Origin of the sequence: Mesorhizobium sp. M1143 (assembly GCF_040318435.1) — a bacterium.
Classification (GTDB): Bacteria; Pseudomonadota; Alphaproteobacteria; order Rhizobiales; family Rhizobiaceae; genus Mesorhizobium.
Window position 1 is genome coordinate 1 of record NZ_JAMYMJ010000028.1, and the last position, 54332, is coordinate 54332.

General features: G+C 63.4%; 59 protein-coding genes. 34 read left to right on the forward strand and 25 right to left on the reverse strand.

Annotation, left to right across the window (positions count from 1 at the left end):
* Positions 1-459 carry an OsmC family protein gene (locus tag NKH35_RS19000; RefSeq protein ID WP_352915826.1) on the forward strand — a complete coding sequence of 153 codons (459 nt, stop codon included), beginning with the start codon at positions 1-3 and terminating at the stop codon, positions 457-459.
* Between the two features lie 153 nt (positions 460-612).
* Here NKH35_RS19000 and NKH35_RS19005 read toward each other — a convergent pair whose 3' ends face one another.
* The 13 genes from NKH35_RS19005 to NKH35_RS19065 form a co-directional block, all read right to left on the reverse strand.
* Positions 613-834 (reverse strand): hypothetical protein, encoded by a 222-nt coding sequence (locus NKH35_RS19005; RefSeq protein WP_023689120.1) that lies wholly within the window; start codon positions 832-834, stop codon positions 613-615.
* 135 nt (positions 835-969) lie between these two features.
* Positions 970-1599, reverse strand: coding sequence for a hypothetical protein (locus tag NKH35_RS19010; RefSeq protein ID WP_023708609.1), 630 nt, complete (start codon positions 1597-1599; stop codon positions 970-972).
* A 77-nt stretch (positions 1600-1676) separates the two neighbouring features.
* Positions 1677-2432, reverse strand: a complete 756-nt coding sequence (locus NKH35_RS19015; RefSeq protein WP_023685680.1) for an SDR family NAD(P)-dependent oxidoreductase — start codon at positions 2430-2432, stop codon at positions 1677-1679.
* Between the two features lie 30 nt (positions 2433-2462).
* On the reverse strand, positions 2463-3944 hold the full coding sequence (purF, locus tag NKH35_RS19020; protein ID WP_023672714.1) for an amidophosphoribosyltransferase: 1482 nt from the start codon (positions 3942-3944) through the stop codon (positions 2463-2465).
* 131 nt (positions 3945-4075) lie between these two features.
* Entirely contained in the window at positions 4076-4747 is a 672-nt protein-coding gene (locus tag NKH35_RS19025; protein WP_023685681.1) for a CvpA family protein, read from the reverse strand.
* 48 nt (positions 4748-4795) lie between these two features.
* Positions 4796-6199, reverse strand: coding sequence for a DNA repair protein RadA (radA, locus tag NKH35_RS19030; RefSeq protein ID WP_023685682.1), 1404 nt, complete (start codon positions 6197-6199; stop codon positions 4796-4798).
* Between the two features lie 230 nt (positions 6200-6429).
* The gene (locus tag NKH35_RS19035) at positions 6430-7923 is read right to left on the reverse strand and encodes a replicative DNA helicase (RefSeq protein WP_023672717.1); all 1494 of its coding nucleotides are present in this window, start codon (positions 7921-7923) and stop codon (positions 6430-6432) included.
* A gap of 221 nt (positions 7924-8144) precedes the next feature.
* Positions 8145-9122 carry a small ribosomal subunit Rsm22 family protein gene (locus NKH35_RS19040; protein ID WP_352538079.1) on the reverse strand — a complete coding sequence of 326 codons (978 nt, stop codon included), beginning with the start codon at positions 9120-9122 and terminating at the stop codon, positions 8145-8147.
* 157 nt (positions 9123-9279) lie between these two features.
* A complete protein-coding gene (locus NKH35_RS19045; protein ID WP_352915830.1) occupies positions 9280-10614 on the reverse strand; it encodes a cyclopropane fatty acid synthase in 1335 nt (444 codons plus the stop codon).
* A 186-nt stretch (positions 10615-10800) separates the two neighbouring features.
* Positions 10801-11388 (reverse strand): 50S ribosomal protein L9, encoded by a 588-nt coding sequence (rplI, locus tag NKH35_RS19050; protein WP_023672721.1) that lies wholly within the window; start codon positions 11386-11388, stop codon positions 10801-10803.
* 265 nt (positions 11389-11653) lie between these two features.
* Positions 11654-11902 (reverse strand): 30S ribosomal protein S18, encoded by a 249-nt coding sequence (rpsR, locus tag NKH35_RS19055; protein WP_006203718.1) that lies wholly within the window; start codon positions 11900-11902, stop codon positions 11654-11656.
* Positions 11902-12402: a 30S ribosomal protein S6 gene (gene rpsF, locus NKH35_RS19060; protein WP_023672722.1), complete on the reverse strand. Its 501-nt coding sequence runs from the start codon at positions 12400-12402 to the stop codon at positions 11902-11904. Before rpsF ends, rpsR begins: the two co-directional genes overlap by 1 nt.
* Positions 12403-12714: 312 nt before the next feature.
* On the reverse strand, positions 12715-14643 hold the full coding sequence (locus NKH35_RS19065) for an LTA synthase family protein (protein ID WP_023733858.1): 1929 nt from the start codon (positions 14641-14643) through the stop codon (positions 12715-12717).
* Between the two features lie 277 nt (positions 14644-14920).
* Between NKH35_RS19065 and fabD the strand changes: the two genes are divergently transcribed.
* The 7 genes from fabD (at position 14921) to gmk (ending at position 21714) form a co-directional block, all read left to right on the forward strand.
* Positions 14921-15868 carry an ACP S-malonyltransferase gene (gene fabD, locus NKH35_RS19070; protein ID WP_023733859.1) on the forward strand — a complete coding sequence of 316 codons (948 nt, stop codon included), beginning with the start codon at positions 14921-14923 and terminating at the stop codon, positions 15866-15868.
* 60 nt (positions 15869-15928) lie between these two features.
* On the forward strand, positions 15929-16666 hold the full coding sequence (fabG, locus tag NKH35_RS19075; protein WP_023685686.1) for a 3-oxoacyl-[acyl-carrier-protein] reductase: 738 nt from the start codon (positions 15929-15931) through the stop codon (positions 16664-16666).
* Between the two features lie 221 nt (positions 16667-16887).
* Complete coding sequence (locus tag NKH35_RS19080; protein WP_006203723.1) at positions 16888-17124, forward strand: acyl carrier protein; 237 nt, start codon at positions 16888-16890, stop codon at positions 17122-17124.
* A 35-nt stretch (positions 17125-17159) separates the two neighbouring features.
* Positions 17160-18422 carry a beta-ketoacyl-ACP synthase II gene (fabF, locus tag NKH35_RS19085; RefSeq protein WP_023685687.1) on the forward strand — a complete coding sequence of 421 codons (1263 nt, stop codon included), beginning with the start codon at positions 17160-17162 and terminating at the stop codon, positions 18420-18422.
* A gap of 201 nt (positions 18423-18623) precedes the next feature.
* Positions 18624-19880, forward strand: a complete 1257-nt coding sequence (gene mltG, locus NKH35_RS19090; protein ID WP_023715070.1) for an endolytic transglycosylase MltG — start codon at positions 18624-18626, stop codon at positions 19878-19880.
* Positions 19881-20142: 262 nt separating this feature from the next.
* On the forward strand, positions 20143-21033 hold the full coding sequence (locus NKH35_RS19095; RefSeq protein WP_023695597.1) for a YicC/YloC family endoribonuclease: 891 nt from the start codon (positions 20143-20145) through the stop codon (positions 21031-21033).
* A gap of 6 nt (positions 21034-21039) precedes the next feature.
* On the forward strand, positions 21040-21714 hold the full coding sequence (gmk, locus tag NKH35_RS19100) for a guanylate kinase (protein ID WP_023672729.1): 675 nt from the start codon (positions 21040-21042) through the stop codon (positions 21712-21714).
* 84 nt (positions 21715-21798) lie between these two features.
* Here the strand turns inward: gmk and NKH35_RS19105 are convergent, their stop codons facing one another.
* The 8 genes from NKH35_RS19105 to lptF form a co-directional block, all read right to left on the reverse strand.
* Entirely contained in the window at positions 21799-22377 is a 579-nt protein-coding gene (locus NKH35_RS19105; RefSeq protein WP_023733860.1) for a Fic/DOC family protein, read from the reverse strand.
* A 9-nt stretch (positions 22378-22386) separates the two neighbouring features.
* Positions 22387-22590 carry a hypothetical protein gene (locus NKH35_RS19110; RefSeq protein ID WP_023733861.1) on the reverse strand — a complete coding sequence of 68 codons (204 nt, stop codon included), beginning with the start codon at positions 22588-22590 and terminating at the stop codon, positions 22387-22389.
* A 114-nt stretch (positions 22591-22704) separates the two neighbouring features.
* On the reverse strand, positions 22705-23541 hold the full coding sequence (gene rsmA / locus NKH35_RS19115; RefSeq protein ID WP_023705356.1) for a 16S rRNA (adenine(1518)-N(6)/adenine(1519)-N(6))-dimethyltransferase RsmA: 837 nt from the start codon (positions 23539-23541) through the stop codon (positions 22705-22707).
* A gap of 24 nt (positions 23542-23565) precedes the next feature.
* Positions 23566-24594, reverse strand: a complete 1029-nt coding sequence (pdxA, locus tag NKH35_RS19120) for a 4-hydroxythreonine-4-phosphate dehydrogenase PdxA (RefSeq protein ID WP_031195193.1) — start codon at positions 24592-24594, stop codon at positions 23566-23568.
* Positions 24595-24606: 12 nt separating this feature from the next.
* Complete coding sequence (locus tag NKH35_RS19125) at positions 24607-25536, reverse strand: SurA N-terminal domain-containing protein (protein ID WP_352915836.1); 930 nt, start codon at positions 25534-25536, stop codon at positions 24607-24609.
* Positions 25537-25627: 91 nt separating this feature from the next.
* The gene (locus NKH35_RS19130) at positions 25628-28078 is read right to left on the reverse strand and encodes an LPS-assembly protein LptD (protein WP_023733863.1); all 2451 of its coding nucleotides are present in this window, start codon (positions 28076-28078) and stop codon (positions 25628-25630) included.
* A complete protein-coding gene (gene lptG / locus NKH35_RS19135) occupies positions 28078-29160 on the reverse strand; it encodes an LPS export ABC transporter permease LptG (protein WP_023702945.1) in 1083 nt (360 codons plus the stop codon). Before lptG ends, NKH35_RS19130 begins: the two co-directional genes overlap by 1 nt.
* Before the next feature lie 2 nt (positions 29161-29162).
* A complete protein-coding gene (gene lptF / locus NKH35_RS19140; protein ID WP_023733864.1) occupies positions 29163-30362 on the reverse strand; it encodes an LPS export ABC transporter permease LptF in 1200 nt (399 codons plus the stop codon).
* 32 nt (positions 30363-30394) lie between these two features.
* On the opposite strand from lptF, the gene NKH35_RS19145 reads away from it, so the two are divergent.
* From NKH35_RS19145 to NKH35_RS19195, 11 genes are all read left to right on the forward strand, one after another.
* The gene (locus NKH35_RS19145; RefSeq protein WP_156935527.1) at positions 30395-30688 is read left to right on the forward strand and encodes a hypothetical protein; all 294 of its coding nucleotides are present in this window, start codon (positions 30395-30397) and stop codon (positions 30686-30688) included.
* Positions 30689-30737: 49 nt separating this feature from the next.
* Positions 30738-32228 (forward strand): leucyl aminopeptidase, encoded by a 1491-nt coding sequence (locus NKH35_RS19150; protein ID WP_023733865.1) that lies wholly within the window; start codon positions 30738-30740, stop codon positions 32226-32228.
* An 8-nt stretch (positions 32229-32236) separates the two neighbouring features.
* Positions 32237-32686 carry a DNA polymerase III subunit chi gene (locus tag NKH35_RS19155; RefSeq protein ID WP_023733866.1) on the forward strand — a complete coding sequence of 150 codons (450 nt, stop codon included), beginning with the start codon at positions 32237-32239 and terminating at the stop codon, positions 32684-32686.
* Positions 32687-32828: 142 nt separating this feature from the next.
* Positions 32829-33770 carry a 3-oxoacyl-[acyl-carrier-protein] synthase III C-terminal domain-containing protein gene (locus NKH35_RS19160; protein WP_245261395.1) on the forward strand — a complete coding sequence of 314 codons (942 nt, stop codon included), beginning with the start codon at positions 32829-32831 and terminating at the stop codon, positions 33768-33770.
* On the forward strand, positions 33767-34771 hold the full coding sequence (locus NKH35_RS19165; RefSeq protein ID WP_031197144.1) for an NAD-dependent epimerase/dehydratase family protein: 1005 nt from the start codon (positions 33767-33769) through the stop codon (positions 34769-34771). The genes NKH35_RS19160 and NKH35_RS19165 overlap by 4 nt, the downstream gene beginning before the upstream one ends.
* Positions 34768-35592, forward strand: coding sequence for an MBL fold metallo-hydrolase (locus NKH35_RS19170; RefSeq protein ID WP_023752531.1), 825 nt, complete (start codon positions 34768-34770; stop codon positions 35590-35592). The genes NKH35_RS19165 and NKH35_RS19170 overlap by 4 nt, the downstream gene beginning before the upstream one ends.
* Positions 35589-36845 (forward strand): F390 synthetase-related protein, encoded by a 1257-nt coding sequence (locus NKH35_RS19175; protein WP_023733870.1) that lies wholly within the window; start codon positions 35589-35591, stop codon positions 36843-36845. Before NKH35_RS19170 ends, NKH35_RS19175 begins: the two co-directional genes overlap by 4 nt.
* Positions 36842-37975 (forward strand): GNAT family N-acetyltransferase, encoded by a 1134-nt coding sequence (locus tag NKH35_RS19180; RefSeq protein ID WP_023711925.1) that lies wholly within the window; start codon positions 36842-36844, stop codon positions 37973-37975. Before NKH35_RS19175 ends, NKH35_RS19180 begins: the two co-directional genes overlap by 4 nt.
* Positions 37972-38976, forward strand: coding sequence for a Rieske 2Fe-2S domain-containing protein (locus NKH35_RS19185; protein WP_352915841.1), 1005 nt, complete (start codon positions 37972-37974; stop codon positions 38974-38976). Before NKH35_RS19180 ends, NKH35_RS19185 begins: the two co-directional genes overlap by 4 nt.
* 52 nt (positions 38977-39028) lie before the next feature.
* On the forward strand, positions 39029-39310 hold the full coding sequence (locus NKH35_RS19190) for a type II toxin-antitoxin system RelE/ParE family toxin (RefSeq protein ID WP_023733871.1): 282 nt from the start codon (positions 39029-39031) through the stop codon (positions 39308-39310).
* Position 39311: 1 nt separating this feature from the next.
* On the forward strand, positions 39312-39605 hold the full coding sequence (locus NKH35_RS19195) for an addiction module antidote protein (protein ID WP_023672747.1): 294 nt from the start codon (positions 39312-39314) through the stop codon (positions 39603-39605).
* 57 nt (positions 39606-39662) lie between these two features.
* Here NKH35_RS19195 and NKH35_RS19200 read toward each other — a convergent pair whose 3' ends face one another.
* Entirely contained in the window at positions 39663-40820 is a 1158-nt protein-coding gene (locus NKH35_RS19200; RefSeq protein WP_031244168.1) for an ATP-grasp domain-containing protein, read from the reverse strand.
* Positions 40821-41002: 182 nt separating this feature from the next.
* Between NKH35_RS19200 and NKH35_RS19205 the strand changes: the two genes are divergently transcribed.
* The 6 genes from NKH35_RS19205 to NKH35_RS19230 all read left to right on the forward strand — a co-directional run bounded on the left by NKH35_RS19205 (position 41003) and on the right by NKH35_RS19230 (position 44283).
* On the forward strand, positions 41003-41617 hold the full coding sequence (locus tag NKH35_RS19205) for a hypothetical protein (RefSeq protein ID WP_023733873.1): 615 nt from the start codon (positions 41003-41005) through the stop codon (positions 41615-41617).
* Positions 41618-41624: 7 nt separating this feature from the next.
* The gene (locus tag NKH35_RS19210) at positions 41625-42473 is read left to right on the forward strand and encodes a 23S rRNA (adenine(2030)-N(6))-methyltransferase RlmJ (protein ID WP_023684716.1); all 849 of its coding nucleotides are present in this window, start codon (positions 41625-41627) and stop codon (positions 42471-42473) included.
* Positions 42474-42665: 192 nt separating this feature from the next.
* Complete coding sequence (locus NKH35_RS19215) at positions 42666-42842, forward strand: hypothetical protein (protein ID WP_023733874.1); 177 nt, start codon at positions 42666-42668, stop codon at positions 42840-42842.
* Positions 42794-43141, forward strand: a complete 348-nt coding sequence (locus NKH35_RS19220; protein ID WP_084023740.1) for a MarR family transcriptional regulator — start codon at positions 42794-42796, stop codon at positions 43139-43141. Before NKH35_RS19215 ends, NKH35_RS19220 begins: the two co-directional genes overlap by 49 nt.
* A gap of 70 nt (positions 43142-43211) precedes the next feature.
* Positions 43212-43634, forward strand: coding sequence for a VOC family protein (locus NKH35_RS19225; protein WP_023684718.1), 423 nt, complete (start codon positions 43212-43214; stop codon positions 43632-43634).
* Between the two features lie 202 nt (positions 43635-43836).
* Positions 43837-44283: a hypothetical protein gene (locus NKH35_RS19230; RefSeq protein ID WP_023733877.1), complete on the forward strand. Its 447-nt coding sequence runs from the start codon at positions 43837-43839 to the stop codon at positions 44281-44283.
* 97 nt (positions 44284-44380) lie between these two features.
* On the opposite strand, the gene NKH35_RS19235 is transcribed toward NKH35_RS19230, so the two are convergent.
* Entirely contained in the window at positions 44381-45004 is a 624-nt protein-coding gene (locus tag NKH35_RS19235; RefSeq protein ID WP_031198064.1) for a TetR family transcriptional regulator, read from the reverse strand.
* Between the two features lie 62 nt (positions 45005-45066).
* On the opposite strand from NKH35_RS19235, the gene NKH35_RS19240 reads away from it, so the two are divergent.
* The 3 genes from NKH35_RS19240 (at position 45067) to NKH35_RS19250 (ending at position 47504) form a co-directional block, all read left to right on the forward strand.
* Positions 45067-45594, forward strand: coding sequence for a DinB family protein (locus tag NKH35_RS19240; protein ID WP_023733878.1), 528 nt, complete (start codon positions 45067-45069; stop codon positions 45592-45594).
* A 583-nt stretch (positions 45595-46177) separates the two neighbouring features.
* Positions 46178-46567, forward strand: coding sequence for a hypothetical protein (locus tag NKH35_RS19245; protein ID WP_031262225.1), 390 nt, complete (start codon positions 46178-46180; stop codon positions 46565-46567).
* A 340-nt stretch (positions 46568-46907) separates the two neighbouring features.
* Positions 46908-47504, forward strand: coding sequence for a glutathione S-transferase family protein (locus NKH35_RS19250; protein WP_023689091.1), 597 nt, complete (start codon positions 46908-46910; stop codon positions 47502-47504).
* Between the two features lie 63 nt (positions 47505-47567).
* Here the strand turns inward: NKH35_RS19250 and NKH35_RS19255 are convergent, their stop codons facing one another.
* A complete protein-coding gene (locus tag NKH35_RS19255; RefSeq protein WP_023733880.1) occupies positions 47568-48218 on the reverse strand; it encodes an outer membrane protein in 651 nt (216 codons plus the stop codon).
* A 411-nt stretch (positions 48219-48629) separates the two neighbouring features.
* On the opposite strand from NKH35_RS19255, the gene NKH35_RS19260 reads away from it, so the two are divergent.
* The 6 genes from NKH35_RS19260 (at position 48630) to NKH35_RS19285 (ending at position 53807) form a co-directional block, all read left to right on the forward strand.
* Positions 48630-49394: an SDR family oxidoreductase gene (locus tag NKH35_RS19260; RefSeq protein ID WP_023684725.1), complete on the forward strand. Its 765-nt coding sequence runs from the start codon at positions 48630-48632 to the stop codon at positions 49392-49394.
* Positions 49391-51466, forward strand: coding sequence for an excinuclease ABC subunit UvrC (uvrC, locus tag NKH35_RS19265; protein WP_023733881.1), 2076 nt, complete (start codon positions 49391-49393; stop codon positions 51464-51466). The genes NKH35_RS19260 and uvrC overlap by 4 nt, the downstream gene beginning before the upstream one ends.
* Before the next feature lie 170 nt (positions 51467-51636).
* Entirely contained in the window at positions 51637-52233 is a 597-nt protein-coding gene (gene pgsA, locus NKH35_RS19270) for a CDP-diacylglycerol--glycerol-3-phosphate 3-phosphatidyltransferase (protein ID WP_023673449.1), read from the forward strand.
* A 1-nt stretch (position 52234) separates the two neighbouring features.
* Positions 52235-52492 (forward strand): molybdopterin converting factor subunit 1, encoded by a 258-nt coding sequence (gene moaD / locus NKH35_RS19275; RefSeq protein ID WP_023673448.1) that lies wholly within the window; start codon positions 52235-52237, stop codon positions 52490-52492.
* 4 nt (positions 52493-52496) lie between these two features.
* Complete coding sequence (locus NKH35_RS19280; RefSeq protein ID WP_023733882.1) at positions 52497-52970, forward strand: molybdenum cofactor biosynthesis protein MoaE; 474 nt, start codon at positions 52497-52499, stop codon at positions 52968-52970.
* Between the two features lie 69 nt (positions 52971-53039).
* On the forward strand, positions 53040-53807 hold the full coding sequence (locus NKH35_RS19285) for a YbaY family lipoprotein (RefSeq protein WP_023733883.1): 768 nt from the start codon (positions 53040-53042) through the stop codon (positions 53805-53807).
* A gap of 2 nt (positions 53808-53809) precedes the next feature.
* Here NKH35_RS19285 and NKH35_RS19290 read toward each other — a convergent pair whose 3' ends face one another.
* Complete coding sequence (locus NKH35_RS19290; RefSeq protein ID WP_023733884.1) at positions 53810-54289, reverse strand: cupin domain-containing protein; 480 nt, start codon at positions 54287-54289, stop codon at positions 53810-53812.
* Between the last annotated feature and the right edge of the window lie 43 nt (positions 54290-54332).

Below are 54332 nucleotides of genomic sequence, written 5' to 3' on the forward strand. Positions count from 1 at the left end.
ATTCGCGACGATGCCTCGGGCTCGCTTAGCCCGCTGCGCGCCAACGGCTCCACCTACGACCAGGCGTTTGCCTGCATGGTCGAGACGGGCGGGGCGCTGGCGGGCGCGGGCCGGAATCCGGCGACCGGCGGTTCCGGGCTCGAATTGTGTTCGGGCGATATGCTTTTGGAGGCGCTGGTGGCGTGCGCCGGCGTGACGCTGAAGGCAGTGGCGACGGCGCTGGAATTCAGGCTTGGCGCAGCCACCGTCGAGGCCGAAGGCGATCTCGACTTTCGCGGCACGCTGGGCGTGGCCAAGGACGCCCCCGTGGGCTTTCGCGCCATCCGGTTGAATTTCAACCTCGACACGGATGAGCCGCAGGATCGCATCGACGCGCTGATCAAGCTGACGGAACGCTATTGCGTGGTCTTCCAGACCATCAACAGCAAGCCGGAGCTGACGGTGAAGGCGCGCGCCTGATCTCCCCCCTTGAGGGGGAGATGTCGCCGAAGGCGACAGAGGGGGTCGGGCCGACTGGACGCGACGCCCTTTGTGCGGAAGGAGGTTGGCACTCTACGCGAGGCGACCCCCTCTGGCCTGCCGGCCATCTCCCCCTCGAGGGGGGAGATTGCGCTACTGCGCCGCAGGCTCTTCCGCGTCGCCCTCATCGGTAAACGGGGAGGCGCTCGGCACGCAGTTGACCGCCCAGCCGGCCGGCGTCGGCTGCTTCTGATATTCGGTAATCGCGTTTGTGCACTGTTCGCGGGTGTCGAAGGTGCTGGGCAGCACCACCATGCCGCCTTGCGGGCCGGCGATCACCAGGTACCAGACCAATGCTACGCTGGGAGCAGCCATGGGAATTCCTCGCTTTGCTGGGTGTCGGAGTCGGGTCGACCCTAGCAACTCCCGGCTGATGGCGAAAGCAGGGCGATGGGGCAGGGACCTGCCGGACCATCACAGACCCGTGAACGAACCGCTCCCAGACGTCTCTCAGTTCGCGGCAAAGCAGTAGAACAGGCCGTCGCCGCCGGTGCCTTTCAGCGCCTCCTGGCTGCAGCCGCCGCGCGAGGCATGCGAGGAGTTCCAGGATTTCGCCGCCGCCGACTCATCAAGGCCGGTGCGGTCGTGATGGCCCATCATCGCCGCGCCCTCCGCCCCGCTCAAGGTCCAGTCGCCGCAGGTCTGGTCGGCGATCTTGGTGCCGTCAGGCTTCGAGCCGGTCAATATGTCGTGCCGGTTCGGCTTGTCGCCGCGGCCATTGACCACTTGGCCCTTCTCGGTCAGCGCCGTCTGCTTGTTGATGGCGTTGGCGTCGCTGTGCAGCGAGGCGACGTCATCGGCAATCTTCTCGCCCTTGGCGTTGACCCAGGGACCCTTGCCGATACGGTCGCGCGCATCGACATTGGCGCTCGAGAGATAGGCGTGCCATTCCTTGCCGGTAACCCCAGCCGCTTCCGCCAGCGAGGCGCAATGCGCGTCGGCACCCTTGAGACCGCCGAGATCGGCGCCTTTGCCGGAACCGACGCTGGTGACGAAGAAACTCATCTTTGCGTCTTGCGCCAGCGCCACGCCGGCTGTGGCGGCAATCGCGGCGGCGGCAACGAGAAGAAGTCTACGCATGTCGGTCCTCCGGTTTCGAATGTCCTACATTCGAAGAAACGTAACTGGAGGCCTGTTTAATCCCGCTACAACCCGGTTTATTCCGGCTGCCGGTAGGCGACGAAGCGGTTGTTCTTGACCTGGAAGATCAGCCCCGTCTCTTTCATCTCGGGGCTCGCCAGCGGCACGATGCGTTTTGCCACCTCTGAGGGGTGCGGCAGCGTTTCCGGATCCTCGCCGGGCGCGGCCTGCGCACGCATGGCGGTGCGGGTGGCGCCGGGGTCGACGGCATTGACGCGGAGCGGCAGGCTCTGGGTCTCATGCGCCCAGGAACGCGTCATGGCTTCCACCGCCGCCTTCGACGCCGCATAGGGCGCCCAGAAGGCGCGCGCCGAATGCGCGGAGCTGGAGGACATGAGAATGGCGCGGCCGGCGTCGGACAGCCTGAGCAGCGGGTCGACCGAGCGGATCAGCCGCCAGGTCGAGGTGACATTGATGGTCATTACCTTCTCGAAGGTTTTGGCCTCGACATGGCCGATCGGCGAGATGACGCCGAGCACGCCGGCATTGGCCACCAGAATGTCGAGCTTGCCCCAACGCTCGTGAATGGCCCCGCCCAACCGGTCGATGCCGGCCATGTCTGAGAGGTCGAGAGGCACCAGCGTCGCTTCGCCCTTGCCGGTTTTCGCGCGTTCGGCCTTGATCTGGTCATCGAGCTCTTCCAGCCCGCCGACGGTCCGGGCAACCGCAATGACATGGGCGCCAGCGGCGGCAAGTTCATTGGCGATGAAGTAGCCGATGCCGCGCGAGGCGCCGGTAACGACCGCGACGCGGCCGGAGAGGTCGAGGGTCATGCGAGCGCTTTCAAGGATAGCAGTTGGGCTTTACGCCCCGTTGTTCGCCAGCAGCGACAGCGTGCGCACATTGTCGTGGCCTTCGAAGTCGAGCAGGCGGGTCGGGTACTGGCCGGTGAAACAGGCGTCGCAGAATTGCGGCTGCTCATTGTCGCGGCTGGCTTCGCCGACGGCGCGGTAGAGCCCGTCAATGGTCAGGAAGCCGAGCGAATCGACACGGATGAACTCGGCCATTTCCTCGATCGACATGCGCGATGCCAAAAGCTTCGACTTCTCCGGCGTGTCGACGCCGTAGAAGCACGACGCGCTGGTCGGCGGCGAGGCGATGCGCATATGCACTTCCTTGGCGCCGGCGTCGCGCACCATCTGCACGATTTTCTGGCTGGTGGTGCCGCGCACGATCGAATCGTCGACCAACACCACGCGCTTGCCCTCGATCATCCGGCGGTTGGCGTTGTGCTTGAGCTTGACGCCCATATGGCGGATCGAATCGCCGGGCTGGATGAAGGTTCGGCCGACATAGTGGTTGCGGATGATACCGAGTTCGAAGGGGATGCCTGCCGCCTGGGAGAAGCCGATTGCCGCCGGCGTGCCGGAATCCGGCACCGGCACGACGATATCGGCCTCGACCGGGCTTTCCTGCGCCAATTCGGCGCCGATACGCTTGCGCACTTCGTAGACATTGCGGCCTTCGACCGAGGAGTCCGGGCGGGCAAAATAGACATATTCGAAGATGCAGAAGCGGGTCTTCTGCGGCTCGAAGGGGAACAGGCTCTCGATGCCCTTCGAGGTCACCACGACCATTTCGCCGGGCTTCAGGTCGCGCACGAAGCGGGCGCCGATAATGTCGAGCGCGCAGGTTTCGGAGGCCAGGATCCAGGCGCCGTCGAGGTCGCCGAGCACCAGCGGGCGGATGCCGAGCGGATCGCGGCAGCCGATCATCTTCTTGGAGGTCATCGCAACCAGCGAGAAAGCGCCTTCAACCTGACGCACGGCGTCGATGAAGCGCGAATTCAAATCGCGTTCCTTGCTGGTGGCAACGAGATGCAGCAGCGTCTCGGTGTCGGAGGTCGACGAGAAGATCGCGCCCTGTTTCTGCAGCGCGCGCTGCACGGTCATGGCGTTGGTGAGATTGCCGTTATGGGCGACGGCAAAGCCGCCATCGGCGAGTTCGGCGAAGAAGGGCTGGATGTTGCGCATGCCGGCGCCGCCCGTCGTGGCATAGCGCGTGTGGCCGATGGCACGGTTGCCTTGCAGGCTGTCGATGACGTGCTGCTTGGTGAAGGTGTCGCCGATCAGGCCGACATGGCGTTCGACATGGAACTGCGTGCCGTCATAGGAGACGATGCCGGCCGCTTCCTGGCCGCGATGCTGCAGCGCATGCAGGCCTAGTGTGACGATGGCCGCAGCGTCCTGCCGGCCGAAAATGCCGAACACCCCGCATTCATCGTGGAAATGATCGTCTGCTTCGGCGGAAAGGACGTCGTCCGCGTCTGCCTTCGAAACTGCCATGGGGCTCAAGCTCCGCTAAAATGGCCATATAGTGCGATAGCACCGCGAAAGCAACGCACGTCGTGCGCCGTTCACATCAAAGTCAGGCCGGAACTGCCGGGATGGCGCCTGTCAGGCACCATCCGTCCGTATCAGTTTGCCGGCGCGGCCGGAGCCGGAGCCGGAGCAGCGGGCGCGGGTGCGTTATCGGCCGGAGCGTCGGTCTCGTCGTCGGGCGCCGGCGTATCGTCACCGGTTGCCGGAGCATCCACCGCCGGTGCATCGGCCGCCGGAGGCGTCTCGGCTGCCGGCTGATTCGGATTGAGCTTCTTCAGGATGGCGTTTTCCGGATCTTCGGGCAGCAGGCTTTCCAGCTTGGCGCCGATGGTCTCGAGCAGCGGCTTCGACTTGGCGTTGGCGATCCAGGCAGGGGCCTTGGCGCCGGCCAGCCAGTTGAAGAACAGCAGCGCCACGGCGACGACGAGGACGCCGCGCGCGGCGCCATAGAGGAAGCCCAGCGTACGGTCGAGCGCGCCGATCCTGGAATCGATGATCCAGTCGGCAAGCTTCATGGTGATGACGGAAACGACGATCAGCGCGATGAGGAAGACGATGCCGGCGGATGCCGCCATGGCGATCTTGTCGCTTTCGACATAGGGCTGAACGTAAGGCAGCACCGGCTTGTAGAAGAAGAATGCCGCCGCGGCGGCAGCCGCCCAGGACACGACGGACAGGATTTCGCGTGACAGGCCGCGAACCATGGCGAGCATCGCCGAGACCAGGGTGAAGCCGACGAGAATTCCGTCCAGCAGCGTAATCGGCATGTCATTCGCCCCACTCAGATTGTCTTTTCACGGCTCGGGCGAGCCGCGTCAATCTTCCACGTCGACACGGCTGCGCCGTGAGCCGGCTATGCGTGCGACGAGATCGGCAAGTTCGGTCGGCTGGAAAGCGCCGGCCCCGATCCCCCCGACAACCTCCTCGCTGCCCAAGGGCAGAACCGCACTTCCAAAACCCAGCTTTTCGGCCTCTTTAAGGCGCTGCTGCGCATGCGCAACCGGCCTCACTGCGCCCGACAGGCTGATTTCGCCGAAATAGACGCAATCGGCGGGAAGGGCAAGACCGGTGAGCGACGAAACCAGTGCAGCGGCAACCGCCAGATCGGCCGCCGGCTCGGAAATCCGGTAGCCGCCGGCGACGTTGAGGTAGACATCGTGGGTGCCGAAGCGCACGCCGCAATGGGCTTCGAGCACGGCAAGGATCATCGACAGCCGTGCGCCGTCCCAGCCGACGACGGCACGGCGCGGCGTGCCCAATGTGGACGGCGCCACCAGTGCCTGGATCTCGACCAGCACCGGACGTGTCCCTTCCATGCCGGCAAATACCGCGGCACCCGGCGATTTTGCGTGGCGTTCGCCGAGGAACAGCTCCGACGGATTGGCGACCTCGCGCAAGCCCTTGTCCGACATCTCGAAGACGCCGATCTCGTCGGTCGGCCCAAAACGGTTCTTCACCGTGCGCAGGATGCGGTAGTGATGGCCGCCTTCGCCTTCGAAATAGAGAACGGCGTCGACCATGTGCTCGACGACGCGCGGACCGGCGATCTGGCCTTCCTTGGTGACATGGCCGACCAGCACGATGGCAGCACCGGTGGATTTGGCGTAGCGGATCATCGCTTGCGCCGAGGCGCGCACCTGGGTGACGGTGCCGGGCGCCGAGTCGGCCATGTCGGTCCACAGCGTCTGGATGGAATCGAGGATGACGAGGTCCGGCCTTTTGCCGTCGGCTATTGTTGCCAGGATATCCTCGACATTGGTCTCGGCGGCAAGTTCGACCGGCGTGTCGGCGACGCCAAGCCGCTGCGCCCGCAGCCGGATCTGCGCGACAGCCTCTTCGCCCGAGACATAGACGATGCGGTGGCCCTTTGACGCGAGTGCGGCCGCGGCCTGGGTCAAAAGCGTCGACTTGCCGATGCCGGGATCGCCGCCGACCAACAGCGCCGAGCCGCGCACGAAGCCGCCGCCGGTGGCGCGGTCGAGTTCGCCAATGCCGGAGATGATCCGCGGCGCATCCTCGATGTCACCGGACAGGCTGGTCAGCACCACGGCGCGGCCCTTGCGCGCATTGCGCGTGTTGGCCGGTCCCGAGCCGATGCCGCCCGAGGTGCCTTCCTCGACCAGCGTGTTCCACTCGCCGCAGGCATCGCATTTACCGGCCCAGCGCTGATGCACCGACCCGCAATTCTGGCAGATGAACTGGACGCGCGATTTAGCCATGGAGTGATGCTGCCTGCAAATGACCGAAGGAGGGTGATCCTGCACACCCCCCTCTGTCCTGCCGGACATCTCCCCCGCAAGGGGGGAGATTGGCTATCGTCGCTGCTTTCGCCAATCGCCAACGTGGCAAGATGAGCGCCGTCCGCAAAGCTGCTGATCTCCCCCCTTGCGGGGGAGATGGCCGGCAGGCCAGAGGGGGGTGTGACGGAGCGCTGCGGTAGGCCAAAAAGCTACTCGAACCTCTCCGCAATATGATGCTCTTCGGCGAGGTCGGAAAACCGTGTGAACTCGCCATGGAAGGCGAGGCTCACCGAACCTGTCGGGCCGTGGCGCTGCTTGGCGACGATGACTTCGGCCTTGCCGCGCATCTCGTTCATCTCGTGTTCCCACTTGATGTATTCGTCGGTGCCGGGCTTCGGTTCGCGGTTCTTCAGATAATATTCCTCGCGGTAGACGAACATCACCACGTCGGCGTCCTGCTCGATCGAGCCGGATTCGCGAAGATCGGACAGCTGGGGGCGTTTGTCTTCGCGGCTTTCGACCTGACGCGACAGCTGCGACAGCGCGATGATCGGAACGGAGAGTTCCTTGGCCAGCGCCTTGAGGCCGGTGGTGATCTCGGTGATTTCCTGCACCCGGTTCTGCGACGATTTCGCGCTCGACCCCTGCATCAGCTGGATATAGTCGATGACGATGAGGTCGAGGCCGCGCTGACGCTTCAGCCGCCGCGCCCGCGCCGACAGCTGCGCGATAGAGATACCGCCGGTCTGGTCGATGAACAGCGGGATCTTCTGCATGGTCTGCGAGCAGGCGACCAGCTTTTCGAAATCCATCTCCGAAATCTCGCCGCGGCGGATTTTTGACGACGAAATTTCCGTCTGTTCGGAAATGATGCGGGTGGCGAGCTGCTCGGACGACATTTCCAGCGAGAAGAAGCCGACGACGCCTCCATTGGCTGCCTTGAACGAGCCGTCGGCCTGCTGCGCCGGCTCATACATCTCGGCGATGTTGAAGGCGATGTTGGTGGCGAGCGACGTCTTGCCCATGCCCGGACGGCCGGCAATGATGATCAGATCCGACGCCTGCAGGCCACCCATGCGGCGGTCGAGATCGCGCATGCCGGTGGCGAGGCCCGACAAATGGCCGTCGCGCATATAGGCGGCGTTGGCCATGTCGACGGCGGTCTTGACCGCGTCGGTGAAGCTCTCGAAGCCGCCGTCGTAACGGCCGGTTTCGGCCAGTTCGAACAGCCGCCGCTCGGCATCCTCGATCTGTTCGGACGGCGCCATGTCGACCGGCGCGTCATAGGCGATGTTGACCATGTCCTCGCCGACGGTAATCAGTGCCCGGCGCGTGGCCAGATCGTAGATGGCGCGGCCATAATCGGTGGCATTGACGACGGTGACGGCTTCGACCGCCAGACGAACCACATATTGCGCCACCGTCATGTCGCCGACCTTCTCGTCGGCCGGCAGGAAGGTTTTCAGCGTGATCGGCGTCGCCACCTTGCCCATGCGGATGAGCTCGGCCGCGACCTCGAAGATTTTCCGGTGCAGCGGCTCGTAGAAATGGCCGGCCTTGAGGAAGTCGGAGACGCGGTAGAAGGCATCGTTGTTGACGAGGATGGCGCCGAGCAGCGCCTGCTCGGCCTCGATGTTGTTCGGCGCTTCACGATAAAGCGGTTGCTGCTCCGCCACGCCGAATTTTCGCGCTGCCTCTGCCATGATGTCCCCGATTTTGATCCCGGCTTCTCGATATCAGAACGAGATAAATCGGTGCTGACCTTTCTGCATCACCGCACGACCAATCAACCTCGATGCCCCGTTGTTCACAGGGGCGGCAAACCGTCCACAGAAGAGTGTTTCCGCGCCCCGATTCCGGTTGACTCAGAAAGGCGCTGACTTTTATCCGAGTCGTTGGAACAGAGCAAGAACAATCTCGGTGATTATCCGCTTCTTCCGTCCAATGTATCGCCCCAGTCCAGTCGCCGCGCTGCCTTGAACAACTCGCCCTCGCGCTTGGTGAAAAGTGTCTCGCCGGCGCCGCCATCCGGCTGGCACAGTTTGAGCAGCACCTTGCCGGAGCCCGATTTCGGCGGCGCAATCACGCGCGGCTGACGTGCAGGCGCGGGTTGCCGCGAAGCCGCGACGTAGATGAATTTCTCGTCCTCCCACGGCACGTCGGCGTCCTTGGCCAGGCGATGCAGGCGCGAGCGGGCGACGCGGCGCGAAAAATGACACCAGTCGGGGGGCTCAAGCGGGCAGGGCGCCTCATGCGGACAAGGCGCCAGCACATGCGCCCCGGCCTCCAGCAATTGCCTGCGCACTGCCAGGATGCGCTGCCAGCCGGCCGGTGTGCCGGGCTCGACGATCAGCAGTGTGTCGCCGGTCAACTGCCAGAGCCGGCCGACAAGCTTCGGCAGCGATGCCGGCGCGATCTCGTCCAGCACATAGGCGCAGGTGACCAGATCGGCAGGCTTGAGATCGGCAAGGTCGATGGTCACGTCGCCGGCGCGCCAGTCCATCCTGGTGGCGATGGTATCAAGGGCGAGCGACTGGCCAACCTTGCGCACCGCGGCGCTTGCTTCAACCAGAACCGCCTCTTCGAGGTCGGGCCACAGGTCTGTAGTGGCCCAAAGCACCGTGCCAGGACCGGCGCCGACATCGAGCAAGCTCGTTGGCTGGAAATCGGGCCGCGCATAGGCGAGTTCGTCGAGACCGGCCCGTACCGCCGCGTAGGTCGCCGGCAGCCGCGTCGCCAGATAGGCTTTTACCGCCATCTCTTCGGCCATGTGCAGGCGCCCGTCGCGCAATTCGGCGCGGTAGCGGTCAGACAGCGTCTTCGCCGCCTGGCGCAGCACCGCCAGCGGTGTCGTTTCGAGCAGGCGCTCGACGCCTTGTCGCAGCGAAGCGGGGAGTTCCACGCTCAGGCGCCGCGTGGCGCGAGCACCGAGGCGCCGGCGAACTCGACAAGGGTGGTGGCGATGGTGGGCAGGCAGGTCATTAAAAAAGGTCTCTCGAGAACGAGACCTTTTTCAGTGTCAGAGCCGTCAATGGCAAGCGGCAATCGCAATCGAGGCGTTATTCGCGATCCGCCACCTTGCGACGGCGCGCTGGCTTGGCCGCAACGGACCTGACAGCAACGGACCTGGCGACAGCAGGCTCGACGGCCGCCGTCTCCTGACGATGCCCCATTTCGCGCATTTCCAGCGCCTTTTCGCATTTGGCCATGTAGTCGCGCGTCATCGGCAGCGTGTCGTTCTTCTTGGCGATCTGGATCTGGAAGATGACCAGATCCTGCCAGCGGAAGGCGGCTTCCGAAGCCGCCAGATAGAACTCCCACATCCTGCAGAAGCGCTCGTCATAGATGGCCTTGGCCTTGTCGCGGTTGGCGGCAAAGCGCTGGCCCCAATGCTTCAGCGTATCGGCATAGTGCAGCCGCAGAATCTCGATGTCGGTGACTACAAGGCCCGACTTCTCGATCGCCGGCATCACCTCCGACAGCGAAGGAATGTAGCCGCCCGGAAAAATGTACTTGCGGATGAAGGCGCTGGTCGCCCACGGCACGCCGGAGCGGCCGATCGTGTGCAAGAGCATGACGCCGTCGGGCTTCAACAACGTCGCCGACTTGTCGAAGAAAGTGCGGAAGTGGTTGACGCCGACATGCTCGAACATGCCGACCGAGACGATGCGGTCGAAGCGTTCATTGAGTTCGCGGTAGTCCTTGAGGTCGAAATGCACGCGGTCCTGCAAGCCTTGCGCATGCGCCCGGTCGGTGGCGACGCCGTGCTGCTCGGTCGACAGCGTCACGCCTTGCACGTCGACATCGAAAGCCTTGGCGAGATAGAGGCCGAGCCCACCCCAGCCGGAGCCGATATCGAGCACGGTCTGGCCGGCCTTCAGCCTGAGCTTGGCGGCGATATGGCGTTTCTTGGCCATCTGCGCCTCGTCGAGCGTCATGTCCGGCTGTTCGAAATAGGCGCAGGAATACTGCATGTCCTCGTCGAGGAAGAGCCGGTAGAGGTCACCCGACAAATCATAGTGGCGCTGCACGTTGCGGCGCGCCCGCGATGCGGTGTTGATCTGCTGCAGGCGGCGAAAGGCGTGGCGCAGACCCTCGATGGCCTTCGACCAGGTGGCGTCGATACCGCCGCTGCCCATGTTCTGGAAGGCGATGCGCATCATACCCAGTACGCCGCCCTCGATGATGTCGAGTTCGCCGTCCATATAGGCTTCCGGCACCGCCAGCATCGGGTCGAAGGAGATGGCCCGCTCGGCGTGCCTGGTCTTGATGTGCATATGCACCGGCTCGCCGCTGCCGTCGCCGAAAACCACTGTGGAGCCCTTCGGCCCGGTGACTTTCAGATTGCCCGTACGCACCAGGCGGTCGAGAACGCGCTTCAACAGAATATTCATCACCAAATGTCCCCTCACGGTCAGACTGGCGGACCAATTCTGCAACAAGATATAGGGGTTCGAAAAGTTCCATTTGGCACAAAAATGCCCGGGCGAGAGGCCCGGGCATTGGTCCAGAAAGGCTGGATGACGAGGAAGTGATTGGAGCGCTGCTCCCCTCGCTTCCCGATCGGGCCCCGCGCGGGATCAGGCGTTGTCTTCTTCGCCGCCTTCGAACTCGGTGTTCGGGTCGAAGAAGTTCTCCGGCCGTGCGTTGTCGTTGATGTCATCGCCATAGATGGCTTCGGCGGTGGTCAGCGTCTCGCCCTTGGCCTGGCGCTCGGCTTCGTCGGCCGTGCGGGCGATGTTGAGGCTGATGGTGACCTCGACTTCCGGATGCAGCGCAATCGCCACATTGGTGACGCCGATAGTCTTGATCGGCTGATTGAGCTGGATCTGGTTGCGGTTGACCGAGAACCCTTCGGCGGTCAGCAGGTCGGCGATGTCGCGGGTCGACACCGAACCGTAGAGCTGGCCTGTCTCGCCGGCCGAACGTACGGCGATGAAGCTCTTGCCGTCGAGCTTTTCGGCAACCTGGCTGGCTTCCGACTTGCGCTCGAGGTTGCGGGCTTCGAGCTGCGCGCGCTGTCCTTCGAACTTCTTCTTGTTGGCTTCGTTGGCGCGCAGCGCCTTGCCCTGCGGCAAGAGGAAGTTGCGGGCAAAGCCGTCCTTGACCTTGACGGTATCGCCCATCTGGCCGAGGCGGGAAACGCGTTCGAGAAGAATCACTTGCATGGTCTTGTTCCTTCGTCTGGCACCGACCGCGGGATCGGCGCCGAATTGAATGGAACAGGTCAGGAAGCTCTGAGCGCCTTTGCGCCGGTGTCGCTGTCCTGCCTGTCGCGGCAGTTAGAGGCTTTTCACCTCAACTCGGGATTTCAATGCACGTCGCCAAGAGTGGTCCCGGTTTTGGGACAACGACATGCATCATCAAATTACCCCTGGGCGCCCGTCGCCGTGGGAGAAGGAAGCAGGCGGCGAACCGCCTGCTTCGGAGATCTTAGCGAACCACGTAGGGCAGCAGGCCGAGGAAGCGGGCGCGCTTGATCGCCTTGGCGAGTTCGCGCTGCTTCTTCTGGCTGACGGCGGTGATGCGCGACGGCACGATCTTGCCGCGCTCGGAAATGTAGCGCTGCAGAAGACGCACGTCCTTGTAGTCGATCTTGGGCGCATTGGCGCCGGAGAACGGGCAGGTCTTGCGGCGGCGATGGAACGGGCGCCGGGTCGGGATCTGATTGATGTCGACCATTATTCTGCACCTCCTTCAACGCCTTCGCGCGGACGGCGCGGACCACGATCGCCACCGGCATCGCCAAATGAGCGCGGCGGACGATCGCCACGGTCGCCGCGATCACGGTCGCCGAACGAGCGCGGACCACGATCGCCACGGTCGCGGTCGCCGAAGCCGCCGCGTTCCGAGCGCTCTTCGCGCTTCTGCATCATGGCCGACGGGCCTTCCTCATGCGCCTCGACCTTGACGGTCAGGAAACGCAGCACGTCCTCGGACAGGCCCATCTGGCGCTCCATCTCGTTGAGCGCTGCCGGCGGGCAGTTGAGGTCCATAAGCGTGTAGTAAGCCTTCCGGTTCTTGTTGACCCGGTAGGTGAGGGACTTCAGTCCCCAGTTCTCGACCCGGCCGACGGACCCGCCATTTGCGGAGATGACGCCCTTGTACTGTTCGACAAGCGCATCGACCTGCTGCTGCGAGAGGTCCTGCCGGGCAAGGAACACATGTTCGTATAGAGCCATAGTGGTTCAGTGCCTTTCTTCGTTTCTCTCCCGGATCCTCGCGGCAAAAGCCTCTGCAACTTCTCTGACCCGCTGATCCCGAAGGGGCGGGGAAGAAAGGAGCATTTCGAGACGGTCGAGAGCGGAGACACGGGAGGCGGAAGCGCTTCTGGCTTCACACGAAGGTTTTGGGTAAAACCTCCGGCCCTCCGTTCAGCCCCCAGCAAGGACCGGCAGATTGCGGGCGTCTATATAGCAAATTGGCTGGAAGGCAAGGGTAACGCATGCTCCGGACAGCGTCCTGGCGTCGCAGGGTTGGAAAAATACCAGGCATCAACTCGTATGCGGGGTACGACCGTTGATCGTTTCGGGGAAGAAGTCCGGGGCCGCCTTACGCTTGCCGAACATCATGTCGTATTGCAGCAGGCGGAAGTCGTTGATCGCCGGATCGATGTCCTTCTGCCGCGCCCAGTCCGCCGTGGCCTCACCTGACGGTGTCAGAAGCAGATTGCGATCCACGACGCGATAGCGTTCGCGCAGCGCGCCCAGGAAGCCGGTATAGTAGGGGTGCGTGATCCCGGCCGTGGTAAGGATATGGTAGGGCAGGAAGGCCGGGCTCACGGCGCCCATATCCTGCGCCGGACCGGTGCGGTTAGACCAGATGACCAGCGGCGTCTGATGATGCTCCAGTGCCGCCTCGGGCGTCGGTTCCTTGCGCGGCGCGACATTGTCCTTCAGGTAACCGGTTTCGACATAGACGGGGCCGAGCGGCGGCAGATGGTCGCCGAAGAAGGCGATGACCGTCGGCCGCTCGCGCTTCTTCGCCCATTCGATCAATCGTTCGAGGCCACGGTCGGCATCGGCGGAGCCTTCGGCGTAGCTGAGCAGCGATTCCCGCGCCCATGTGCTGATCGGTGCCGCGACCTTGTGGGTCGGATTGTAATAGCGGTACGGCTCGTAGGGACCGTGGTTCTGCAGGCTGACGGCGAAGAAGAACACCGGCCGCTCGCTGGCGTCGGCCTCTGCGATGATCTCGTCGGTCATCGAGGCATCGGAAGCCAGCGGCCCGCGCTTTTCCAGTGGCGGCAGCGTCTCTTCCGAGCGGAAATCGTTGAAGCCGAAATCGGCATAGACGGCGCCCCTGTTCCAGAACCAGTTGGTGCCCGGATGGATGGCGCGCGCCCGGTATCCCTCGCTTTTCAGGAAGGTCGCCAGCGACGGCGTCGGCGTGCGCACATATTGCTGATAGGGGATCGAGCCCGCCGGCAGGAAGGCATTGGAAAAGCCGGTCAGCGCCTCGAATTCGATGTTGGCGGTCATGCCGCCGAATTCCGGCGAGAACATATAGCCGGAACGCAGCGCCCGCACATTGGGGATCGGGTCAGGCGTGATTGTGACGCCGGGCAGCTTGGTCGGATCCCAGAAAGATTCGCTCATCACCACGATGATGTCGGGTTTCTCATCCGGTACCGAGGCCGTCACATCAGGCCTGTCGATCGCGTCGATCGCCTTGTCGGAATAGCCCGCCGGCGCCGAGACATGCGCCATCGGCACGTTGAGCGCGAAGGCCAGCGCAAACCCGTTGGAGGCGTAGTTCTCCTTCTGGTCCCACATGATCGGGATGATCTGCAGCCGGTCGCGGGTCCACGAGAAGGTGGCGTAGTCCATGATCGAGACGAAGAAGGCGAGCAGCGGCACTGCCAGCGTCAGCCGCGCCAGCCGCCCTTTGCGGCTGAGGATCGGAACCTTGCGGCGCCACAACCGCCAGCCATAGATCAGCAGCGACAGGCCGGCGACGATGCCGACCGCCATGGCGAGCGCCGTCCAGGGCCGCTCGCGCACCAGGAGCGGCATCAGTGCCATGATCTGGCGCGAATAAAGAAAATCGGTTGGGTAGAGCGGATCGCCGAGATAATGCGACTTCTGATGCCCGACAAAGGCCAGCGCCAGCGTCAGCGGCGCCACGATCATCAGGCTCTGGTGACTGCGGCCAAGCACGGCGTCCAGTCCCATCAGCACCAATGCAAAGACAATGATGGTGGTCCAGCCCGGCTTGAATGGCTGCAGGAAGAAGTCGACTGTGCCGAAGAAGTCGCCGCGCACGATCCATTCGATGGCGAACACCAGGATGGCGGAGGCAAGCAGCGTGACCAGACCGTAGCGGATGACCGGCCATCTGCGCCCCGGCAGGTAGCCGGTGGACGGATCGTCTTCCAAGAACTGTGGCGCGGGTACGGCCGCGCCCTTCCTGATCCTAGCCACGTCTCTTCCCCCGGCCCAAGCAACGCGCATTTCCACTCGCGCCACCGTTCTGTCATAGAACTGTCATGCAAAAGCTAGCGCCTGTGGCGAAAATAAGAAGAGCCAGCAAACGATTCGTGAGCGGTTTTCATCAGGTGTGATCGGCAAAAAGCCTTTGGGAACAGGGACTCGAGGTCAGCTCCGGTTCAAGCGAGAGCGGAAATGCCGCCTCCGGGCTTGACTTGACGGTCCGCCTTGCGTCACAGGCAGGAAAAATCAGCCGCTGGAGAGCGCCCAAATGGCCGTCGCATTCACCTTTCCGGGACAGGGCAGTCAGGCTGTCGGCATGGGCAAGGACCTCGCCGACGCCTTCCCCGAGGCACGCAGGGTGTTCGAGGAAGTCGATGATGCGTTGGGCGAAAAGCTGTCGAAACTGATCTGGGAAGGCCCGGAAGAGGCGCTGACCCTGACTGCCAATGCCCAGCCGGCGCTGATGGCGGTCTCGCTGGCGGGAATCCGCTCGCTGGAAGCGCGCGGCTTTTCGCTGAAGGACAAGGTTGCCTACGTTTCCGGTCATTCGCTCGGCGAATATTCCGCCCTTGCCGCGGCCGGTTTCGTTTCGGTCGCCGATGCCGCCCGGCTGCTGCGCATCCGCGGCAACGCCATGCAGGCGGCGGTGCCGGCCGGCGAGGGCGCCATGGCGGCGATCATCGGACTGGAACAGCCCGACGTCGAAGCCGCTTGCACCGAGGCCGCAACGGGATCCGGCAAAGTCTGCCAGATCGCCAACGACAATGGCGGCGGCCAGCTGGTGATCTCCGGCGCCAGGGCGGCGGTGGAACTCGCCGCGAAACTGTGCACCGAAAAGGGCGCGAAGCGGGCGCTGATGCTGCAGGTCTCGGCCCCCTTCCATTCGGCGCTGATGGCGCCGGCGGCCGATGTCATGCGCGAGGCGCTGGCCGGGGTGACCAAGAATGCACCGGTGGTGCCCGTCGTCTCCAACGTCACTGTAGTCCCGACCAGCGACCCCGACGAGATCGCGCGCCGCCTGGTCGAGCAGATCACCGGCCGCGTGCGCTGGCGCGAAACGGTGGAGTGGTTCGGCGCCAATGGCGTCGCCACGCTGTTTGAGATCGGCGCCGGCAAGGTGCTTTCCGGCCTGGCGCGGCGGATCAGCCGCGACATCGCCACATCGGCCGTCGGCACGCCGGCCGATGTCGAGGCGGCGCTGGCCGCGCTTGCATAATCCACTGGCGATTCAACCCCTCCCGTGGGAAGGGTGTTCTCTTAAGATCAGGAGACGAAAATGTTCGAACTGACCGGCCGCAAGGCGCTCGTCACCGGCGCATCGGGCGGCATTGGCGAGGCGATTGCCCGGGTGCTGCATGCGCAAGGCGCCATTGTCGGCTTGCACGGCACCCGCATCGAGAAACTGGAGACCCTGGCCGGCGAACTCGGCGACCGGGTAAAGCTGTTCCCGGCCAATCTTGCCGACCGTGACGAGGTCAAGGCGCTTGGCCAGAAGGCCGAAGCCGAACTCGAAGGCGTCGACATACTGGTCAACAATGCCGGCATCACCAAGGACGGCCTGTTCGTGCGCATGGCGGACGCGGATTGGGACAGCGTGCTGGAGGTGAACCTCACCGCCGTGTTCCGGCTGACCCGCGAGCTGACCCATCCGATGATGCGCCGCCGCCATGGCCGCATCATCAACATCACCTCGGTGGTCGGCGTCACCGGCAATCCTGGTCAGACCAATTATTGCGCCTCCAAGGCCGGCATGATCGGCTTTTCCAAGTCGCTGGCGCAGGAGATCGCCACCCGCAACATCACCGTCAACTGCGTCGCCCCGGGCTTTATCGAATCGGCCATGACCGACAAGCTCAACGACAAGCAGAAAGACGCGATAATGGCCGCGATCCCGACGCGCCGCATGGGCACGAGTGTTGAAGTGGCGTCGGCCGTCGCCTATCTCGCCTCCAACGAGGCAGCCTACGTCACCGGCCAGACCATCCATGTCAACGGTGGCATGGCCATGATCTGACAGGATATTGCCGGGTGATAAGAAGACATGGCCGGCTTGTGAAAAGAGACCATTTCGCCTTGGACCTCAGCCATTTTTCGTGTAATGCGGCCCGCAACCCGGCGGTTCGAGCAAAAACCGGTCCGGCATCGTTGCGTTTCCGGCAGGACCATCTTTCAGCTTGATTAGCGGCATTCTGCCCGCTAACGAAGACAGACAAACAAAAGACGAGGATGCCCCAAATGAGTGACACCGCAGAGCGCGTCAAGAAGATCGTCATCGAACATCTTGGCGTCGATGCCGACAAGGTGACGGAGCAGGCGAGCTTCATCGATGATCTGGGCGCGGACAGCCTCGACACGGTCGAACTCGTCATGGCCTTCGAAGAAGAGTTCGGCGTCGAGATTCCGGACGATGCGGCCGAGACCATCCTGACCGTCGGCGATGCCGTGAAGTACATCGACAAGGCTTCGGCCTGACACTTATCCGCAGTCATCACCGGGGAGGACCTGCGATGAGGCGTGTCGTCGTCACGGGCCTTGGCCTGGTTTCGCCGTTCGGCATGGGCTTCGAGCACAGCTGGAAGGAACTTCTGACCGGCCGCAGCGCCGCCAAGCGCGTCACCGAGTTCGAAGTGGAAGATCTTGCCTGCAAGATCGCCCACGTCATTCCGCGCGGTGACGGCACCAACGGCACGCTCAATCCCGAAGCCGTGCTCGAGCCCAAGGAACTGCGCAAGATCGGCGACTTCATCCTTTACGGGATTGCGGCCGCCGACGAAGCGCTGAAGGATTCCGGCTGGGAGCCCAGCACCGAAGCCGAGCGCTGCGCCACCGGCGTCATGATCGGCTCCGGCATTGGCGGCCTCGAGGGCATCGCCGAGAACGCTATCATCCTGAAAGAGCGCGGACCGCGCCGTATCAGTCCATTCTTCATTCCCGGCAACATTATCAACCTGGTATCTGGCCAGGTATCGATCCGGCATGGGCTGAAAGGCCCCAACCACGCCGTCGTCACCGCCTGCTCGACCGGCGCGCACGCCATTGGCGATGCCGCCCGGCTGATCATCTTCGGCGATGCCGACGTGATGCTGGCCGGCGGCGCGGAATCGCCGGTGACCAGACTATCGCTTGCCGGCTTCGCTGCTTGCCGGGCACTGTCCACCGACCGCAACGACACGCCTGAGAAGGCCTCGCGTCCCTATGACCGCGACCGTGACGGCTTCGTGATGGGCGAGGGCGCCGGGGTCGTCGTGCTGGAAGAACTCGAACACGCCAAGGCGCGCGGCGCCAAGATCTATGCCGAGGTCACCGGCTACGGCCTGACCGGCGATGCCTATCACATCACTGCACCGGCCGAAGACGGCGACGGCGCCTTCCGCTGCATGACGGCGGCGCTGAACCGGGCCAAGCTGACGCCCGCCGACGTCGACTACATCAACGCGCACGGCACCTCGACCATGGCCGACACGATCGAACTCGGCGCCGTCGAGCGGCTGGTCGGCAACGCCGCCTCGAAAATCTCGATGTCGTCGACCAAGTCGTCGATCGGCCATCTCCTGGGTGCCGCGGGTGCCGCCGAGGCGATCTTTTCGATCCTCGCTATCAGAGACAACATCGCGCCAGCCACCATCAATCTTGACAACCCGGAACGCGAAACCGCGATCGACCTTGTTCCGAACACGCCACGGCATCGCCAGGTCGACGTGGCGCTGTCCAACTCCTTCGGCTTCGGCGGCACCAACGCTTCGCTGGTATTCCAGCGTTATACAGGCTGATTGCGGTATCGACCGGCGCGCCAGCGGTCTGTCGTCAATTTTGCCATATTCAAGCCTACTCTGCCGCTGGGGATTCGTCGCATCGGCCTGAAACCGAAGGCGCTTTTTTAAAAGCACGATGCGTAGGCTTGAAATGTTAGGGCACGCTGTGAGTCCAATCGGGCGCATGGTCGCTCTAAGAGATCAGATGGTAGGGCGCTAATGAACACCAATCCGGGCGGCAGCGGACAATTCGGACAAAACCAGCAGACCGGCCCGATCGTGCCGAAGACCGCGGCCGAAGCTTTGCGCCCGGAAGCCGGCACACCACCACCAAAGCGCTCGCGCGCCTCGCGCAGCCAAGTCGTCGTGTTCATGAACTTCGTCATCTCCGCGGTGATGTTGATGATCCTCGCCGCCGGCGTTTCGCTCTATTTCGGCAAGCAGGCATTCAACGAACCGGGCCCGTCGGTGGCCGGCGACACCTTCCTGGTCAAGCCGAGCACCGGCGTCCAGGATATTGCCGACCAGCTCGAACGGCGTGGGCTGATCAGCGATGCCCGCATCTTCCGCATCGCCGTGCGGGTCTATGGCAATGATTCAGCGCTGAAGGCAGGCGAATACGAGATAAAGCCGCGCGCCTCCATGCGCGACATCATGGAGCTTCTGAAGAGCGGCAAGTCGGTGATGTATTCGCTGACCATTCCCGAGGGCCTGACGGTCGAGCAGGCGCTGCAGCGCATCGCCGAGCAGGATGCGCTGACCGGCGACATGCCGGCCGCCAAGCCGGCTGAGGGCAGCCTCGCCACCGACACGCTGCGCTTTACCCGCGGCGCCACGCGCCAACAGATGGTCGACAAGCTGCTCGCCGACCAGAAGAAGCTGGTCGACGAGGTCTGGCAGCGGCGCGCGCCCGACCTGCCTCTGGCCAATGTCGACGACTTCGTCACCTTGGCCTCGATCGTCGAAAAGGAAACCGGCCGGGGCGACGAGCGCTCGCGCGTTGCCGCCGTCTTCCTCAACCGTCTGGCCAAGGGCATGCGGCTGCAATCCGATCCGACCATCATTTACGGCCTGTTCGGCGGCAAGGGCAAACCCGCCGACCGGCCGATTTATCAATCTGACATCCAGAAACAGACGCCTTACAACACCTATCTGATCAACGGCCTGCCGCCGACGCCGATCGCCAATCCCGGCCGCGCCGCGCTCGAAGCCGTCGCCAACCCGTCGAAGACCGATGATCTCTATTTCGTCGCCGACGGCACCGGCGGCCACGTCTTTGCCACCACGCTTGCCGAGCACAATGAGAACGTTGCCCGCTACCGGGCACTGCAGAAGAAGCAGGCTGAAGACGCCGCCAAGGGCGCCAAGACTCCGGGCCAGACCGATGCGCCGGCGGATGGCGACGACAACGGTGACGCAAGTGGCGATGCCGCCGGTGACAGCGGTGATGCCGGCGATACGGGTGCCGCCCAGTAGCAGGCCGGCGCTTTCAGACGGATCGACCTTAAGCGATGCGGACAGAGGCGGACGCGCTGCTGCTTTGAACGAGTAGCGGGGTTCGAAGCGTTTTCGGTCTTGCTCGGGTGCCTCTGCTTCTCGATTTCAGCCCAGCGAGATCGAAACGACAGCGGAAATCAAGATCTTGCCGGTATTGCGATTCTGACATTCGCGCTGCCCGTGATATCGAACGCATGCGCAATTGTTAGAATCGGACCATCAGGGAGACACGAGCCGCATCATGAATTTGCAGAGCATGACCGGATTTGCACGCACTGTTGCCGAACATGACGGCGCCTCGATCGCCTGGGAGGTCAAGTCGGTCAACGGCAAGAGCGTCGAGGTCAGGTTGCGGCTGCCGCAAGGTTTCGAGCGGCTCGAACCGACTGTGCGGCAGACGCTGCAGAAGCGCTTTTCGCGTGGCAATTTCCAGGCGACGCTGACCGTCGGCCGCGCCGCCGGCCAGCAGGCGCAGCCGGTGGTCAACGAAGCCTTCCTCAGGGATCTGGCGGGCTTGGCCAAGCGGCTGCAGGACCAGTTCGGTGTTGGTCCGGCAACTGCCGACGGTCTGCTTTCCCTGCGCGGCGTGCTCGATATCCCTGAAACCAGCGAAACCGAGGAGGTGCGGGCAGCACTCGACGCGTCAATCCTGTCCGCACTGGAAACGGCGCTTACAGGCCTCGAGCAGGCACGCCAGAGCGAGGGCGAAGCGCTGCGTTCGCTGCTTTCCGGCCATATCGACGCCATCGAGGCGTTGACGCTTCAAGCCGAGGCCGACCCGTCGCGCGAACCGGCGGCGATCCGCGAGCGGATCGCCGAACAGGTGCGGCTGCTGATGGATGCGTCGGCCAATCTCGATGCCGGCCGGCTGCACATGGAAGCGGCGTTCCTGGCCACCAAGGCCGATATCCGTGAAGAGATCGATCGGCTGAAGACGCATGTGGCGTCGGGCAGAGCGCTGCTGGCAAATGGCGGCGCCATCGGCCGCAAGCTCGATTTTCTGGCGCAGGAATTCAACCGCGAATCGAATACGCTGTGTTCCAAGTCGAACGCCGCCACTGTCACCGCCATCGGGCTGGAACTGAAGGCGGTGGTCGACCAGTTTCGCGAACAGGTCCAGAATCTGGAGTAAACCCGAATGGGTGGCAAGGAGCCGATGGTTGCCAGGGATCTCGGATCCCGCATTCGCCGCCGCGGGCTGATGCTGGTCCTGTCGTCGCCGTCGGGCGCCGGCAAGTCGACGATCGCGCGCAACCTGCTGGAAAGCGACGGCAGCCTGGAATTATCGGTCTCGGTCACCACCAGGCCACGCCGCGGCTCGGAGATCGAGGGCGTCCACTATCACTTCCGCACCACGCGCGAGTTCGAGCGGCTGCGCGATTCCGACGCGTTGCTCGAATGGGCCGAGGTGCACGGCAATTGCTACGCGACGCCGCGCGAGCCGGCCGAACTGGCGCTGGCGCAGGGCCGTGACATGCTCTTCGACATCGACTGGCAAGGCGCCCAGCAGCTCAAGGAGAAGATGCGCGCCGACATCGTCTCGATCTTCATCCTGCCGCCGTCGATGAAGGAATTGAAGTCGCGCCTCAAGCGCCGCGCCGAGGACCAGGAGCACGTGATCGAGACCAGGCTGAAGAACGCCCGCAACGAGATCGAGCACTGGAAGGAATATGACTTTGTCATCGTCAACGACGATCTCGACCGCGCCTTCGCCGAAGTGCGTGGCATCGTGACGGCGGAAAGGCTGCGGCGCGACCGCCGGCCCGGGCTGTTCGATTTCGTCTCGGGGTTGCTGGACGAGAAGACGGAATAGGCAGCTGTCGTTCCCCGATGGCCGGCTGTCCCATGAAGGCGTCTTTGGCAAACGATCTGGCAATATGGACGCTGTGGGCATCTGTTACTGGCTGGCGATATCTTTTATGAGTTCTGCCAATGGGGTTTCCTCGCCGGCAAAGCTCTCAATCATCGCATTCAGGACGTTTTCGCGACCGAGCATATCGGCATTGAATGGGAATCCCGCATTCTCCATCAGCATTGCCAGAAAGGTAAGCTGCGTGCGGCCGTTGCCTTCGCGAAACGGGTGGACGGCATTGATTTCGGCCAAAACATGCGCGGCCCGAACGGCGAAGGCGTCGAGGTCGAGTTCGCAGAGATAATCACCGTCGGCGAGTTCGCCGAAAATTCTATGCATTTCCTGGTTGATATACTCAGGATAGCAGAACCAGTTGCCCCCCTTGCCGATGCGGATGGCGCGAACCTCTCCCGCCCATTCATAAACGTCCTGGAACAGGTGATGATGGACAGCCTTGTGGTGCTCGAAATCCAGACGGCCTGCGGGGATATGTTCGTCGGCCCTGGTCAGGAAAAGTGCCAACTCGAATTCATCGAGTTGGGCCTGATCTTTGATATTCAGCCTGTTGCGGAGAACGGTCGTGCCTGGGTAGCACAGCGGATCATGTTCAGCGGCATAGACCACCTGCCGATCCTACTTCTTGCGGGTTACTTGGTCCTTGATAAGCGCCCTGCGCTCATCCCCGCTCAGGCCGCGCTCACGGCTTTCCTTCAGAATGAAGCCCATACGTTGCGATAGCTTCAAGCCTTCAACCGCGCTGATTTTTTCGCCCCTGCCGCTGGTCAGGACAAACTGGCCATTTTGGGTCGGCCGGTGGCTTGAGGTACTCTTTTTCATATGACGACAATATCAACTCGGCGACTCACCGGCAACTGCATGCCGCTATATGCTGCTTGTCGTCGCTGTCACACAGAATGCGATTTGGGTCCACGGCCGCGCCAGCGCCGCCGGTCAAACCGCGTTTGTCAGCCGCACGAATTCCTCGACGCTGAGCGTCTCCGCACGCCGGGTCGGATCGATGCCGGCGCGCGTCAGCAGTGCCTCGCCACCCAGGCTCTTCACGCTCTGCCGCAGCATTTTCCGGCGCTGGCCGAAAGCGGCTTCGGTGACGCGACCGAGTTTTTTCACGTCGGTTGACAAAGGGCTGGCGCGCGGCACCAGATGCACCACCGAGGACGTTACCTTGGGTGGCGGCGTGAACGCTTGCGGCGGCACGTCGAAGGCGATCCTCGCCTCGGTCCGCCAGCCCGCCAGCACGCCGAGCCGGCCATAAGCATCGCTGCCGGCACCGGCGACAATGCGCTCGGCCACCTCGCGCTGGAACATCAGCGTCATCGATTGATAGAAGGGTGGCCAGTCCGCCACGGTCAGCCAACGGATCAACAGCTCGGTGCCGATATTGTAGGGCAGGTTGGCGGCAATCCTCACCGGGCCGTCTTGTGACGCGGTCTTGGCAAGAGCGGCAAAATCCGTCTTCAGCGCATCGCCGCTGATCACCTCGAGCCGGCCCGGATAGTGGTTGGAGACCTCGGCCAAGGCCGCAAGGCAGCGTTCGTCGCGCTCGATGGCGACGACGCGGCCGGCACCGGCAGCGAGCAGCGCCCTGGTCAGCCCGCCGGGGCCGGGGCCGACCTCGATCACCGTGCTGTCGCTGAGGTCGCCGGCGACCCGCGCGATCTTGCCGGTCAAATTGAGGTCGAGCAGGAAATTCTGGCCAAGCGCCTTCTTTGCCTGCAGTCCATGGCGCTCGATCACCTCGCGCAGCGGCGGCAGCCCGTCAATGCTCATGATTTTGGGCTCATGATTTTGGGCTCATGCAGCTGCGGGCTTTGCGCCGGTATCGGCCAGCCGGCGGGCCAGCTTCAGCGCCGCGATCAGGCTGTCGGGACGTGCGATGCCCTTGCCGGCGATGTCGAAGGCTGTGCCGTGATCGGGCGAGGTGCGGATGAACGGCAGGCCAAGCGTGACGTTGACGGCCTCGTCGAAGGCCAGCGCCTTGGCCGGGATCAACGCCTGGTCATGATACATGCAGACCGCCACGTCGTAGCCGGCGCGGGCGCGCGCATGAAACATCGTATCGGCCGGCAGCGGCCCGAAGGCATCGATGCCTTGCGCCCGCAACATGTCGACCGCAGGACGAATGATGCGCTCGTCCTCTGTCCCCATGGCGCCGCTTTCGCCGGCATGCGGATTGAGGCCGGCAAGCGCGAGCCTCGGCCTGGCGATGCCGAAACGGCGTGCAAGATCGCCGGCGGTGATGCGCGCGATGGCAACGATCAGCTCCGTCGTCAGCGTCTTCGGCACCTCGGCCAGCGCGATGTGGATGGTGACCGGAACGGTGCGCAATTCGGGGCCGGCGAGCAGCATCACCGGCGTCACCGTGCCGCCGGTGTGGAGCGAGGCCAGATGCGCCAGATATTCGGTGTGACCGGGAAAGCCGAAGCCGGCATCGTAAAGCGGCTTCTTCGCGATCGGACAGGTGACGACCGCGGCCGCGTGACCGGCAAGGCAGTCGGCGACGGCGCGATCGATGGCCTCGATGATGCCGGCGGCATTGGCCGGGTCGGGCCGGCCGGGATCGTCGGTGAAGTGGGCCGCCAGCGGCACCACGGGCAAGGCGTGTTGAAAGACACCAGCTGCTTGGGCCGGCACCGTCTCGGCGATTGCCACCGCCGCGCCGAGCCGGCGCGCCCGCGCGGCAATCAGCGCCGGATCGGCCAGAAGATAGAAGGGCGCGGCACCGGAACCGCGGGCGCTCTGCCACGCGGCAATGGCGATTTCCGGACCGACGCCGGATGGATCGCCGACGCTCAGCGCCAGCGGAAGCTCTGTCTCACGCACGGCTGGGCCGGTTCAGCGCGTAACGATCTTGGCTTTCGCCTTCAGCTCTTCGACATATTTGGCCGAGAGCTCGTCGGCGTTCTTGTCGCCGCTGCCTTCGCTCTGGAACACCATCTGGGCCGCCTTGTCGTCGGAAACCTCGCGCGACGAGCAGATGCCGATGAATTCAATGCCGCGATCGGTCTCGCGCACGGCCGTGGCGCCGCCCAGCTTGGTGGCCTTGATCTGCTCGGCCCAGTCCGGCGGCAGTTGTGGCGCCAGCAATCGGGGGAGGTCGCGAACGGTGACGTCGATCAGGCCCTTGGCGAATTCACGCGTGGTGTTGCAGCCATTGAAGCGGGCGCGCATGGCTTCGGCCTCGCGCTTGCGTTTGGCGAGTGTGGCACTGCGCTCGGCCTTCGGCACCACGAAGATCACCTGCTGCAGCATGTACTCGGTGGCGCTTGGCTTGGCGCCGCCTTTTTCGAGCATACGCTTGACCAGATCCTGTTCGCTCACCTCCCCGCCGCCGCCGCTGTAGCGTGCGCTCAGCGCCTGGTTCCACGCCATCTGGGAGCGGATGAATTCCTTGAAATGCTCCTTGGTCACGCCGGACTGCGCCATGACACCGTCGAGCTGCTTGAGCTGCATCTTGTTGCTCGAGGCAAAGCGCTGATAGGCAGCCTCTACCTGGGCGTCGGAGATGCGGATGCCGAGACGCCTGGCCTCCGCCATACGCAGCGTCTGGTCGATCATTTCCTGACCCGCGTCACCCTTCTTGCGCTGCAGTTTCAGGAAGGCAGCCCGGTCCGCGATGTCGCCGGTGGTGATCGGCATGTTGTTGACGACATACTTGATTTCACTGGCGAAGGCCGGCGGTACCATCGTGGTGACAGAGACCGAGGTCGCCGCGAACAGGAGCGCGAATCCTGCCGAAAACAGGTATTTCCTCATCGAAAGCATCCCAATTCTAGCCCGGTTTTGGCCGATTCCAGCCCGATATTGGCGAAATCCGTGCCCGCTTTATGCGGCAAAACGATGTCGTCAGCCGGCTCTACTGGATGGAGTCGATCGAGCTTTGGGACGAGCCGAAATCGCCGAGCGTGCGGAACGACAGGTTGAAGCCGACATTCTGCGACACTTCCTTGGTGTTGATGTCGCGTGATTCCGAGTACGTCATCAGGTAGGTGAAGCAGGAATCATTGTAGGCAAAGCCGACGCCGTCCTTGACCAGCACGCTTTGTTGCAGGTCGTAGGTGCCGGTGCCGAAGACGCGCCAGTTTTCGGCCAGGTGTGTCGAGGCGCCGAGCGTGACTTCGTGGCGGTCGGTGGTGAAACCATAGAGGGGCTGCGCCTGGATGAAGGCGTATTTGGCGCTCAGCGAAACCGGCAGCCCGGAATAGGCGGCCTTCACCTCGGCACGGCGAACTTCGAAGGTCTGCTCGTCGAAGCGGCCGCTGAGCGAACCGGAGAAGCCGCTCGGGCTGCTGAAGCCGACAAGGCCGACATAGTCGGAGGTCGAAGTCTCCAGGCCCGAATTGGCGGCGCCATCGACATTGGCGCCGACATTGACCAGATCCGGCGAATTGAAGGAGTTGCGGCCGCCCAGCTGGTAGGATTGGCCGAAGATGGCATTGGTGCCCCAGCCATTGTCGTAGGCGCCGGAATAGCGGAAGCCGACATTGGCGCGGCTGCCGCCTTCGACGCGGTCGTAGCCGGAGAACTTGTCGCGCTCGAACAGCGTCGTGGCATCGAAGACGAAGCTCTGTGCATCCTCGTTGGGAACGGCGAGCCCGCCGACATACTGCTCGTTCGGGCGCATGAAGACCTGCGCCATCGGTTCGACGATATGGCTGGAGCCGGTCATCGAGAACAGCACCGGCCAGCGCATTTCAAGTCCGGCAGTCGCCATGTAACGGGCGAAGGAAGACCGCATGTCGTCGGCGGCACCGACATTCGTCGCCATCTGGTTTACCGCAGTCAGCGAAGCCGAAGAAGCGTTGAGATAGTCGACGTCGCCCTGCAGAGCCAGAAGCGGCGTCAGCTGCAATCCGCCGTCCGTGGTGAAGGTACGCTTCCACTCGGCCTCGGCGGTGAGGCGACCGGATTCGCCCTCGATGCCGCGCACGCGCTGGACGCCTGAGCCCGGCACATAGGGGGTAAAATAGGCCTGATCGAGATCGTCACGGCGGATGATGCGCGCATTGACGTTGAACGACAGCTGGCCGCCGGCCACCGACATGTCGGGAATGTAGGCATAGTCGAGCGATGGCAACACCCAGGGCTGCTTGTCGCTGCGCGATGCGACGTTGCCGTCCGGTGTGTTTTCCTGAACCTGGAAGCGCATGGCGCGCACATCGAAATAATTGCGGTCGTTTAGGCCGGTCAGGTAGACCGACGATTGATGCACGGCGTCGTTGTAGCCTTCGATCGTGTAGGTACGCGAAAAATTCTTGTCGGTCTGAAGCAGGATATCCCAGCCGAAGTCCCAGCGCGGATTGATGGCGAACTGGCCTTTGGTGCCCATCATCCCGCGGAATTTGTTCGGATCGCCTGCTGGCCCCGAATTGACATTGTAGCCGCCGGGGAAAGCCGCGAAATCACGGAAAGCGCCAGGGTCCTGCTGGTTGATTCCGGCAAGCTTCAGCGTGTATTGGCCATTGTTGAAGCGCTGGCGCCACTCGGCCTCGCCGAGGAAACCCTGCTTGGTGTAGCCGCTGCCGGTAACGGTGAGGTCGTAGGTCGGCGACAAAGCGAAGTAGTAGGGGACTTTGACGCCGACGCCGAGACGATTGTTGTAGCCGATGCTGGGGATCAGGAAGCCGCTTTTGCGCTTGACCGTCGGGTCGGCGATCTCGAACGCCGGCAGATAAGCCAGCGGGAAACCGAAGAACTCGAAATTCGCGTTCTCGAAGCGAACCGTTTTCTTTTCGCCGTTCCAGATGATCTTCCTGGCTTTGATCCGCCAGGTCGGCGCCTTGTCCGGCTTGTCTTCGCAAGGCTCGCAGGCCGTATAGACGCCGTTGTGGAACGTTGTCAGCACCCCGCCCATGCGCTCGGCGCTTTCGGCGGCGAAATAGGCTTTTTCGGGCGTTTCGACGCGCAGCGCATTGACGAAACCGTCAGCGAAATCGTCGGTAATATCGATATGCTGCGAGTTGATCTTGGTGCCGTCGCTGTTGACGATCTCGACATTACCGCTGGCAACCAGCCGCTTGGTGTTTCGATCATAGACGACGCGCTGGGCGACGAGCTTGTTGCCGCCATAGTCGATCTGGACGCCGCCGATGGCGGTGACCGTCTGGTTGTCGTTGTTATAGACGAGCGTGTCGGCCGCCAGCAGCATCTGGGAGCCGGAGGGAACCTTCGTTGCCACGTCGGTGACGTCCTGCGCCAGCGCAGGGGCCGTCAGCACGCCACAGGCGAGCAGGCATGCCAAGGCGCTCGCCGAATAGAGGCGCGCCAAACCGGCCTGCCTATGGCTGCGCAAAGCCGCCTCCCTCACTAGCCGTCTTCCTTGTATAGCAGGAATGTCACCCCAAAGAACATAGCCACGACAACCGGAACCCATGCAGCCACGGCTGTGGGCACGAATCCCGCCACGCCGAATGCCTTGACCAATACCGAAACGACATAAAGCAGAAAGCCGGCGAGGACGCCACCCAGAATCATCGTTGCCGACTGCCCCATCCTCGCAAATCGCATTGAAACTGTTGCCGCAATCAGCGTCATGGCCACAAGCAGGAACGGTAACGCCACCAGCGAATCGAACTGCATGGCGAAGGCATTTGCCTTGAGGCCGAAGGAGCGGGCAACCTCAATCTTGCCGGGAAGGTCGTAAAACGGGATGGTTTCGGGGCGCGCCAGCCGTTCCTGCACGAATTCCGGCTTGAGGTTGGTCGGCAACTGGTCGGTCGTTTCGGAACGGATGTTGCCGTCCTTGAACACCTTGACGTCCTGCAATTCCCAGTAGCCGTCGCGCAGAAAGGCCCGCGCCGCGTCCTTGCGCTCGACGATATTGCCCTGCGGATCGAGGACGAAGAACACGGTGTCGGCCATTTCCAGGCCCTGGTTCAGGATGGCGCGGGCGCCGATGATGGTGTCGCCCGAGTTGGTTTTCTGGCGGATCCACGGCGTGGCATCGGCCGCCACCACGTTCGAATTGCCGGATCGCAGCTGGTTTTCCATCTGCTCCGACCATGAGAAGCCATGCGCGGCGATCGGATTGAGCACGCCGACCGACAATATGCCGAATAACAGCGCACCGATGCAGCAGGGCAACAGAAACTGCCAGGCCGACACTCCGGCCGAGCGCGCAATCACCAGCTCGTATTTGCGGTTGAGCGAGACCAGCGTCGCCATCGCCGAGAACAGGCCGACGAACGGCACCGTCTGCAGCATGATCATTGGCATCCTCAGCGCCGAGATCGCGACCGCCGTGCCGTAGGTGAAGCCCGGCAGGCCGGTGATGCGGCCGGACAGCTCGGTGAAGTCGATCAGGAACACCAGCGCCAGAAGGCCGATGAAGAACCAGATCGTGATCGACACGTAGCGAAAGAAGAAGTAGCGGCCCAGGGTCCAGCCCATCGTCAGGCTCCCTGGCCGGATGTGTAGCGCCGATTGAGGCGCAGCTTGAGCGCCGTCCAGCCATGGCTGACGCGGCCGGCGAAATTCGTCATCCAGTCGGCCCAGCTGCCGGGCAGTTCCATGCTTCGCGAGGTGACGATGAACCAGATGGCGACCGCCGAGGCGATGACCGGCACGCCATAGACCATATAGGCGTATTGCGGGATCTTGTCGGCCTTGCCGGCGGCAAAGAAGCCCAGCCAGCGCACGAACAGCGCAATGGCGATGGCTGTGATCAGCGGGTGGATGCGCGCCTCGCGGTGTGAGCGCGCATCGCCTGCCACGGCCAGCGCGATCAGCGCGAACACCAGCGAATAGGACCATTCGGAAAAGCGCTGGTCGAGCTCGGCCTTGTAGGCGCCGGGCCTGCGCTGGAAGATCTTGTCGTTCGGATCCGGGTTGAGCAGGTATTGCGTCGTTCGGTCCTTGGGCAGGAGCATGATATCGTTCGCCGCCGACATGAAGGCGGAAAGGTCGAAGGCGTAGGACGTGAAGCGGATGACCGACAGGTCGCCGGTCAGCGTCTTGCGATGAATGACGCCGTCATTCATCATCAGCACCTTCTCGTCACCCTTTTCGACGACGCTGCCGCTCTTGGCATAATAGATCAGATTGGCGCCTTCCTCGCGCGAATCGGCCACGAAGATGCCGCCGAGCCGGTTGTCCGGCAGCCGCTCGCCTATCTGCAGGAACAGCCCGTCGTCGATCTTGCGGAACGTGCCTTCCTGGATGATCAGCGACAAGAGATCGGCGCGCGAGGATGCGATCAGCTGGCGGTTCTTCTGCCTGGCATAGGGTTCGACGCCATTGTCGACCGCGAAGGAAAAGACGCTGGCCGCCAGCGCGATCAGCAGGACCGGCCGCACAATCGTCCAGCGCGAGGCGCCGGCGGCGTTGATGACGGCCAATTCCGAATCGGAGTTCATGACGCTGAGCGTCTGGGCCACCGCCACCACCAGGGCGAATGGCACCACGATCGGGATGATGGTGGGGATGATGAGGCCCGCGACCTCGAAAAAAGTCAGCGCCGATTGGCCACTATCGGTGACCAGGTCGATGCGGGCAAGCACCTGCGTCGTCCAGACAATGGCCAGCGTCCAGATCAGCGCAGCGAGAAACACCGCCAGTGCGCGACGCATGATGTAGCGTTCAACGACCTTCATGTAAGGCTTTTCTCGATTTGCCGAACGGCATCATGCCCGCGGACAAGGTAGTCGTCCGGCTGCGGCTGTACAACTGGGTGCGTTTGGCCATTTCTTTCAGGCGGTTCGATCCGATTCTCCGTCCCACATCGCCCGTCCCGCAGGCCGGAGTGTCGGCGGCAATGGATAAGAAAGGGAGAACATCGATGGTTAACAACAGGTTGCGGCAGGAAAGCGGGGCCGTGCCGCGACGAATCGTTATCGATTCCGTTGCGCATATGAGCCCCGATTCCGGCAAAGTCTTGCCAAATCAAGGAAAACGACCAAATGTCGCGCATCTTCCCTGAGAATGCATTTTTCCTGAAAATCTGAGCCGTTTCCCGAAAGCAGGACCTGATGACTTTGAGACCATTGATCGCCTTCGCCAAATTTGCCGCACCCAAAAAGGGCAGCATCTTCGTGCTGGCGGCCGACGATGGTGGTCTTGGCGAACCGGCAAAGGCCTGCGACCCGGCAGGAACGCTGGCGCGGGCGTTTCCGGTGGCGGAGTTTTCCGGCAAATTCGCCGGTGTCGTCGAAGTACTGGCGCCGCAGGGAACATCGCTCGACCGACTGGTGGCGGTCGGCGCCGGCAAGGTCGCCGGCCTCGATGACTTTGCCTGGCTGAAGCTTGGCGGCACCATCGCCGCGTCCCTGCGCAAGGCAGCGGAGGTGGCCGTCATCCTCGATGTGCCGGGCGCAAAGATTGGCGGCAGGCAAGCGGCGAACCTTGCCGCCGGCATCATTCTGCGCAGCTACTCCTTCGACAAATACAAGACCAGGAAAGACAAGGACGATGCCGAGCCGAAGAAACCGGTCAAGGTGACCATCCACACCGCCGATCCTGCCGCGGCGAAAAAGGCCTTCGCCGACGAGGTTGCGGTCATCGACGGCGTGCTTCTGGCGCGCGACCTTGTCAACGAACCGGCCAATACGCTCGGCCCGATCGAATTTGCCGCCCGCGCCAAGGAACTGGAAGCGCTCGGCGTCGAGGTCGAGATCCTCACCGAGAAGGAAATGAAGAAGCTCGGCATGGGCTCGCTCCTCGGTGTCGCGCAAGGCTCGCCACGCGGCGCCCGGATGGCTGTCATGCAATGGAAGGGCGGCAAGGCCAAGGACGCACCGGTCGCCTTCGTCGGCAAGGGCGTCACCTTCGACACCGGCGGCAATTCGATGAAACCGGCCTCCGGCATGGAAGACATGAAGGGCGACATGGGCGGCGCCGCGGCCGTCATCGGGCTCATCCAGGCGCTGGCCGCGCGAAAGGCCAAGGCCAATGTCGTTGGCATCGTCGGGCTGGTGGAAAATGCCGTCGACGGCCATGCCCAGCGCCCCGGCGACATCGTCACCTCGATGTCGGGGCAGACCATCGAGGTGCTCAACACCGACGCCGAAGGACGCCTCGTGCTGGCCGATGCGCTGTGGTACTGCAACGACCGCTTCCAGCCGAAATTCATGGTCAATCTGGCGACGCTGACCGGCGCCATCATGGTCGCGCTCGGCCAGCATTATGCCGGCCTGTTCTCCAACAATGACGAACTTTCGGACAGGTTGACGGCGGCCGGCCAGGCGAGTCAGGAGCGGCTGTGGCGCATGCCGCTTGGGCCCGAATACGACAAGCTGATCGATTCGAAGAACGCCGACATGAAGAACATCGGCGGCCGCTATGGCGGCGCCATCATCGCCGCGCAGTTCCTGCAGCGCTTCGTCAAGGAAACGCCGTGGGCGCATCTCGACATCGCCGGCACCGCGATGGGCTCGCCGCCGAGCGAGATCAACCAGTCCTGGGGCTCGGGTTTCGGCGTCAGGCTGCTCGACCGGCTGGTGCGCGACAATTACGAGGGATAAGGCAGGGAATGGCCGATGTCCTGTTCTACCACCTGACCGAATCGACGCTGGAGGATGCGCTTCCCGGCCTGCTCGAGCGCAGCGTCGATCGCGGCTGGCGCGCCGTGGTGCAGACCGGGACCGAGGAGCGGCGCGATGCGCTCGACCTGCATCTGTGGACATTCAGGGACGATTCGTTCCTCGCGCACGCGACCGACCGTGAAGCCCATCCGGCCGAACAGCCAATCCTGCTCACCACAAGCGACGCCAACCCCAACCAGGCGCAGATACGCTTCCTCGTCGATGGCGCCGCACCCGCCGATCTCGCCGGCTACGAACGCGCCGTGTTCCTGTTCGACGGCCATGACGCGGCCCAGGTAGAAGGTGCGCGGATGCATTGGAAGGTGCTGAAGGAGGCTGGCCACGCGGTCACCTACTGGCAGCAGACGCCGGACCGGCGCTGGGAGCGCAAGGCGTAAGCGCTTTGCCGGCGCGTCTTGAAAACGACGCTGTTATCGCCGAACCATCCGATCTAAGGATTGCGAAAAGCGCAACTCAAGCGGCGGGCTGAGAATGCGGATCAGGATCATCGGAACGGGGCGGGCCGTGCCGGCTCGATGCGTGACGTCGCGCGCCCTCGATGCGCGGCTGGGGTTTGGCGATGGACATTTCGAGGCCGCGACCGGCATCATCGAACGCTATGTCTGCGAGGCCGAATCGCAGGTCGACCTTGCTTGTGCCGCAGCCCGTCTGGCGCTTGCCGATGCCGAACTTGAGGCAGGCAGTGTCGATCTGGTCATCGGCGGTTGCGGCGTGCCTTACCAGCCGTTGCCGTCGACGGCGCCGCTGGTCATGCAGCGCCTCGGCCTTGCCGATGGGTCGGCGGCCGCTTTCGACGTCAACAGCACCTGCCTCGGCTTCCTCACAGCCTTCGAGACCGCGTCGCGCCTGATCGAGGCCGGGCAATGCCGGACGGCGCTGGTGTTCTCGTCTGAAATCGCCTCGCGCGCGCTGCCGTGGCAGGGCCAGCCGGAAATTGCGGCCCTCTTCGGCGATGGCGCGGCGGCCGCCGTGCTGCAACAGGCAGCCCCTGCCGAGGGTCGAGTCGCGGCCAACCTGATGCGCACCTACCCTTCCGCCTATGAGGCCTGCAGCATCGGCTCCGGTGGCACCCGGTTCGACTTTCATCGTGAGCCTGAGGAATTCGCCCGCCACAGCCTGTTCCACATGGAGGGTAAGGAACTGTTTCGCGTCACGTCACGCCATTTCAACGGCTTTGTAGCGGAGTTGCTCGATCGCGCCGGCTGGCGGCACGACGATGTCGACCTCGTCGTGCCGCATCAGGCGAGCCCTTTGGCGCTCGCCCACATGGCGCGCCAGACCGGCTTCGCCAGGGAAAAGCTGGTCGACATCGCGGCGCGCTACGGCAATCAGATCGCCGCTTCCATCCCCTTTGCGCTCGACGTCGCGCGCCGCGAACAACGCATTGTGCCCGGCGCCAAAGTGCTGTTCCTCGGCACCTCGGCCGGCGTGTCGTTCGGCGGCATGGCGCTGGAAGCATGACCGTGGGACGCGTCCTCGTCACCGGCGCCAGCGGCTTCCTCGGCGCGCATGTCATGGCGCGGCTGGCTGCACTGGGCACACCGGCGCTGGGTCTTGGCAGGGACGCCAAACGCTGCGCGGCGCTCGAAGCCGCTGGTCATCGGGTCGTTCGGCTCGATTTGTCTCAACCATTCGATGCAGCTGCCGCGCGCGCTCTCGACGGCGTCGATGCGATCATCCACTGCGCGGCACTTTCCGCGCCCTTCGGCAGGTTGGCGGATTTCCAGACGGCAAATGTCACAGCTACCCGCAACCTCAGCGATTTCGCGCGCGGGCAAGGCGTGCGCCGCTTCGTCCATATCTCCAGCCCGACGGTCTGTTTCGCCTATCGCGACCAGCTCGGAGTTCCCGAGAATGCGGCCTTGCCCCCTCCGGTCAATCACTATGCCCGCACCAAGCGGCAGGCCGAGGAGATCGTGCTGGCGGCGCCTGAGATCAGCCCGGTGGTGCTGCGGCCGCGCGGCCTCTACGGTCCCGGCGATCGCACGCTGCTGCCGCGTCTGCTGCAGGTGGCACGGCAGCGCCCGCTGCCGCTGTTTCGCGACGGCAAGGCGCGCATCGATCTCACTTATATAGAGGATGTCGTCGATGCGGTGCTTGCCGCGCTGTCCGCCGGGAGCGCTGCCGAGGGACAGATATTCAACATCTCCGGCGGCGAAGTGGTGCCGGTCCGCCGCATTGCCGAGGCGGCCTGCGCCCGCGCCGGCGTGCAGCCGCGCTGGCGCAGAATGCCGCTCTGGCCCGCCATGCTGACGGCCGGGATAGCGGAGGCGGTAGCGAATATATTGCCCGGCCGCCCGGAACCGCCGGTGACGCGCTACGGTCTTGGCCTGTTCGCCTATGCGCAGAGCCTCGATCTTTCCAAGGCAGGCCGCATCCTCGGCTGGGCGCCGAAAGTGTCGTTCGAGGAAGGGCTCGATCGCACATTCGGCAAGGCGATGGAAAGCAGGAGGGCAGCGTGAAGATCGTCTTCGCCAACAGCGCCTCTGTCAGCGCAGCCGAGCGCCTGATCCTGCGCGGCGGCAGCTGGGCGAAGGTCAGGCTACGTGTCCGCTACGGCCTGATCATGCATCCACAGGCCGGCCCCGTACTGATCGATACCGGCTACACGCCGCATGTGACACAAGGCAGCGAGCGCAGCACGGCGCTGCGTCTTTACATTGCGATCCTCCGGCCCCAGCTCAACGAAGCCGAGCAGCCGCTCGCGGTACTGGCGCGCTTCGGCCTCTCGCCGCAGGACGTCCGCACCGTCATTGTCACGCATTTCCATGCCGACCACATGTCGGGCCTGTCGCTGTTTCCCAACGCTCGGCTTATCGCCAATGACACCGCCTGGGCGCGGGCGAAGGCCAAGACTTCCCTGCAGAATCTGCGCCATGGCGTCTTCAAGGAACTGTTCCCGTCTGACTTCGAGGCCCGACTCGACGGGCTGTCGTCGAAGCGGCGGATCGAACCTCGCGGCGGCGTGCCAGGCGGCGCCGATCTGTTCGGCGACGGCAGCGTCGTCGCAGTCGATCTGCCCGGCCATGCCGATGGCCAGTTCGGCCTTTTGTTCCCCAATCTGGAGCGGCCGCTGCTCTACGCCGTCGATGCGCAATGGCTGATCAGAGCATTGGTGGAAAACCGAACTCCCGGTCTGCCTGCAACCCTGCTGGCCGAGGATGCCGCCGCGATCGAGCCGACCAGCGTAATGTTGCGTCGGTTTCTGGCGACCGGCGGCGAGGTTGTTCTTTGTCATGATCCGGCGGTGACGGCCTACGATGTGGCCGGAGAGAGCGCGTGAACGGGCCGGCCGAAGCGATCCGCTCGTTTGCGCTGACGCAATGGGTTTCGCGCAAAAGCCGCGAGAGTTTCGAGCGCTGGCAGGCGCAAGCCTTGCGCCGCTTTCTCGACCGCGACCTGCCGCGCGCGCCGTTCTACGGCAAGGCGCCGCGTCTTCTCGGCGACCTGCCGGTGACCGACAAGGCGACGGTGATGGGCAATTTCGAGCGCTTCAACATTCATGGCGTCTCGGCCGCCGAGGCCTGGAAGGCGCAGGCCGGCGATAGCCGCATTGGCGAGCTGACTGTCGGCTCCAGCACCGGCACGTCGGGCAATCGTGGCCTGTTCGTCATTTCCGAGGCGGAAAAATACCGCTGGCTGGGCACCATCCTGGCCAAGGCCGTGCCCGATCTGCTCTGGCTCCGGCAGCGCGTTGCGGTGGTCCTGCCGCAAAACACCGGGCTCTACGATAGCGCGCGCAAATCGCGGCGTATCGACCTGCGCTTCTTCGATCTGACGCGCGGTCCGGAGAGCTGGCGCGGCGCTCTCGAAGATTTCGCGCCGACGGTGATCATCGCGCCACCGAAGATACTGCGGCACTTCGCGGCCGAGGGCTTTCGGCTCAAGCCGCAGCGTGTCTTCAGCGCCGCCGAAACGCTCGACCCGGTTGACCGGCCGGTCATCGAGGCATTCTTTGGTGGTCAGGTCGACCAGATCTACATGGCGACCGAAGGGCTGTTCGCCGTCACCTGCCGCCAGGGCGGGCTGCATCTGGCCGAGGATTCGGTGTTCTTCGAGTTCGAACCGGCCGGCGACGGCCTGGTCATGCCGCTGATCACCGCCTTTCGCCGCCGGACCCAGATCATGGCGCGCTACCGGATGAACGATCTGCTGCGGCTGTCGGAAAAGCCATGCCGCTGCGGCTCGCCGCTGCGCACGCTGGACGAGATCGTCGGCCGCATGGACGACGCTTTCCGGCTCGCCTCGCCGCACGGGCAGCTCCTCGTCACGCCCGACATACTACGCAATGCGGTGCTCAAGGCCGACCGGCGCATCGACGATTTCCGCCTGGTCCAGACCGCTGAAGATGCAATCGAACTCAGCCTGGCCCCCGGGCTTGCCGACGAAGCCGCCACCGCTGCCCATCAGGCCGTGCGCAATTTGCTGGCGGCGCGCCAGGCGACAGCTTCGGTCAGCCTTGTTCGCAGGGACCTGCCGTTGGAGACCGGCCGCAAACTGCGTCGGGTCGAATGCCACCTGGGAGCGGCATCATGAACCGGCTCGCTATGTTGCCACTCGATCAGACGAACCGGGTAGAAAACAGCCCGCGTGAGGTCGAAGCCTTCGTTCAGCTTTTCAACGAGGTGCCGGTGCGCGACCTCGTGCGCAATCTGACAGTGGCTGTCGAAACCTTCGAGATCGCCGGCCGCTCCTTTCCGCTGACGCTGAACGACAGAAGCGAAGCGCCGAACTGCTATATCTGCTGCCCGTCCAGCGCCTATATCGACTATGCCATCGACGAGACCCGCAATTTCGTCTCCTCGCCCTTGCTGCAAAAAACGATGCGGATGCTGATCGGCCTGTGCGCGCCGCTGGTCAGGATGAGCGGCCTTGACCATCAGGTTCAGGTCAACAACTGGCTCTATTCGACCAATCCGGTGCCGCTGCTCGATCGCAACGCGGTCGCGGCGATGCGCGACGATCTCACCGCGCGTTTTCCAGATCGCGCTGTTTTCATCCGCTCCCTGAACGAGATCGCCGATCCCTCGACAATCGCAGCGCTGAAGGCGGAGGGTTTTCGAATGCTGGCGGCGCGGCAGATCTACATCTTCGCAGGCGACGGTTCGGCCATGACCAACGACATGAAGCGCGACCGCAAGCGGCTGCCCACGACGCCTTTCGAGCAGGTCGGCAATGGCGACTTCACCGAGGCCGACTATGCGCGCGCCGAAGCGCTCTACCGGATGCTCTATCTCGACAAATACACGCCGCTCAACCCGCACTACACGGCCCGCTATATCGGCGAGACGCACCGTCGCGGCATCCTGCAACTGGCAGGCCTGCGTCGTCCCGGCGGTGAACTGGTCGCCGTCGCCGCTTTGTCTCAGAACGGCAGGACACTGACGCAGCCCATCGTCGGCTACGACACCGGCCTCCCGGTGAGCGAAGGCCTTTACCGCATGATGATGGCGCTGGCGCAGGATCATGCGATGGCGCACAGCCTGTTCTTCAACATGAGCGCCGGTGCCGCCGCCTTCAAACGCTTGCGCGGCGCCGTGGCGACGGTGGAATACAACGCCGTCTATGCTGCCCATCTGCCGCGCCGCCAACGCATGGCGGTGCGGATCATGGAATTTGTGCTCGCGAAGATCGGCATTCCCCTGCTCAGGAGATTTGAACTTTGAGCGACACCCGGCAGCAGAAAGACAAAGACTATTGGCAGGCGGTGATGCGGTCTGCCGACATCAAAGCCAAGCCGAAGCGCATCCTGTTCGACGGCGCGCCACTGGTGCTGTTCCGCTCGGCGAAAGGCATTGCCGCCCTCTTCGACCGCTGCGCTCACCGCCTGGTCGAACTCTCGACCGGCAAGGTCGTCGGTGGCGAGATCGAATGTCCCTATCATGGCTGGCGCTACAATGGGGAAGGGCGCTGCACCGCCATTCCCGGCCATGTCGGCGACGTCCCGCATTACCGTATCCGCCGCTACAGCGCGATCGAGCGCGACGGCGTCGTCTTCGTCTCGGCAGGCACGCCTGAGGGCGAGCCCTATCTCCATTGCATGCAAGGCAAGGATGTCGTCGTGAAGCGGGTGCGAAGCTCGGCGCGATCGACGGTGCTCGACGCCGCCGAGAACATTCTCGACGCCACTCACACCCACTTCACCCACAAGGGTGTCCTGCGCGGCCTGACCGCAAAGCGCCATCTCGTGCGCGTCGAGGTGACCGGCGGCAAGGGCTGGGTCGAAAGCTGCTACACCGGCGAGGACCGCCAACAGGGGCTGGTCAGCCGGCTGCTGGAAGGCGAGCGCGCCAAGACCATCGGCCGCTACCGCCATCCCGGCATCGTCGAACTCGAATATTGGGGCAAGGGCGGCTTGGCGCTGGCGACCACTTTCCATTTGCGTCGGGCGGACGAACGGACCGTCGAAGGCGTCGGCTGGCTGATCGGCCCGCGACAGGGCCTGTTCGGCGAACTCAAGGCGCTTGCTTTCCGGCCGCTCTTTGCCTTTGCCCTGCAGCAGGATCGCCGTGTGCTGAAATCGGCCAGCGACAACGCCCGTATATCGCCGCAGGTTCAGCCGGCGATCGGCCCGCTGGATTTCCTGCGCCGCGACATAGCGGCGATCATCGACGGCAAGATGCCACCGGCGGCGGCAGAGCCGCGGGTGCACCAAATCGAGTTGTAATCTAAAGTTCACGGCACTTGATTCCAGTTCTGCTGTAAATTATAGTTCACGGATGATCGAAGTTCGATCCACTGACGAATTCCGAAAATGGCTCAGAGGGCTCACGGACATTCGCGCCGTAAAGAAGATCACCCAACGGATTGTCCGCGTTCAGGCTGGGCTGTTGGGAGACGCCAAGTTCTTCGATGGCATAGGAGAATTGCGCGTAGATTACGGTCCGGGATACCACTTCGTCCGGCGCGGCAACACGGTCATTATCCTGCTCTGCGGCGGTGACAAAGGCTCGCAGGACAGGGACATCGGAAAAGCCAGGAAAATGGCAAAGGAAGTTTGATATGACCCTCAGAACCACACCATTCGACGCCGCCGAATATCTTGATGATGCTGAGTCTCAAGCCGAACTGCTCGCTGATGCGTTCGAGACCGGGGACGCGACTTATATTGCGCACGCCCTCGGCATTGTCGCGCGCGCCCGCGGCATGACAAGCATAGCGAAGGACGCCGGCGTGACCCGAGAGGCACTCTACAAGGCGCTGAGCGAAAAGGGCGATCCGCGCCTCAGTACATTGCTGGGCGTAACCAAGGCGCTTGGCCTGCAATTGTCCGCAAAGCCAGTTAATCCCGTTTAGGCAACCTTAGCAGGACTTACGCACTCAGCTGAAACGGGAAGTTCCGCTTCAACTCGACTAGTCCTGCTCCGGCCCATTCCACTCGATATCGCGCGTCGACGCAGCCTGAAGGCTGATGCGCTGGCGCAGTGCTGTGCCGGCGATCTCGGCCAGCGTGCGCCACTGCGCCCGCTTCGGCGCGGGGTCGCCCGGCCAGTCGAGCAGCTCATCGGCATCGTGCATCGCCTGGCGAAAGCTGCCGAGACCACCGGAGCGCAGTGCCGCCGGCATCCCGTAGATCCACATCGCAAGCCTCACCGTCTGCGGCGCCGTCACGTCGGGCTTCACCTCGGCGCCATCCTCCAGGACCGCGTCGGCGAAGCGCCGCGGATCGCGAAAGAAGTGCAGGCCGCTCACGGCGCGCGGATTGCACTCCAGTGGCAGCACCGTGCCGTTATTCTCGCGCATCAGGTCGAAGGAGATCTGGCCGGTCCAGCCGGCGCCGGCGACGAAGGTTTCGACGAAGCGCCGGGCAGCCGCATCCCCGACTGGCTCGAAACAGATGCCGGCGCCCATGCCGGCGCGATAGAGCGAACTGTAGAGCGCCAGCGCTTTGAGTTCACCCTCGACCGCCACCGCATAGGCGCTGATCTCTTCACCTGCGATGTAGCGCTGCGCCACCCAAGGAGCGGCGGGCGAGGGGCGGACGGCGTCGAGTTCGTCCGGCGATGGCCGCAGCAGTACGTCACGGGCAAAACGTGACCACACAGGTTTGAACACCAATTCGCGCGATTGGCCACGAACGCCGTCGAGATCGGCCTCGCTTTGCAGCAGCATCGTTTCCGGCACGTCGAGCCCAAGGCTCTGCGCCAGCCGGATGAAGGCATGCTTGTCGTGAACGCGGGCGAGCATCGCCATCTCGGGTGCGAAGAGGCGGGCCGGCATGGCGCGGTGCTGCCAGAGACGACCGAGATAAAAGACTTCCTCGCAGGTCGGGATAACGAGTTCGATGCCTTCCGCGCGGACAAGCGCTTCCACCGCCTTGGCATAGGCGTCGGCGGCAAAGCGCGGCGGCGGCAGGCGATGGTAGGCGGCGCAGGCCGTGCTCGCTGCGGCGATCGGCCGGGCCGGGCTGTCGGCCAGGATCACCCGGCGACCGGCGCCATGCAGCAGCCGCGCCAGGTGCAGCGCCACCGGCGCGCGGGCACCGGTGATCAGCACGGTGCTATTGGGCATGAGCCACCGGCATCGGTTGGAAAAGACGAGTCGATGCTTCTGCGGAAGGCTTCATTCGCCATAAGTGCCACATGGCTTGCGTGCCGCCAACGGACTCCACAAAGGTGGCTCCGCTGCGTCAGCCATCGCTTTTTGGCCTTCAGGGCGTTATTGGCAATCTGTCGAACACCCGGATCTCCTCAATGCGCTTTCTGTTTGTCCTGATACTGCTTGCCGGCGCCGCCATTGGCTTCGTCTATCCCTGGGCCATGAGCAATTTCTCCGGCCACGAGATCGGCGCCTGGCGCGTCTACGACCAGGGCCGGTTTAGGCCTGTGACGGTGACGCTGAAAGCTGGCGACGCGCCGGTCAGAGTGCTGGTCGACCTGACGGCAAAGGCCGAGCGCATTGTCTCGCAGCAGCGCACCGTGCTGACGCTGACTGCCGCCACAGCCGGGCGCACGGTGCTTGCCTCGACGCTGCAATTCAACCACGCCGACAATCCGCGGCAGGTCAGCCCGCAACTGCCCGACAAGATCTTTCGCGACGAGGCCGGCGTGATCGAAACCGTCAGTCCCGGCGCCTATCTCTTCACCGCCGGCCCGGGCGACGCCGACGATATCCCGATACGCGCAGTGGATCTGATACTGCGCTCCGGCGCCGGTGAGATCGATCAACGCGCACGGCCGGTTGGCTATGGGCTGATGGCCGTCGGCCTGATCGGCTTCCTGCTTACTCTGGCTTTCGGCGGTCGCCGGCCGGAGAACCCGAACTCGAAGCCGCCACCGCCGCGTTGGGGCAGAGGCTCCTCGACATGAGCGCAGCATGAACTACCGTCACGCCTATCACGCCGGCAATTTCGCCGACGTCGTCAAGCATGTCGTGCTCAGCCTTCTGCTCGACTATCTGAAGCAGAAGGACAAGGCGTTCCGTGTCGTCGACACTCATGCCGGCATTGGCCGCTACGATCTTTCGTCGGCGGAAGCGCAAAAGACCGGCGAATGGCAAGGCGGCATCGGCCGCCTCATCCACGCCCCGATCGAAAAATCGGCGGCTGCGCTGCTTGCCCCCTATCTTGAAGCGGTGCGTTCGCTCAATCCCGATGGCGGGGTGAAGAAATATCCGGGCTCGCCATTGATCGCCAGGCACCTCATGCGAAAGCAGGACCGGTTGTCGGCGATCGAACTGCACGGCGCAGATGCCGCCAGGCTGAAGACGCTGTTTGCCGGCGATTTCCAGACAAGGGTGATCGAACTCGACGGCTGGCTGGCGCTTGGCGCGCATCTGCCGCCAAAGGAAAAGCGCGGCCTGGTGCTGATCGATCCGCCGTTCGAGGAAGCCGGCGAATTCGACCGCCTGGTCGACGGCATGCAGAAAGCGCACAGGCGCTGGCCGGGTGGCATCTACGCGCTGTGGTATCCGATCAAGGATCGCAAAGCGATCATCGCCTTCCGCAAGGCGCTCAAGCAATCCGGCGTCCCAAAGTTGCTCGACATCGAGTTCGAGATCCGGCCGGCATCGCGTGAACCAAGCCTCGACGGCAGCGGCATGGTGGTGGTCAACCCGCCCTTCACGCTGGAGCGCGAACTGCGCATCGTGCTGCCGGTCCTGCACAGATTGCTGGCGGTCGAAAAGCCGGCGCACTGGTCGCTGGAATGGCTGGCCGGGGAGTAGCGACGCTTCGCAGCGGGCGACGCCCGCGGCAAAGACACAAAGTCGCTAGAGGTTTTGACGGTGGCGCCATCCGCGAATGCTCAGCTGTGTTCAACGAACCGAAACCATGGAGATGCACATCTAATCGGCTCGGCGTTGACGCTAATCCCAGAATCAGATAGATAGATATCTAATTATTAGATTTCGAATCGAATGCCAAGATCGACAGAAGAGGAACTGGTCAACGCGATAGGCTTCGCGATATCGCGCTGGCAGGATGCCGTCGAAACGTTCGATGGGACCGTCGCCGAAATCTATGTGCTGAGCGCTGCCGAGCGCCGCTGTCTCGGTGCGATCAATCACGGCCGGCGGGGCCGGCAAACCTCGTAGCGAGGGAGACAAATCTCACGCCGGCGGCGGTCACGACGTTGATCGACCGGCTGGAAAAGCGCGGCTTCGTCAGCCGTCAGCCGGATCCCGATGACAGGCGCAAGGTCATGGTCGCGGCGGGCAAGAAGACCGAGGAACTCGTCCGGCGCTGCTACCATCCGATCCTCGAGGCGGGCGCCGCATTGCTGGAGAATATTCGGCGGCCGAGATGCAGTTTTTGCTCGGCTTATCAAGAGGTCGAAGCGATGCAGAAGGCGCAGACCGAGAGGGTGCGCGGCAAACCAAAACCGGTGCGTTGAGAGAAGGCATCGGAGGATGGTCCGGCGAAACGCCGGTCCGGTTTCAAGTGTGTACTGTCAAGGAGACCCTATGCCCCGCATGATCTTCGTCAACCTGCCCGTCGCCGATCTCGCTGCGTCGATGGCATTCTACAAAGCCCTCGGCTTCGACAACAACCCGCACTTCACCGACGACACCGCAGCCTGCATGGTGCTGAGCGAAACGATCAACGTCATGCTGCTCACCCACGCCAAATGGCGTCAGTTCACCGATCGCCCCATCCCGCCGGCCACCTCGAGCGAGGTCATGCTTGCCGTGTCCTGCGACAGCCGCGCGGCGGTCGATGCGATGAACGAGGCGGCGGCGAAAAATGGCGGCGCCGCCGACATCAACGCCCAGCAGGATTATGGCTTCATGTACAATCGCAGCCTGGCCGATCCTGACGGCCACGTCTGGGAAGCGATGTGGATGGACCCGGCCGCCATACCGCAGGGCGACGCCAAGCAAGGCTGAACCGGGTTTCGGCGGCCCGCCGGCCATGGGCAGGCCGCTTTTCCTAATGGGCAAGGCGAGCTTTTTCGAAGGTCAGGACGTGGTTTCGCAGCTTCGCACCGGCAAAACCGGTTGCGGAGCGGTAAACCATCGTCAGGGCGACCGCTTGACCGCGCGCCGCCGAATCCGCAAAGTGGGCGCAGTCGACCTTTGAGAGGCTGCCATGACTCGCTTTGCCAAATCCGCTCTTGCTGCCCTGATTTCGCTTTGCACGCCGCTGGCCGCACCCCTTGGCCAGCCAGCACAGGCCGCCGACCTTTCCGTCTATTCCGACGAGGACAGCGGCGTTTGCGGCGAGGCATGGGTGCTAAGCAAGATCTCCAGCCGCTTCTCCTACCAGGTGCATCACGTGCCGCATCTGCCGGATATTTCGATCACCGATTTTCAACGCATCCACCAGCATCGCTATCTCCCGGCCAGCGAAGAATGGCCGATCGGCCGCCGCTATTGCGGCGCCACCGTCAGCCTTTCCGATGGCCGCGCCCGCACCATCTGGTACTTGATCGAGGAAGGCCAGGGTTTTGCCTCGATCGGCGACAATGTCGAATTCTGCGTCTCGGGCTTCGACCGCTGGATGGTCTACAACGGCCGCTGCCGCGTCCTGCGCTAAGGTCGGATAAGAACCGCCGTTGAACCTGCCATCTCCCCGCAAGGGGGAGATCTGATGTCGCTCCGGATTCGCCAATCTCCGAACTGCTGCCGCTGCCTCACACCGCCTTCCCACCAGATACGTAAGCGCAGATCAGCTCGACCAACTGCTTCTGCAGTTCCGGGGCGTCGAGCATGTCTCGCCGCGCGGCATTGTGGATGACGCCCTCGACCGCTGAGGACAGCACCCGGGCTACGGTCTCATTGTCCTTTCTGCGCCTGCGATATTGCGCCACCGCCGCCGTGTAGTGATCCAGATAGCGCGACTGGAACGAGGCATGGGCGGCGCGTGAGCCGCGATCGCCCGGCGCCTCGTCGAGCAGCACCTGATGCAGCGTCGGATGGATGCTGTGCGCATCGATCATGCCGCGCACCAGCTCCTGCGCGAATCGCTTGAGCGGCTTGTCGCCTTCTGCTGATTCGGCGATCACCGACAGCACCTGATCGAAATGTCGCCGGCGAATTGCTTCGACCAGCGACAGCTTGTCGGGAAAATATTGATAGAGCGAGCCGATGCTGACGCCGGCCGCATCGGCCACCTTGTTGGTGGTGAAGCCGGCCCAGCCGAGCGCGCTCAGAACATGAGCACCGGCTTCGATGAGCGCCTCGACCGTCGCTCTCGAACGCGCCTGGCGCGGCTGCTTGCGCATGCGTGAGCGCGGCTTTGCAATGCGAGTAGACATGTCTGCTCCAGCAGCCAAGAATATAGACAACATACTCATATTTCTTGCAAAGGATACAGACCATGGACGCGCTGGATTTGCTCCGCAGCCTCTTCGTTTATCAAGCCTGGGCGAATGGTGAATTGCTGGAGAAGCTTGCGGGCCTCGACCAGCAGGAGCATGTCGATCAGCGTCACACAGCGACCCGTCTCGTCAACCACAACCTCGTCGTATCGAAGATATTCGCCGCGCATCTTTCCGGCACGCGTCATGGCTATGCGTCCGACAACACCGTGGACACACCGGCACTCGATGAATTGAGCGCTGATGTCGCTGCGATGGATCTTTGGTATCTCGACTATATCGAAGCCGTCTCGCCAAAGCTCATGTCAGAGCCTGTGGCTTTCACCTTCACCGACGGCGACAGGGCGATGATGTCAAGCCAGGAAATGCTGACACATGTCGTCACGCATGGCGGCTATCACCGCGGCGAGATCGGGCGGATCCTGATGCAGATCGGCATTGCGCCGCCGTGGGATACGTTTGCCGTCCACCTCCACCACGCCGAGCCTTCGCGCCGGCTGCAGGTGCGCGAACGGGTTGGCGCTTAGGGGCCCGCACCCGTTGGCTTCCAAGGGATCGCGGCTTCCCGGGAGGAGGATACCCCTATCTTTCGTTTCCCATTTCCGTTCGGCATCTCTTGCGCCGAAGCTGGCGATCCCCCTTCTCGTCTGGGAGACGTCCGACACACAACAGGCTGTCCTTCAAGTGCTGTCTTTCCTGGCTTTCATCCAACCATTTTCGATATACGAGCAAAAAGCTCGTGTTTAGTTTATTGCTGTTCCTGCAACCGTGGGGATGAAGCAAGATCAGCCTCTGCGGTGCGATGATTGTTGCCATCCGATAGGCCGCCGATGACCGCGTGAGATCGACGGCGTTGCAAAGAGAATGTGAGCTTGACGAGAAGATCGTGTGAGTCTCGATATCAGAGATTTCTCCCGCAACAGTTCGCTGCGAAGCGGGAAGATTCTTTGCCGATTTCTGTGCCGATCATTGCGATCATGCTCTCAGCGTAACCGAAACTTAATCTGCGAAATTCTATGTAATGCTTCGCTGGCTAGATAGGCACGAGTCAGATATGCATTAGCTCGCCGGGTCACTCACGGCCATCGGCACAAACGCAAGGGGCATCGCATGGCAAAGACCACGACGAAGGCGCCGGCGGCGAAAGCGCCGGCAAAGAAAGCGGCATCGAAAGCTGCCGCGAAACCTGCAGCAGTAAAGAAGGCAGCACCGAAGGCATCGGCAAAGCCGGCCGCCAAGGCAGCGGCAAAGCCGGCAGCTAAGGCAGTAGCAAAACCCGCCGCCAAGGCAGCAGCGAAACCCGCCGCCAAGAAGCCGGCCGCCAAGGCTGTGGCGAAGCCTGCTGCGAAGGCAGCAGCCAAGCCCGCCGCCAAGAAGCCGGCAGCCAAGGCAGCGGCAAAGCCCGCCGCCAAGGCTCCGATGAAGGCCGCCGCCGCCAAGTCGACGGCAGCTGTGAAGAAGGCTGCACCGGCCAAGAAGCCAGCCGCCAAGAAGAAGTAACAGCGGTCCATCTCAAAGCTCCCGGGAACTTTGCCGACTGGCAGATTCCCGGGAGCTTTTTTGTTGTGATTTAGGTCTTGTTTTGATGCATGTCGTTCTCTCGAAATTGACGCCACTTCTGTGAGACATGCATGGCGATTTCATTGTCGGCGGATTGGCCGCCTGGTTTTGCCCTTCTGGCAGTTGCTCCCTCAGGGAAGATCGGCCAACACTAAGGCGGTCGCATTCGATGGGGTTCAGGCGACACGCTCTAGACCTTTGCTTTACGCGCGTCGTTCTCAAGACCGGAATCGCATTTTTGAGCGACATGCACTGGCCGTCCGAAAACAGGGAACCGATCATGCCGAAGCTGCTCTACGCGTCCTCATCCCCCTACAGTTCCAAGGTGCGCATGGCAGCACTCCATGCCGGCATTGCCGTCGAGCTCGTTCCGGTCAAGACCGAGGACAAGCCTGCTGAACTGATGTCAGCCAATCCTCTCGGCAAGATTCCGGTGCTGGTGCTCGACGACGGCCGCTCGATCCATGACAGCCGCGCGATCACTCAGCATCTCAACCGCGCTTCGAAGAGCCTGTTGTTGCCGCGCAATGCCGACAAGCGCCTCGAGGCCGAAGTGCTGGAGGCGCTGGCCGACGGCATATGCGACTGCGCGCTGTCGATGGTCTATGAGCGGCGCACGCGTCCGGAGGAGATGGTCTATCAACCCTGGCTCGATCGCCAGTGGACCAAGATCACCGCCGCACTCGATTTCCTCAACGCCAATCCGCCGAAGCTGCCGAAGAAGATCACGCTTGGCCAGCTGGCGTTGCGTGCATGCCTCGGCTACCTCTCTCTGCGCTTCGCCGGCAAATGGGAAAAGGGCCGCGGCCGCCTGACCCGCTGGGCAGCGCGTTTCGATGAGAAGTTTCCGGGGCTGAAGGTGGCTGTGCCGGCCTGACGGGCGAAACAAAAAAAGCCGGGCGCGAGGCCCGGCTTTCTTGTGTCGTGGCTTGAACGACAGTTAGAACTTCATACCGACGCCGAAGGTGACGCGGTTGTCGCTCTCTTTGACCTTGGTGCCGACACTGTCGAAGCTCTTGGAACCGAAGTCGGTGTAGCGGTACTCGACACGGCCGAACACATTGTCGGTGATCTTGATGTCGGTGCCGACGCCGGCCGTCCAGCCGAGCATGGTGTTGCTGTCGCTGTCGCCGGGGACCGAGACCTTCTGGTTCTTCAGGGCGCCGCCGCCGGTGCCGTAGAGCAGGATTTCCGGGGTCACGGCGTAACCCAGACGGGCGCGCAGCGAGCCTTCGAAGCCGCCCTTGGAATTGACGCCGCCGCTGTCACCCTTGACGCCATTGTAGCCGAGATCGGCTTCAGCACCGTACACGAAGTTTTCCTGCTGCCACTGGTAGCCGCCGAAAACGCCGCCGACAAAGCCCTTGGTCTTGATGTCCGGGCCGCCGTCATGGACTTTGGCATGACCGCTGAAGCCGTAGCCGGCGCTGACACCGGCATACGGGCCGGCCCAGGAAGCGACGGGGAGCTCGGCGATCGGGGCCGGCGCCGGGGGCTCTTCCGAGACGACATCGGCAGCAAAAGCGGTACCGCTGAGGGCGAAGAGCCCGAGCGCAACCGCGAGCGGCGCGAATTTGAGATTGGTTTGCATTGTTGTTTACTCCTTAAGCCACAAGACACGTAGGCTTGTTTGTCCTGAGCGCCATCAACCCGTCCGGGGGGTGAAACGGATCTGGCACTCAACGGTTCCGAATGTCGTGTCAAAATGCGGCGGCAGCGAACCTGAAAATGGGTCATTCCCCGGCACGAATGAGGCCGAAGCTTGACGTTGCATCTTCGCAACAGCGAAATGTCAGTACGCAGGCGATGCTGCACTGCACTCGGCTTGGTGCAACGGGTTCAGCGTCCTATATTGCGGTCCTGCCGACCCGAATCCGGGGCGGTGCCGGCGGCGAAAAAGCCGTTTCGCCACATTCCTGCCCCAGGTGGAAACGGCATTTAACCCCTGGACGCGTCACAATGTGCCGCTAGCCGAATTGAGGCGCAGATTGAGGATTGACAGATGATCGAAGCCGCCGGGACGGCGCTGGTGACGGGCGGGGCGAAGCGGATCGGCAAGGCGATCGTCGAGGATCTGGCCGCGCACGGTTTTGCCGTCGCCATCCACGCCAACCGCTCGACCGCCGAGGCCGACGCGCTGGCTGCGAGCATCAGGGACGGAGGCGGCCGCGCCGGCGTGGTAGCCGCCGATCTGACCGACATGGATGCGGTTGGCGATCTCGTCGGCCGCGCCGCGGCAGCGCTCGGCCCGGTCACGCTTCTTGTCAACAATGCGTCGCTGTTCGTCGACGATAGCGTCGAGGACTTCGACTGGGCGGCATGGGACCTTCACTTCGCCATCCATGTGAAGACGCCGGCGCTGTTGGCGCAAAACTTCGCCCGCGCCTTGCCGCAAGGGCAGGAGGGGCTGATCGTCAACATCATCGACCAGCGCGTCTGGCGGCCGACGCCGCGCTATTTCTCCTATGCGCTCTCGAAGTCGGCCCTGTGGACGCAGACCGAAATGCTGGCACAGGCGCTCGGTCCGCGCATCCGCGTCAACGCCATCGGTCCCGGTCCGGCGCTGAAGAATGCGCGCCAGGACGATGATGATTTCCAAAAGCAGGTCGATGGCCTGATTCTGAAGCGCGGCCCGCAATTGGCCGAATTCGGCGCCACCATCCGCTATCTCTGGGAGGCGCGCTCGGTGACCGGCCAGATGATCGCGCTCGACGGCGGCCAGCATCTTGCATGGCAGACGCCGGATGTGACAGGCATGGTGGAATGAGTCCCGCAGACCAGAAACACAAAACGCGCGCCGGCGCCGCCGACGATATGCCGCCCGACATCGAGCTTGAGGATGAAGCGGTCGAGGAGATCGTCGAGCCCGAGGCCACCGGGCCCGATGTCGCCTTCACAGCGATAGACTGGGCGCCGCATGCCGGCGACGCCGACGGCATGGTCGGCGCCGAGGTCATCCAGACATTGGTCAAGCGGCTGCCCAATGCGCCCGGCGTCTACCGCATGATGAACGCTGCCGGCGACGTGCTTTATGTCGGCAAGGCGCGCAGCCTGAAGAAGCGGGTGACCAACTACGCGCAAGGCCGGTTCCACACCGCCCGCATCGGCCGCATGGTGCGCGAGACATCGACGATGGAGTTCGTCGTCACCCGCACCGAAATCGAAGCGCTGCTGCTCGAGGCCAATCTCATCAAGCGCTTGCGGCCGCGTTTCAATGTTCTGATGCGGGACGACAAGTCGTTCCCTTACATCCTGTTGACCGGCGATCACGTCTCGCCCGGCATCTACAAGCATCGCGGTGCGCGCTCGCGCAAGGGCGACTATTTCGGACCTTTTGCGTCGGCCGGCGCGGTCGGGCGCACCATCAATTCGCTGCAGCGCGCCTTCCTGCTCAGGAGCTGCACCAACTCCTTTTACGAAAACCGCACCCGGCCGTGCCTGCTCTACCAGATCAAGCGCTGTGCCGGTCCATGTACCGGGGAGATCTCGCATAGCGACTATGCCGAGCTGGTCAGCGAGGCGAAGGATTTTCTGTCGGGCCGCAGCCAGAAGGTGAAGACCGAAATCTCTGCCGCCATGCAGCAGGCCTCGCAGGAGCTCGATTTCGAGCGCGCCGCCATTTATCGCGACCGGTTGGCTGCACTGTCCCATGTGCAGAGCCATCAGGGCATCAACCCGGCCACGGTCGACGAGGCCGATGTCTTTGCCATCCATCAGGAGGGCGGCCAGGTCTGTATCCAGGTGTTTTTCTTCCGCACCGGCCAGAACTGGGGCAACCGCGCCTATTTCCCCAAGGCCGATCCGGCACTGGAGGGGGCGGAAGTGCTGGGCTCGTTCCTGGCGCAGTTCTATGACGACAAGCCGACGCCACGGAACATCCTTCTGTCGCGAGGCGTCCAGGATCAGGAACTGTTGGCCGAAGCGCTGTCCACCCGCGCCGGCCGTAAAGTGTCGATCTCGGTGCCGCAGCGCGGCGAGAAGAAGGATTTGACCGACAACGCGCTGCAGAATGCCCGCGAGGCGCTCGGCCGCCGCCTGGCCGAAACCTCCACGCAAGGCCGGCTGCTCGCCGGCTTTGCCGAGACCTTCGGCCTGCCGAAGCCGCCGGTGCGCATCGAGGTCTACGACAATTCGCACATTATGGGCACCAACGCCGTTGGCGCCATGGTCGTCGCGGGGCCGGAAGGGTTTGTGAAGAACCAGTACCGCAAATTCAACATCCGCTCGACCGAGATCACGCCCGGTGACGATTTCGGCATGATGCGCGAGGTGATGGAACGGCGCTTTTCGCGGCTGCTGAAGGAACATGGCGATGTCGTTCCCGACGACGCGGCAGCCGGTGGAGCAGGCGACGACATCGAAGAAGACATCTCCGGCAGCTTCCCGGCCTGGCCCGACGTCATCCTGATCGATGGCGGCCAGGGCCAGATGAGCGCGGTGCGCAAGATCCTCGCCGACCTCGGCATCGAGGATCGCGTGGCGGCCATCGGCATCGCCAAGGGCCAGGACCGCGATGCCGGCCGCGAGCGTTTCTTCGTCAGTGGCAGGGACTCGTTTTCGCTGCCCGTCCGCGATCCCGTGCTCTATTTCGTCCAGCGGCTGCGCGACGAGGTGCATCGCTTCGCCATCGGTTCGCACCGCGCGCGGCGCAAGAAGGAATTGGTCAAGAGCCCGCTCGACGAGATCGCCGGCATCGGTCCCGGTCGCAAGCGCGCGCTGCTGCTGGCCTTCGGCACTGCCAAGGCGGTCAGCCGCGCGGCAGTCGAGGATCTGGTCAAGGTCGACGGTATTTCAGAGCAGGTCGCCAAGCTCGTCTACAATCATTTCCATGAGAGCTGAGCGCCGGTGACGCCGCTGTCCCGATCAAATGGCAGCAGCCGTTCTTTTCTCGCAGGCCACTCGAATCCCGGCAATCGCGCGCTATTTTCGTCTGGCCAATCGAATCTCGCCTGTTGACCCCCTACATCCGGTTCTGATTTGAGTACGCAGGCAGAGAGAGTCCCTGAGATATGGCCAAGCGCGCGTTCAACCTGCCCAACATGCTTACCTATGCCCGCATCGTCGCGGTGCCGCTGGTGGTGCTGTGCTTTTTTCTCGAGGGGCATCTGAAATCGAGCGACTTCGCCCGCTGGTCGGCGTTGATCATCTTCCTGCTGGCTTCGATCACCGACTATCTCGACGGCTATCTGGCGCGCGCCTGGCAGCAGACGTCAAACATCGGCAAGATGCTGGACCCGATCGCCGATAAACTGCTGGTCGCCACCTGCCTGCTGCTGCTCGCCGCCGACACCGACCGCCATGCCGGCATCGCAGGCTGGTCGTTGTGGGCGGCAATCATCATCCTGTGCCGCGAAATCCTGGTTTCGGGGCTGCGCGAATATTTGGCGGCATTGAAAGTCTCGGTGCCGGTGACGCAGCTCGCCAAATGGAAGACCGCCATCCAGATGGTCGCCATCGCCTTCCTGCTGGCTGGGCCTGCCGGCGACAAGATCTTCCCGCTGACCACGCAGACCGGACTGGTGCTGCTGTGGATCGCAGCCCTCGTCACGCTCTACACCGGCTACGACTATTTCCGCGCCGGCCTCAAGCACATCATGGACGAGTGAGATGATCACCCGGCTCATTTATTTCGCCTGGGTGCGCGAACGGATCGGCAAGCCGGAAGAGGATGTCGAACTGCCCGCCGGTATCGAGACGGTGGCCGACCTCCTGCGCTGGCTGAAATCGCGTGGCGAGGAATATGAGCACGCGCTGCAATATCCTGATGTGATCCGCGTCGCCATCAACCAGGAACATGTCGAGCATCGCGAGAAGATAGCCGGCGCGCGCGAGATCGCGCTGTTTCCGCCGATGACCGGGGGCTGACACCATGTCCGGCGCGCCGACGGTGCGCATCCAGCGCGACGATTTCGACGTTGCCGCCGAGATCGCGAAACTGACCGAGGGTCGCGCCGACATCGGCGCCGTGGTGTCCTTCTCAGGACTTTGCCGCGACGAGCAGGGCCAGCTGTCGGCCCTGGAACTCGAGCACTATCCCGGCATGGCCGAGGCCGAAATCACCCGCATCGCCCGCGAGGCACTTCAGCGCTGGCCGCTGCAAGGGCTGACCGTCATCCATCGCCACGGCAAGATCGCACCGGGCGAAAACATCGTGCTGGTGGTGGCGGCGTCCTCGCACCGGCAGGCGGCGTTCGAAGCGGCCAATTTCCTGATGGATTTCCTGAAATCGCGTGCACCCTTCTGGAAGAAGGAGCACCGCGTGGACGGCACCGATGGCGGCTGGGTCGAGGCCAAGGACGCCGACGACCAGGCTGCGGCGCGCTGGAAGGCGCGGCCCGAATAAATCTCGGCGCAGCCATGTATTGACCGCATTCCCTTGGCCAAATCGCATCGGCAAAAAGGGAGCAAGGGCATGCTGGACAGGATCGCCGAATTCTTCGTCTTCGGTTTTGTGCCGCTGGTTATCGGCGTTCTGGCCGTTCCCGAGCCTTCCGTCGCCGCCGAGAAAACCCTGAAGGGCGAGGTGATGTATCGCGAGCGCATCGCGCTGCCGCCCAACGCCGTGCTGTCGATTCAACTTGCCGATGTATCGCTGGCCGATGCGCCGGCCGCCATTGTCGGCGAGCGCAAGGTAGCGCCGGCCGGCCAGGTGCCGATCAAGTTCGAGATCAGCTTCGATCCAACGGTGATCCGGCCCAACATGACCTATGCGCTACAGGCGCGCATCACCGCCGACGACAAGCTGCTGTTCGTTACGGACTCGCGCTATCAGGTCGATCCGCTCAGCGACGCGCCGCAGGCCATTGTGCTGAAAATGGTGGCGCCGAGCGACAAGCCGACCTCGGCCTCGCTGTTCGGCCAGAGCTGGCTGGTCGAGTATATCGACGGTATCGGCGTGATTTCGGAGCCGCAGGCGACGTTCCGGGTCAGCGAAGCCGGCAAGGCCGGCGGCAGCGGCCCGTGCAACGCCTATTTCGCCACCGCCAAGGTCGATGGCGAGACCATCGTCATCAGCGACATCGGCTCGACCTACAAAGCCTGCGCGCCGGAGGTGATGGCCGAGGAAAAGGCGCTGTTCGAGGCGCTCGCCAAGGCGGCGTCATACCGTGTCGATGGCGGCAAGCTGATCATCGCCGACAAGGACGGCCGTGACATTTTGCGATTTAACGCAGCGAGTTAAGATCAAGACTGCGGCGGCGGCGGGGGCGCCGGCGTCAGGCCGAACCGGCGCATCAGGTCCATCAGCCTGGTGCGGTCTGGCGGGCCGCCAGTGCTGAAGATGGCGAAGGCCTCGCGAAAATATTCCGGGCCGATCGCCGCCGGTGTCACCACGCACAGCACCTTGGCTGTCGCGGCGATGTCGTTGTCGAAGCGATGGACCGCGCCGCGCGGAATGCACAGCGCCTGGCCCGGCCCGATATCGTGCCGGTGTCCGTCGACGGTCAGCATCAGCACGCCTTCGATCCCGTACATCGTCTCTTCATAGTGATCGTGGCTGTGCGCCGGGGCGGGCAGGCGCTGCGAGCCGGCGACCGTCAGTTCGAAGGCGGCGATGCTGCCGTTCGACTGGTCGCCGGTAAGCAGGAAGCGCACGGCAAGGCCGCCATGGCTGATTGTCTCGTCGGCCGGATTGACGCTGATCTGGCTAGCTCTGTCTAGCATTTCATCCTCCCACGTGGTAAATTGAATTTACCGAAATGAGTAA

What these genes read in the sequence shown, in the direction of transcription:
- NKH35_RS19005 (WP_023689120.1), bottom strand. Translation starts at nt 834, where the DNA reads ATGGCTGCTCCCAGCGTAGCATTGGTCTGGTACCTGGTGATCGCCGGC.
- NKH35_RS19010 (WP_023708609.1), bottom strand. Translation starts at nt 1,599, where the DNA reads ATGCGTAGACTTCTTCTCGTTGCCGCCGCCGCGATTGCCGCCACAGCC.
- NKH35_RS19015 (WP_023685680.1), bottom strand. Translation starts at nt 2,432, where the DNA reads ATGACCCTCGACCTCTCCGGCCGCGTCGCGGTCGTTACCGGCGCCTCG.
- purF (WP_023672714.1), bottom strand. Translation starts at nt 3,944, where the DNA reads ATGGCAGTTTCGAAGGCAGACGCGGACGACGTCCTTTCCGCCGAAGCA.
- NKH35_RS19025 (WP_023685681.1), bottom strand. Translation starts at nt 4,747, where the DNA reads ATGCCGATTACGCTGCTGGACGGAATTCTCGTCGGCTTCACCCTGGTC.
- radA (WP_023685682.1), bottom strand. Translation starts at nt 6,199, where the DNA reads ATGGCTAAATCGCGCGTCCAGTTCATCTGCCAGAATTGCGGGTCGGTG.
- NKH35_RS19035 (WP_023672717.1), bottom strand. Translation starts at nt 7,923, where the DNA reads ATGGCAGAGGCAGCGCGAAAATTCGGCGTGGCGGAGCAGCAACCGCTT.
- NKH35_RS19045 (WP_352915830.1), bottom strand. Translation starts at nt 10,614, where the DNA reads ATGAATATTCTGTTGAAGCGCGTTCTCGACCGCCTGGTGCGTACGGGC.
- rplI (WP_023672721.1), bottom strand. Translation starts at nt 11,388, where the DNA reads ATGCAAGTGATTCTTCTCGAACGCGTTTCCCGCCTCGGCCAGATGGGC.
- rpsR (WP_006203718.1), bottom strand. Translation starts at nt 11,902, where the DNA reads ATGGTCGACATCAATCAGATCCCGACCCGGCGCCCGTTCCATCGCCGC.
- rpsF (WP_023672722.1), bottom strand. Translation starts at nt 12,402, where the DNA reads ATGGCTCTATACGAACATGTGTTCCTTGCCCGGCAGGACCTCTCGCAG.
- fabD (WP_023733859.1), top strand. Translation starts at nt 14,921, where the DNA reads ATGGCCGTCGCATTCACCTTTCCGGGACAGGGCAGTCAGGCTGTCGGC.
- fabG (WP_023685686.1), top strand. Translation starts at nt 15,929, where the DNA reads ATGTTCGAACTGACCGGCCGCAAGGCGCTCGTCACCGGCGCATCGGGC.
- NKH35_RS19080 (WP_006203723.1), top strand. Translation starts at nt 16,888, where the DNA reads ATGAGTGACACCGCAGAGCGCGTCAAGAAGATCGTCATCGAACATCTT.
- fabF (WP_023685687.1), top strand. Translation starts at nt 17,160, where the DNA reads ATGAGGCGTGTCGTCGTCACGGGCCTTGGCCTGGTTTCGCCGTTCGGC.
- mltG (WP_023715070.1), top strand. Translation starts at nt 18,624, where the DNA reads ATGAACACCAATCCGGGCGGCAGCGGACAATTCGGACAAAACCAGCAG.
- NKH35_RS19095 (WP_023695597.1), top strand. Translation starts at nt 20,143, where the DNA reads ATGAATTTGCAGAGCATGACCGGATTTGCACGCACTGTTGCCGAACAT.
- gmk (WP_023672729.1), top strand. Translation starts at nt 21,040, where the DNA reads ATGGGTGGCAAGGAGCCGATGGTTGCCAGGGATCTCGGATCCCGCATT.
- NKH35_RS19110 (WP_023733861.1), bottom strand. Translation starts at nt 22,590, where the DNA reads ATGAAAAAGAGTACCTCAAGCCACCGGCCGACCCAAAATGGCCAGTTT.
- rsmA (WP_023705356.1), bottom strand. Translation starts at nt 23,541, where the DNA reads ATGAGCATTGACGGGCTGCCGCCGCTGCGCGAGGTGATCGAGCGCCAT.
- NKH35_RS19125 (WP_352915836.1), bottom strand. Translation starts at nt 25,536, where the DNA reads ATGCTTTCGATGAGGAAATACCTGTTTTCGGCAGGATTCGCGCTCCTG.
- lptG (WP_023702945.1), bottom strand. Translation starts at nt 29,160, where the DNA reads ATGGGCTGGACCCTGGGCCGCTACTTCTTCTTTCGCTACGTGTCGATC.
- lptF (WP_023733864.1), bottom strand. Translation starts at nt 30,362, where the DNA reads ATGAAGGTCGTTGAACGCTACATCATGCGTCGCGCACTGGCGGTGTTT.
- NKH35_RS19145 (WP_156935527.1), top strand. Translation starts at nt 30,395, where the DNA reads ATGCCCGCGGACAAGGTAGTCGTCCGGCTGCGGCTGTACAACTGGGTG.
- NKH35_RS19150 (WP_023733865.1), top strand. Translation starts at nt 30,738, where the DNA reads ATGACTTTGAGACCATTGATCGCCTTCGCCAAATTTGCCGCACCCAAA.
- NKH35_RS19155 (WP_023733866.1), top strand. Translation starts at nt 32,237, where the DNA reads ATGGCCGATGTCCTGTTCTACCACCTGACCGAATCGACGCTGGAGGAT.
- NKH35_RS19165 (WP_031197144.1), top strand. Translation starts at nt 33,767, where the DNA reads ATGACCGTGGGACGCGTCCTCGTCACCGGCGCCAGCGGCTTCCTCGGC.
- NKH35_RS19180 (WP_023711925.1), top strand. Translation starts at nt 36,842, where the DNA reads ATGAACCGGCTCGCTATGTTGCCACTCGATCAGACGAACCGGGTAGAA.
- NKH35_RS19190 (WP_023733871.1), top strand. Translation starts at nt 39,029, where the DNA reads ATGATCGAAGTTCGATCCACTGACGAATTCCGAAAATGGCTCAGAGGG.
- NKH35_RS19195 (WP_023672747.1), top strand. Translation starts at nt 39,312, where the DNA reads ATGACCCTCAGAACCACACCATTCGACGCCGCCGAATATCTTGATGAT.
- NKH35_RS19200 (WP_031244168.1), bottom strand. Translation starts at nt 40,820, where the DNA reads ATGCCCAATAGCACCGTGCTGATCACCGGTGCCCGCGCGCCGGTGGCG.
- NKH35_RS19205 (WP_023733873.1), top strand. Translation starts at nt 41,003, where the DNA reads ATGCGCTTTCTGTTTGTCCTGATACTGCTTGCCGGCGCCGCCATTGGC.
- NKH35_RS19210 (WP_023684716.1), top strand. Translation starts at nt 41,625, where the DNA reads ATGAACTACCGTCACGCCTATCACGCCGGCAATTTCGCCGACGTCGTC.
- NKH35_RS19215 (WP_023733874.1), top strand. Translation starts at nt 42,666, where the DNA reads ATGCCAAGATCGACAGAAGAGGAACTGGTCAACGCGATAGGCTTCGCG.
- NKH35_RS19225 (WP_023684718.1), top strand. Translation starts at nt 43,212, where the DNA reads ATGCCCCGCATGATCTTCGTCAACCTGCCCGTCGCCGATCTCGCTGCG.
- NKH35_RS19230 (WP_023733877.1), top strand. Translation starts at nt 43,837, where the DNA reads ATGACTCGCTTTGCCAAATCCGCTCTTGCTGCCCTGATTTCGCTTTGC.
- NKH35_RS19235 (WP_031198064.1), bottom strand. Translation starts at nt 45,004, where the DNA reads ATGTCTACTCGCATTGCAAAGCCGCGCTCACGCATGCGCAAGCAGCCG.
- NKH35_RS19240 (WP_023733878.1), top strand. Translation starts at nt 45,067, where the DNA reads ATGGACGCGCTGGATTTGCTCCGCAGCCTCTTCGTTTATCAAGCCTGG.
- NKH35_RS19245 (WP_031262225.1), top strand. Translation starts at nt 46,178, where the DNA reads ATGGCAAAGACCACGACGAAGGCGCCGGCGGCGAAAGCGCCGGCAAAG.
- NKH35_RS19250 (WP_023689091.1), top strand. Translation starts at nt 46,908, where the DNA reads ATGCCGAAGCTGCTCTACGCGTCCTCATCCCCCTACAGTTCCAAGGTG.
- NKH35_RS19255 (WP_023733880.1), bottom strand. Translation starts at nt 48,218, where the DNA reads ATGCAAACCAATCTCAAATTCGCGCCGCTCGCGGTTGCGCTCGGGCTC.
- NKH35_RS19260 (WP_023684725.1), top strand. Translation starts at nt 48,630, where the DNA reads ATGATCGAAGCCGCCGGGACGGCGCTGGTGACGGGCGGGGCGAAGCGG.
- uvrC (WP_023733881.1), top strand. Translation starts at nt 49,391, where the DNA reads ATGAGTCCCGCAGACCAGAAACACAAAACGCGCGCCGGCGCCGCCGAC.
- pgsA (WP_023673449.1), top strand. Translation starts at nt 51,637, where the DNA reads ATGGCCAAGCGCGCGTTCAACCTGCCCAACATGCTTACCTATGCCCGC.
- moaD (WP_023673448.1), top strand. Translation starts at nt 52,235, where the DNA reads ATGATCACCCGGCTCATTTATTTCGCCTGGGTGCGCGAACGGATCGGC.
- NKH35_RS19280 (WP_023733882.1), top strand. Translation starts at nt 52,497, where the DNA reads ATGTCCGGCGCGCCGACGGTGCGCATCCAGCGCGACGATTTCGACGTT.
- NKH35_RS19285 (WP_023733883.1), top strand. Translation starts at nt 53,040, where the DNA reads ATGCTGGACAGGATCGCCGAATTCTTCGTCTTCGGTTTTGTGCCGCTG.
- NKH35_RS19290 (WP_023733884.1), bottom strand. Translation starts at nt 54,289, where the DNA reads ATGCTAGACAGAGCTAGCCAGATCAGCGTCAATCCGGCCGACGAGACA.